The organism is Pseudoalteromonas tetraodonis (genome assembly GCF_002310835.1).
Classification (GTDB): domain Bacteria; phylum Pseudomonadota; class Gammaproteobacteria; order Enterobacterales; family Alteromonadaceae; genus Pseudoalteromonas; species Pseudoalteromonas tetraodonis.
Map to the genome: position 1 here is coordinate 3,080,485 of NZ_CP011041.1, position 57,671 is coordinate 3,138,155.

52 protein-coding genes, 1 tRNA gene and 3 rRNA genes (2 of these 56 only partly in view) are annotated in these 57,671 nt (G+C 42.1%); 13 read left to right on the top strand and 43 right to left on the bottom strand.

What is annotated here, in order from left to right; genetic code table 11:
• A protein-coding gene (locus tag PTET_RS14365) for a hypothetical protein (RefSeq protein ID WP_013466017.1) crosses the window boundary here: on the bottom strand, nt 1–322 show its 5' portion. The gene continues 65 nt to the left of window position 1, outside the view; the window shows 322 of its 387 coding nt (coding positions 1–322); it begins with the start codon at nt 320–322; its stop codon lies beyond the left edge, outside the window.
• Between the two features lie 165 nt (nt 323–487).
• Here PTET_RS14365 and PTET_RS14370 point away from each other — a divergent pair.
• Nucleotides 488–563 (top strand) — tRNA-Ala (locus PTET_RS14370).
• A gap of 179 nt (nt 564–742) precedes the next feature.
• Here PTET_RS14370 and PTET_RS14375 read toward each other — a convergent pair.
• Both PTET_RS14375 and proB read right to left on the bottom strand, forming a co-directional pair.
• Nucleotides 743–1,990 (bottom strand): glutamate-5-semialdehyde dehydrogenase, encoded by a 1,248-nt coding sequence (locus PTET_RS14375; RefSeq protein WP_013466018.1) that lies wholly within the window; start codon nt 1,988–1,990, stop codon nt 743–745.
• Nucleotides 1,987–3,093, bottom strand: coding sequence for a glutamate 5-kinase (gene proB, locus PTET_RS14380; RefSeq protein WP_013466019.1), 1,107 nt, complete (start codon nt 3,091–3,093; stop codon nt 1,987–1,989). The genes PTET_RS14375 and proB overlap by 4 nt, the downstream gene beginning before the upstream one ends.
• Before the next feature lie 862 nt (nt 3,094–3,955).
• Here proB and PTET_RS14385 point away from each other — a divergent pair.
• Nucleotides 3,956–5,815, top strand: a complete 1,860-nt coding sequence (locus tag PTET_RS14385) for a cation:proton antiporter (protein WP_013466020.1) — start codon at nt 3,956–3,958, stop codon at nt 5,813–5,815.
• A 133-nt stretch (nt 5,816–5,948) separates the two neighbouring features.
• On the opposite strand, the gene PTET_RS14390 is transcribed toward PTET_RS14385, so the two are convergent.
• The 15 genes from PTET_RS14390 to cutA all read right to left on the bottom strand — a co-directional run bounded on the left by PTET_RS14390 (nt 5,949) and on the right by cutA (nt 21,459).
• Complete coding sequence (locus PTET_RS14390) at nt 5,949–6,587, bottom strand: tetratricopeptide repeat protein (RefSeq protein WP_013466021.1); 639 nt, start codon at nt 6,585–6,587, stop codon at nt 5,949–5,951.
• Between the two features lie 124 nt (nt 6,588–6,711).
• Nucleotides 6,712–8,025 (bottom strand): adenylosuccinate synthase, encoded by a 1,314-nt coding sequence (locus PTET_RS14395; protein ID WP_013466022.1) that lies wholly within the window; start codon nt 8,023–8,025, stop codon nt 6,712–6,714.
• A 209-nt stretch (nt 8,026–8,234) separates the two neighbouring features.
• The gene (hflC, locus tag PTET_RS14400) at nt 8,235–9,113 is read right to left on the bottom strand and encodes a protease modulator HflC (protein ID WP_013466023.1); all 879 of its coding nucleotides are present in this window, start codon (nt 9,111–9,113) and stop codon (nt 8,235–8,237) included.
• Nucleotides 9,114–9,118: 5 nt separating this feature from the next.
• A complete protein-coding gene (hflK, locus tag PTET_RS14405; protein WP_013466024.1) occupies nt 9,119–10,288 on the bottom strand; it encodes an FtsH protease activity modulator HflK in 1,170 nt (389 codons plus the stop codon).
• A gap of 100 nt (nt 10,289–10,388) precedes the next feature.
• Nucleotides 10,389–11,678: a ribosome rescue GTPase HflX gene (hflX, locus tag PTET_RS14410; RefSeq protein WP_013466025.1), complete on the bottom strand. Its 1,290-nt coding sequence runs from the start codon at nt 11,676–11,678 to the stop codon at nt 10,389–10,391.
• Between the two features lie 16 nt (nt 11,679–11,694).
• A complete protein-coding gene (gene hfq / locus PTET_RS14415; RefSeq protein WP_013466026.1) occupies nt 11,695–11,958 on the bottom strand; it encodes an RNA chaperone Hfq in 264 nt (87 codons plus the stop codon).
• An 81-nt stretch (nt 11,959–12,039) separates the two neighbouring features.
• A complete protein-coding gene (gene miaA, locus PTET_RS14420) occupies nt 12,040–12,957 on the bottom strand; it encodes a tRNA (adenosine(37)-N6)-dimethylallyltransferase MiaA (RefSeq protein WP_028835550.1) in 918 nt (305 codons plus the stop codon).
• A gap of 10 nt (nt 12,958–12,967) precedes the next feature.
• Complete coding sequence (mutL, locus tag PTET_RS14425) at nt 12,968–14,794, bottom strand: DNA mismatch repair endonuclease MutL (protein ID WP_096038815.1); 1,827 nt, start codon at nt 14,792–14,794, stop codon at nt 12,968–12,970.
• Between the two features lie 29 nt (nt 14,795–14,823).
• Nucleotides 14,824–16,167: an N-acetylmuramoyl-L-alanine amidase gene (locus PTET_RS14430; RefSeq protein ID WP_096038816.1), complete on the bottom strand. Its 1,344-nt coding sequence runs from the start codon at nt 16,165–16,167 to the stop codon at nt 14,824–14,826.
• Nucleotides 16,168–16,195: 28 nt separating this feature from the next.
• Nucleotides 16,196–16,663 (bottom strand): tRNA (adenosine(37)-N6)-threonylcarbamoyltransferase complex ATPase subunit type 1 TsaE, encoded by a 468-nt coding sequence (gene tsaE, locus PTET_RS14435; RefSeq protein ID WP_013466030.1) that lies wholly within the window; start codon nt 16,661–16,663, stop codon nt 16,196–16,198.
• Nucleotides 16,664–16,789: 126 nt separating this feature from the next.
• On the bottom strand, nt 16,790–18,130 hold the full coding sequence (gene accC, locus PTET_RS14440; protein ID WP_013466031.1) for an acetyl-CoA carboxylase biotin carboxylase subunit: 1,341 nt from the start codon (nt 18,128–18,130) through the stop codon (nt 16,790–16,792).
• A gap of 26 nt (nt 18,131–18,156) precedes the next feature.
• Nucleotides 18,157–18,618 carry an acetyl-CoA carboxylase biotin carboxyl carrier protein gene (gene accB / locus PTET_RS14445; protein ID WP_096038817.1) on the bottom strand — a complete coding sequence of 154 codons (462 nt, stop codon included), beginning with the start codon at nt 18,616–18,618 and terminating at the stop codon, nt 18,157–18,159.
• A 33-nt stretch (nt 18,619–18,651) separates the two neighbouring features.
• Nucleotides 18,652–19,104 carry a type II 3-dehydroquinate dehydratase gene (aroQ, locus tag PTET_RS14450; RefSeq protein ID WP_013466033.1) on the bottom strand — a complete coding sequence of 151 codons (453 nt, stop codon included), beginning with the start codon at nt 19,102–19,104 and terminating at the stop codon, nt 18,652–18,654.
• 229 nt (nt 19,105–19,333) lie between these two features.
• Nucleotides 19,334–21,139 (bottom strand): protein-disulfide reductase DsbD, encoded by a 1,806-nt coding sequence (locus tag PTET_RS14455; RefSeq protein WP_096038818.1) that lies wholly within the window; start codon nt 21,137–21,139, stop codon nt 19,334–19,336.
• Nucleotides 21,139–21,459, bottom strand: coding sequence for a divalent-cation tolerance protein CutA (gene cutA, locus PTET_RS14460; RefSeq protein WP_013466035.1), 321 nt, complete (start codon nt 21,457–21,459; stop codon nt 21,139–21,141). Before cutA ends, PTET_RS14455 begins: the two co-directional genes overlap by 1 nt.
• 240 nt (nt 21,460–21,699) lie before the next feature.
• Between cutA and PTET_RS14465 the strand changes: the two genes are divergently transcribed.
• The 4 genes from PTET_RS14465 to rnk all read left to right on the top strand — a co-directional run bounded on the left by PTET_RS14465 (nt 21,700) and on the right by rnk (nt 24,864).
• On the top strand, nt 21,700–22,179 hold the full coding sequence (locus tag PTET_RS14465; RefSeq protein ID WP_013466036.1) for an FxsA family protein: 480 nt from the start codon (nt 21,700–21,702) through the stop codon (nt 22,177–22,179).
• A 109-nt stretch (nt 22,180–22,288) separates the two neighbouring features.
• Nucleotides 22,289–22,576 carry a co-chaperone GroES gene (locus PTET_RS14470; protein ID WP_008113511.1) on the top strand — a complete coding sequence of 96 codons (288 nt, stop codon included), beginning with the start codon at nt 22,289–22,291 and terminating at the stop codon, nt 22,574–22,576.
• 49 nt (nt 22,577–22,625) lie between these two features.
• Nucleotides 22,626–24,272 (top strand): chaperonin GroEL, encoded by a 1,647-nt coding sequence (gene groL / locus PTET_RS14475; RefSeq protein WP_013466037.1) that lies wholly within the window; start codon nt 22,626–22,628, stop codon nt 24,270–24,272.
• Nucleotides 24,273–24,450: 178 nt separating this feature from the next.
• Nucleotides 24,451–24,864: a nucleoside diphosphate kinase regulator gene (gene rnk / locus PTET_RS14480; protein WP_024601929.1), complete on the top strand. Its 414-nt coding sequence runs from the start codon at nt 24,451–24,453 to the stop codon at nt 24,862–24,864.
• A gap of 80 nt (nt 24,865–24,944) precedes the next feature.
• On the opposite strand, the gene PTET_RS14485 is transcribed toward rnk, so the two are convergent.
• The 23 genes from PTET_RS14485 to PTET_RS14595 form a co-directional block, all read right to left on the bottom strand.
• Entirely contained in the window at nt 24,945–26,912 is a 1,968-nt protein-coding gene (locus tag PTET_RS14485) for a methyl-accepting chemotaxis protein (RefSeq protein WP_096038819.1), read from the bottom strand.
• 96 nt (nt 26,913–27,008) lie between these two features.
• Nucleotides 27,009–28,511, bottom strand: coding sequence for an NAD(P)H-hydrate dehydratase (locus PTET_RS14490; protein WP_096038820.1), 1,503 nt, complete (start codon nt 28,509–28,511; stop codon nt 27,009–27,011).
• An 816-nt stretch (nt 28,512–29,327) separates the two neighbouring features.
• A 5S ribosomal RNA gene (rrf, locus tag PTET_RS14495) occupies nt 29,328–29,442 on the bottom strand.
• A 132-nt stretch (nt 29,443–29,574) separates the two neighbouring features.
• Nucleotides 29,575–32,461: ribosomal RNA gene (locus PTET_RS14500) — 23S ribosomal RNA — on the bottom strand.
• Nucleotides 32,462–32,754: 293 nt separating this feature from the next.
• Nucleotides 32,755–34,288: ribosomal RNA gene (locus tag PTET_RS14505) — 16S ribosomal RNA — on the bottom strand.
• The 16S, 23S and 5S rRNA genes sit together here, the layout of an rRNA operon.
• A 997-nt stretch (nt 34,289–35,285) precedes the next feature.
• Nucleotides 35,286–35,687, bottom strand: a complete 402-nt coding sequence (gene rplQ / locus PTET_RS14510) for a 50S ribosomal protein L17 (RefSeq protein ID WP_013466072.1) — start codon at nt 35,685–35,687, stop codon at nt 35,286–35,288.
• 39 nt (nt 35,688–35,726) lie between these two features.
• Entirely contained in the window at nt 35,727–36,713 is a 987-nt protein-coding gene (locus PTET_RS14515) for a DNA-directed RNA polymerase subunit alpha (protein WP_008115371.1), read from the bottom strand.
• Nucleotides 36,714–36,737: 24 nt separating this feature from the next.
• Entirely contained in the window at nt 36,738–37,358 is a 621-nt protein-coding gene (gene rpsD, locus PTET_RS14520) for a 30S ribosomal protein S4 (protein WP_002959461.1), read from the bottom strand.
• A 21-nt stretch (nt 37,359–37,379) separates the two neighbouring features.
• Nucleotides 37,380–37,766 carry a 30S ribosomal protein S11 gene (gene rpsK, locus PTET_RS14525; protein WP_002959471.1) on the bottom strand — a complete coding sequence of 129 codons (387 nt, stop codon included), beginning with the start codon at nt 37,764–37,766 and terminating at the stop codon, nt 37,380–37,382.
• A gap of 12 nt (nt 37,767–37,778) precedes the next feature.
• Nucleotides 37,779–38,135, bottom strand: a complete 357-nt coding sequence (gene rpsM / locus PTET_RS14530) for a 30S ribosomal protein S13 (protein WP_008115377.1) — start codon at nt 38,133–38,135, stop codon at nt 37,779–37,781.
• Between the two features lie 125 nt (nt 38,136–38,260).
• On the bottom strand, nt 38,261–38,374 hold the full coding sequence (rpmJ, locus tag PTET_RS14535; protein WP_002959476.1) for a 50S ribosomal protein L36: 114 nt from the start codon (nt 38,372–38,374) through the stop codon (nt 38,261–38,263).
• A gap of 22 nt (nt 38,375–38,396) precedes the next feature.
• The gene (gene secY / locus PTET_RS14540) at nt 38,397–39,725 is read right to left on the bottom strand and encodes a preprotein translocase subunit SecY (protein WP_016899319.1); all 1,329 of its coding nucleotides are present in this window, start codon (nt 39,723–39,725) and stop codon (nt 38,397–38,399) included.
• Between the two features lie 10 nt (nt 39,726–39,735).
• Nucleotides 39,736–40,170: a 50S ribosomal protein L15 gene (gene rplO / locus PTET_RS14545; protein ID WP_013466073.1), complete on the bottom strand. Its 435-nt coding sequence runs from the start codon at nt 40,168–40,170 to the stop codon at nt 39,736–39,738.
• A 4-nt stretch (nt 40,171–40,174) separates the two neighbouring features.
• The gene (rpmD, locus tag PTET_RS14550; RefSeq protein WP_008115384.1) at nt 40,175–40,357 is read right to left on the bottom strand and encodes a 50S ribosomal protein L30; all 183 of its coding nucleotides are present in this window, start codon (nt 40,355–40,357) and stop codon (nt 40,175–40,177) included.
• A 3-nt stretch (nt 40,358–40,360) separates the two neighbouring features.
• Nucleotides 40,361–40,867: a 30S ribosomal protein S5 gene (gene rpsE, locus PTET_RS14555; RefSeq protein WP_008115387.1), complete on the bottom strand. Its 507-nt coding sequence runs from the start codon at nt 40,865–40,867 to the stop codon at nt 40,361–40,363.
• Nucleotides 40,868–40,876: 9 nt separating this feature from the next.
• A complete protein-coding gene (gene rplR / locus PTET_RS14560) occupies nt 40,877–41,227 on the bottom strand; it encodes a 50S ribosomal protein L18 (RefSeq protein WP_008115388.1) in 351 nt (116 codons plus the stop codon).
• A 9-nt stretch (nt 41,228–41,236) separates the two neighbouring features.
• The gene (gene rplF, locus PTET_RS14565) at nt 41,237–41,770 is read right to left on the bottom strand and encodes a 50S ribosomal protein L6 (protein WP_096038821.1); all 534 of its coding nucleotides are present in this window, start codon (nt 41,768–41,770) and stop codon (nt 41,237–41,239) included.
• 13 nt (nt 41,771–41,783) lie between these two features.
• Nucleotides 41,784–42,176 (bottom strand): 30S ribosomal protein S8, encoded by a 393-nt coding sequence (gene rpsH, locus PTET_RS14570; protein ID WP_016899320.1) that lies wholly within the window; start codon nt 42,174–42,176, stop codon nt 41,784–41,786.
• Nucleotides 42,177–42,197: 21 nt separating this feature from the next.
• Nucleotides 42,198–42,503, bottom strand: a complete 306-nt coding sequence (rpsN, locus tag PTET_RS14575) for a 30S ribosomal protein S14 (protein WP_006794245.1) — start codon at nt 42,501–42,503, stop codon at nt 42,198–42,200.
• Between the two features lie 10 nt (nt 42,504–42,513).
• The gene (rplE, locus tag PTET_RS14580) at nt 42,514–43,053 is read right to left on the bottom strand and encodes a 50S ribosomal protein L5 (protein WP_010392500.1); all 540 of its coding nucleotides are present in this window, start codon (nt 43,051–43,053) and stop codon (nt 42,514–42,516) included.
• 16 nt (nt 43,054–43,069) lie between these two features.
• Entirely contained in the window at nt 43,070–43,384 is a 315-nt protein-coding gene (gene rplX, locus PTET_RS14585; RefSeq protein ID WP_004589210.1) for a 50S ribosomal protein L24, read from the bottom strand.
• A 10-nt stretch (nt 43,385–43,394) separates the two neighbouring features.
• The gene (rplN, locus tag PTET_RS14590; RefSeq protein WP_008115397.1) at nt 43,395–43,763 is read right to left on the bottom strand and encodes a 50S ribosomal protein L14; all 369 of its coding nucleotides are present in this window, start codon (nt 43,761–43,763) and stop codon (nt 43,395–43,397) included.
• 274 nt (nt 43,764–44,037) lie between these two features.
• A complete protein-coding gene (locus tag PTET_RS14595; RefSeq protein ID WP_096038822.1) occupies nt 44,038–45,996 on the bottom strand; it encodes an AsmA family protein in 1,959 nt (652 codons plus the stop codon).
• Nucleotides 45,997–46,263: 267 nt separating this feature from the next.
• On the opposite strand from PTET_RS14595, the gene PTET_RS14600 reads away from it, so the two are divergent.
• From PTET_RS14600 to PTET_RS14630, 7 genes are all read left to right on the top strand, one after another.
• The gene (locus PTET_RS14600; protein ID WP_016899322.1) at nt 46,264–47,427 is read left to right on the top strand and encodes a hypothetical protein; all 1,164 of its coding nucleotides are present in this window, start codon (nt 46,264–46,266) and stop codon (nt 47,425–47,427) included.
• Between the two features lie 372 nt (nt 47,428–47,799).
• Nucleotides 47,800–48,477, top strand: a complete 678-nt coding sequence (locus tag PTET_RS14605) for a TorF family putative porin (protein ID WP_016899323.1) — start codon at nt 47,800–47,802, stop codon at nt 48,475–48,477.
• 194 nt (nt 48,478–48,671) lie between these two features.
• Entirely contained in the window at nt 48,672–49,382 is a 711-nt protein-coding gene (locus PTET_RS14610; RefSeq protein ID WP_013466079.1) for a YIP1 family protein, read from the top strand.
• Nucleotides 49,383–49,430: 48 nt separating this feature from the next.
• Nucleotides 49,431–50,597, top strand: coding sequence for an efflux RND transporter periplasmic adaptor subunit (locus tag PTET_RS14615; protein WP_013466080.1), 1,167 nt, complete (start codon nt 49,431–49,433; stop codon nt 50,595–50,597).
• The gene (locus PTET_RS14620) at nt 50,597–51,304 is read left to right on the top strand and encodes an ABC transporter ATP-binding protein (protein WP_008467268.1); all 708 of its coding nucleotides are present in this window, start codon (nt 50,597–50,599) and stop codon (nt 51,302–51,304) included. Before PTET_RS14615 ends, PTET_RS14620 begins: the two co-directional genes overlap by 1 nt.
• Entirely contained in the window at nt 51,297–52,535 is a 1,239-nt protein-coding gene (locus tag PTET_RS14625) for an ABC transporter permease (RefSeq protein ID WP_013466081.1), read from the top strand. The genes PTET_RS14620 and PTET_RS14625 overlap by 8 nt, the downstream gene beginning before the upstream one ends.
• Before the next feature lie 212 nt (nt 52,536–52,747).
• Nucleotides 52,748–53,425 (top strand): nitroreductase family protein, encoded by a 678-nt coding sequence (locus PTET_RS14630; protein ID WP_013466082.1) that lies wholly within the window; start codon nt 52,748–52,750, stop codon nt 53,423–53,425.
• On the opposite strand, the gene PTET_RS14635 is transcribed toward PTET_RS14630, so the two are convergent.
• Both PTET_RS14635 and PTET_RS14640 read right to left on the bottom strand, forming a co-directional pair.
• The gene (locus PTET_RS14635) at nt 53,422–54,492 is read right to left on the bottom strand and encodes an efflux RND transporter periplasmic adaptor subunit (RefSeq protein ID WP_013466083.1); all 1,071 of its coding nucleotides are present in this window, start codon (nt 54,490–54,492) and stop codon (nt 53,422–53,424) included. The genes PTET_RS14630 and PTET_RS14635 overlap by 4 nt on opposite strands.
• On the bottom strand, nt 54,482–57,671 hold the 3' portion of the coding sequence (locus tag PTET_RS14640) for an efflux RND transporter permease subunit (RefSeq protein WP_096038823.1). It continues 86 nt past the right edge of the window; the window shows 3,190 of its 3,276 coding nt (coding positions 87–3,276); the start codon falls outside the window, past its right edge; it ends in the stop codon at nt 54,482–54,484. The genes PTET_RS14635 and PTET_RS14640 overlap by 11 nt, the downstream gene beginning before the upstream one ends.

Genomic DNA, 57,671 nt, shown 5'->3' on the forward strand with positions numbered 1-57,671 from the left:
TATCTGCACAATAGTTACGCTGTGCTAGTTCTTTATTAAGAAACTCTACCGCTTGATCTTCTAATTGTAATTTTAAAACACTCGACTCTTCAAAATGCTCTTGCTCAGCAAAACGCTGAACATCACTGCGGGTTAGTTTTTTATTAATATTAATTTGCTCACGACTTTTAGCCTTTACAGAAACCACATAAGCAAAAAGCTTGTTACCTTGCTCATCAAGGGTGTCATAAAATTGTTTATTATTAATTTCGTAGGGCGGTTCATCTACTGAACTGGCACAACCAAAAAGGAAAATCATGAAAACTAACGCGTATTTTTTCATTATGTATTGTCGTTTTAGTAAATATTGAGCTCGAGTTTAACAAAAATTAGTTAAAACGGAAAAATTTGTGAAAAAATACTTGACCAAAATCGTAAAAATATTTAAAGTTCACCCCGCTTGAGACTCAGCACTTAAGCATTTACATTGTATGTAAATTAGGAATGTGGGGCTATAGCTCAGCTGGGAGAGCGCCTGCCTTGCACGCAGGAGGTCAGCAGTTCGATCCTGCTTAGCTCCACCACTTTCCTACTCTCTCCCCTAAGTAATATCCTTATTTTTATATTCTAAATAAATTTCTCTGTTGATAATTTTTGCCCTGTTTTAATCTTTATGTTTGCTTAGTTGTTTGATTTTGCTAAATCGAGATCAAAAATGCCGAGCAAAAGCCCGGCATTTTTATCGTTTATTAGGTTGGGTAAGTTATTCGCGAACTTGACCAACACCATTAACTAAATATTTCTCAGTTGTTAGTGACTCAAGCCCCATTGGACCATAAGCATGCAACTTAGTCGTTGCAATACCAATCTCGGCGCCTAAACCTAGTTGTGAGCCATCAGAGAAACGTGATGACGCATTAACCATAACAACCGATGCATCCACACTACGTTGGAATAACTCTGCCGCAGCATCGTTTTTAGTACAGATAACTTCGGTATGATTTGAGCCAAATTGAGCAATGTGCTCAACGGCTGCATCAAAGCTTGGCACTATACGAATAGCAATTTCTAAATCTAAATATTCTTCACCAAATTCGTTATCTGCAAGCACAGTGGCATTATCAAAATACTCAGCCGCTTTGGCATCGGCATTTATTTTTACGCCTTCTTGGCGAAGCACTACCGCGCACAGGTTTAAAAACTCATCAGCAACATCTTGGTGTACTACTAACCCTTCTAAGGCATTACATACGCCAGTACGTTGAGTTTTACCGTTAAGTAGTAGATTAAGTGCCACTTCTAAGTCTGCATCTTTATCTACGTATAAATGACACACGCCTTTAAAGTGCTGAATAACAGGAATTGTACTGTTTTCTGTTACATAGTTAATAAGCCCTTCACCGCCCCGTGGGATAATTAAATCAATACTGTCGCGTTGCTGCATTAATTCCATTAGTAAAGCACGGTCAGGATCTGGAATAACTGAAATTAGCGCCGTTGGCAAACCATGTTTAGTAAGCACGCTGTGCATTACACTAGCAATGGCTTGTGAGCTTTTAAGCGCTTCTTTACCACCGCGCAAAATAACACCATTACCCGACTTAAAGCACAATGCACCCGCGTCAGCCGTTACATTAGGTCGTGCTTCGTAAATCATACATACCACGCCCAGTGGTACACGCATTTTTCGAATTTTAATGCCATTTGGACGTTCAGTGATATCACGTAACTGGCCAACCGGATCATCAAGTGAAACAATCACTTCGATACCTTCAGCCATCGCTTCAATGCGCTCATCATTCAATGTTAAACGGTCTATCATTGACGCTGCTAAATTATTGTCACGCGCAGCGCTTAGGTCACTTTCGTTTTCTTTGATTATAAATTCTTTTTGATCTCTTAATGCCGCTGCCATATCGGTTAACACGTTGTTTTTAGTCTCGGTATTGAGTAAAGCAAGTGTATGTGCAGCTTTTGCTGCTTGGCGTGATATATCCGTAATTAAACTCATGACTTCTCCAATAATGCGATATCTTTTTCTGAAATAATTGGTCCAATTGAATCCTGCATTTTTTCGCTGAATTCACTCTGCTCGTTGTCTGCAATAAAGTTTAACAAGCAGCTACTGTAATTTGCTGTGGCTTTAGCTAAACGCGTACCATCTTCACTGCGAACTAAGATAGTATCGCCCACAGCAAACTCGCCATGTACTTCCTTGATCTCATCGCCTCGTAAACAGCCGTCTTCGCCTTCTAGTGAATCATCAAATGACCCATCGACAACCACTTCACCTTGTTCATTTGCGGTATGTGTCATCCAGTGAATAGAGTCTTGCATTGGTTTTTCATAAGGCAAGAACACACTACCTGGATTTTCGCCCGCTAATAAACGAGTAAAGGTTTCTTCTTTAAAGCCGTTAATAATATACGTTGCAATACCATGTGATGTGGCTTTTTCTGCCGCTTCAATCTTGGTTTTCATACCACCGGTGCCTACTGCACTGGTAGCACATCCTGCCATAGCATAAATAGAATCATCAATTGATTTTATTTCAGGCAATAATACGGCATCGTCATGCAAATTTGGGTTTTTGTCGTACAGCCCATCTACATCTGAAAAAATCATTAATGCGTCAGCGTCAGCGGCAGCTGCCACCATAGCTGATAAGTTATCGTTATCACCCACTTTTAAATCATCTGTTGTCACCGCATCATTTTCATTAATGATAGGTAGCACGCCGTGTTCTAACAAGGTAAATACAGTTTCACGAATACTTTGATAGCGCTCACGGTCACGTAGGTCACCATGAGTTAATAGTAGCTGCGCCGAAGGAAAATCAAAGAAACGATCCCACATGGCCATCATTTCTGTTTGCCCTGCTGCTGCCATGGCTTTTTTCATAACAACTGAGCGCGGCTTCTCTGATGGAAATAAATGCGAGCCTGCCGCTACAGAGCCTGATGACACTAAAATAACCTCTATACCACGTGCGCGACAGTGAACGATAAACTGTGCGATGGTTAACAAGTAGCGTGAACGACAGCCATCTTGATCGGGTGCAATTAAGGCACTGCCCACTTTAAGTACGATACGTCGCCAATTTAACTTTTGCATAAATGCTCAACTTTCCATTTTATTTGTATTCATCACACTGATGAATGAAACCAGGTCGCTATGTTTAAAACATAACGTCGAATTTGTTTATCATTGCCCACACTTTTTTTACACACGCGTACACCGTCTCTAAAACCATTGTTTTAAATTGAGATGCAAAAAATAAATAGTATTAACCCAATAAAATTGGATTGTACTAACTAAAAAAATATAAAGTGTTGTTTATGTATCGCTGTAAAAAGCTGTGTGCGGCTTTTTTATTAACAACATACATAGAGCCTCTTAAGTCTGGTACACCAACAGATAGGGTGATGACTTAAGGACCGAGATTTAACCGCCACGATGGGGATTAAATATTGAAAGGTAATAATTCAACTCAAACTTTAATTTATATGCGTTAAGCAAATAAACACCTTGAGCAAAACTATACCAAAGAGTTCGGTAAATGATATTTTATGTTCGAACATTATAAAACATCGCTGAAACAATCACTAAGAGAGTTAAGATGTTTATATCTAACACGTTTACTTACTTAAACAACAAACTTTATTAGATAACTAATTATTCGAACACGAAGTATAATACGTTAAAATAGCCGCTTAGATCAAGGCTAAAATTAAAGCTAAATAGGTGATAACAGACAAGGCATGCACATTTTGCAATAGATATCATAAAGTTAGACTACTATAAATGGTAATTATAGAGACTATAACTTTGATAACACTCTCACAAAAGACGTTAACACTAAATAAATAAACATTATTTATTAGCTAAATTTAATTTACACGTGTATACCCACTGTATTACTGGTTGGTAACCGTTATACTTTTAAACATTATTAAAATTAAGGAGTTTTTACTCTATGTCAGCAATTTATATAGCCGGTATTGCACTGTGTTCAGTGTTAGCCCAATGGGTCGCTTGGGCGTTTAGAGTACCCGCTATTCTGTTTTTATTGCTTACAGGGCTTTTATTAGGGCCATTTAGTGGCGTATTAGACCCTGATGCATTATTAGGTGATTTACTTTTTCCTGTGGTCTCTTTGAGTGTCGCTGTGATTTTATTTGAAGGGTCCTTAACTTTACATTTTCGAGAACTTAAAGGGATCAGTAAAGTCGTCAGAAACCTCTGCTCTATTGGTATGCTTACAACTTGTATTGTTATTAGTTTTAGCGCCTATTGGTTACTCGAGTTAAATTGGCGAGTTGCTGCAGTACTTGGCGCAGTGCTTGTTGTTACGGGGCCAACCGTTATTGCTCCATTACTTAACTCGATGCGACCTACCCAGGATATCGATCGTATTTTACGCTGGGAAGGCATAGTAATAGACCCCATTGGCGCTTTATTTGCAGTACTAGTGTTTGAAGCCGTAATGCTGGTTGGTCAGGGTGAAGTACTTAGCCATACTATCGTTGCACTGGTTAAAACCGTTGGCGTTGGTTTAAGCATTGGTGTGGTTTCGGGTTGGATCACGACGCAACTAATGCGCCGAGAATGGCTGCCATTTGAGCTACATAAGTTTGGTATTTTAGCGTTAGTGTTAATTAGCTTTTCTATTTCAAACCACATAAGCCATGAGTCAGGCTTACTGGCTGTGACGGTGTTTGGCATTTGGTTAGCTAATCAAGATGACTTGGAAATAGATTCGGTACTCGAGTTTAAAGAAGATTTGTCGATGATTTTAATCTCGACTTTATTTATTTTATTGGCCGCAAGACTACAACTCTCTGATTTAATGATGCTCGACAGCGACGTATTTATATTTTTAGCTATTGTGCTATTTATTGCGCGCCCATTGTGTATTGCTATTTCAACCTTTGGTACAGACTTACCGATGAAATCACGCCTAGTACTTGCTTGGATTGCACCTCGCGGTATTGTTGCAGCAGCCGTTGGTTCAGTATTTGCGCTGAGTATGATGGAAGCGGGAGTAGCCGATGCCGAAAAAATGGTGCCACTCATATTTACTGTTATTATTGTTACTGTGGTACTGCAAAGCTTAACGGCTATCCCTGTTGCGAAACTACTTGGAGTGCGTCAACCATCCCCTAATACTATTTTAATCATTGGTGCAAACCATGTATCGCGTGCAATTGCACGTGGCTTAAAAGAGCAAAATATTCCTGTTCATCTATCAGATCCTGCTTGGGAGAACTGTAGAATGGCGCGCATGGATGGCCTTCCTTGTTATTACGGTAACCCGCAATCGGAGCATGCTGAACGTTATTTACCTTTAACCACGATTCGCAGTGTTTTAGCGCTTTCACCTAATCGCCACCACAACGCATTAGGGGTGCAGTACTTCTCTCATTTATTAAATGAAAAAAATGTATTTTCACTACGTTCCTCTTCATCACATGCTAAAGCAAATAAAGACAGTGCGACGTTTTTATCACGACAAATTCTGTTTGGTGAAAACGGCGCATATGCACGCTTAAGCAGTGTTATTGCCAAAGGCGGTAAAGTGAGTGCAACACGTATATCTGAAGAGTTTAGCTGGCAGCAGTATTTAGAAATGAATCCTGAAGCGATCCCACTGTTTATTCTCAAAGGGGATAAAGACAGTGATGAAGACGCACCAGTGAAAATGAGGCCTTTTACCAGTGATATGGAAAAGCCACCACAAGAGGGTGAACGAGTAGTTGCATTGCAACCGCCTAAAATATCGCTATTAAAAGATCCGGCCAATAACAAAGCCAAAGACAATAAAAAAGATGAGTAATAACTAAAAAGCGAGAGTGCTAAAAAAAGCACTCTCACTTTTTTATTTACAAACCTAAACTCTGATTAAGAGATTTACTAACATATTAAATCATAGTCATAATTAGGTTTATTTTCTCTAGCTAGAGTTTAGGTTACATAGGTAAGCGCGCGCGGGTAACGACACTAGCTGGCATTTTTTCAGCAAGTTTAGTTAATGCTCGCTCTATTTTTTTATGTGTCGCTTTATCGGCTACCGTGGTGTTAAACAGCCAACGATAAGCATCTTCAAAGTCTCTTGGACTACCATAGCCTTGATTAAACAAGCCCACTAATCGTAATTGCGCTTTTAAGTTACCTTGCGCTGAGGCCTCACGGAGGTAGGTTATTGCCATGGCTTTGTCTTTTTGGACTAACTGCCCAACATCGTAATAGCGACCTAGCTGCTCTAATGCTGCCGCTAAGCCCTGCTCAGCCGCTTTTTTCATGTAATACACACCTAAAGCTACATCACGCTCAACACACACCTTGTAGGCGAGCATATCACCGTATAAAAATTGATACGACGGCAATGCCATTTTATTGGCTCGCGCTTCTATATCTTGCACTAACTGGCAATTATCTGCCTTCACGCGGGCTAGATGAGTGTTCTCATTAATTAAAGCTATTAACTCAGATTCAGTATACAGCGGCACAGCTGCAGGGCTTTCTTCAGCTAAGCTATTGCTTATATTAAATAAAGAAAGTGTAAGTAGTGATAATGACCACACTGAGCAACGAGAAGATAAACGCATATTAACCACTTTAAAAATAAACTTACCAAATAATATACAAAGATCGTTCCACTATTAATAGGTATGCTTTTTTATAGACATAAAAAAAGCTGCACATGGCAGCTTCTTTTCAACATAAACCCAATTATGCAAATGGGCTACGAAGTATCATGGTTTCAACACGATCTGGACCTGTAGAGATAATATCAACAGGGACGCCCGTGATTTCTTCAATACGTTTAATGTAATCAATTGCTGCTTTAGGTAAACCTTCAATCGATGTTACACCCACGGTATTTTCAGACCAACCAGGCATTTCTTCGTATACTGGTGTTACTTTATCGTAACCTTCAGCCGCTAATGGCGTAACGTTAGTCACAGTACCATCTTCAAGCTTATAACCAGTACAGATTTTAAGTGTTTCTAAACCGTCTAAAACGTCAAGTTTAGTTAAACAAAATCCTGAAATGCTGTTAATTTGAACTGCACGGCGCATAGCCACTGCATCTAACCAGCCAGTACGACGTAAACGACCAGTAGTAGCACCAAACTCATGACCTTTGTCACCTAAATGCTTACCTACTGGGTCTTGTTTTTCAAGGCCATCGTAAAGCTCTGTAGGAAAAGGACCTGAACCTACACGTGTTGTGTACGCTTTAATGATACCTAGTACATAATCAAGGTGTAATGGGCCAAAACCCGCACCTGTAGCAACGCCACCAGCAGTAGTGTTTGAAGATGTAACATAAGGGTAAGTACCGTGATCGATATCAAGTAATGTACCTTGTGCACCTTCAAATAAGATGTTGTCACCGGCGTTACGCGTTTGATCTAAAAGCTCAGTTACATCAACTACCATTGCTTTTAAGATGTCAGCAACAGCCATTGCGTCATCAAACGTTTTTTGAAAATCTACTGCATCTACTTTGTAGTAGTTCACTAATGTGAAGTTGTGGTATTCCAATACTTCTTTTAACTTAGTAGCAAATAATTCAGGATTGAATAAATCGCCAACACGTAAACCACGACGTGCTACTTTATCTTCATACGCTGGACCGATACCACGACCCGTTGTACCGATTGGTTTATCGCCACGCGCTGTTTCGCGAGCTACATCTAATGCAACATGGAAAGGCAATATTAGCGGACATGCTTCACTGATTAAAAGACGTTCGCGTACTGGTACGCCACGCTCTTCAAGCATGCCAATTTCTTTCATTAGCGCTTCTGGTGATAAAACAACACCATTACCAATCACACATTTAACATTGTCACGTAATACACCCGATGGAATAAGGTGTAGAACTGTCTTTTCACCGTCGATCACTAAGGTATGGCCAGCGTTATGACCACCTTGATAACGAACTACTAAAGATGCTTTATCTGTAAGGAGGTCAACTACCTTACCCTTACCTTCGTCACCCCATTGGGTGCCTAGTACAACAACGTTTTTACCCATTGCAAATTCACTTAGAGAAAATTAGGACGAGATTTTACCAGAAAACTAAAGCAAAGTTCACCCCGTTTAGCTTATTTTTTCCTCGTGCCCTTAGTAAACATCAGTGTTTAGCTAATAATCACATAAATAACAGTGATTTATAAGATTAAAATTCAGATAACAAAAAGCCCTGCAATTGCAGGGCTTTTTAAATTTAACTAAAGCTGTGATTACTGAGCTTTCGCGCCTTTCATGTATTGGAAGAAGTCGCTATCCGGTGATAACACCATCACGTCTTGCTTTCCTTTGAAAGTTTGCTTGTAAGCTTCTAAAGAGCGAACAAAGCTAAAGAACTCAGGGTCTTTATTATAAGCACTAGCGTAAATCGCAGCAGCATCAGCATCGCCTTGACCACGAACAGAACGCGCATTACGTTCTGCATCAGCAAGCATTACTGTTACTCGGCGGTCAACACCTGCACGAATCGTCTCTGCTTTTTCCTGACCTTCAGAACGGTGCTCTTTAGCAACGGCAGTACGCTCAGCACGCATACGTTGGTAAATAGAGCTACTCACCTCTTGAGGTAAGTTAATTTGCTTAACACGTACATCAAGTACTTCAATACCCAGCTCACTAGCACTTTCAGAGGCTTGTACTAACGCTTCTTCCATCAGCTCGCTACGTTCACCCGATACAATTTCACGAATAGTACGAGTACCAAAGTTAGTACGTAGGCCATTATTTACTTTTTGCTTAAGCAGTGTTTCAGCGTATTGCTTATCACCACGTGCACGCAGGTAAAAAGAGCTAAAGTCGTTAACACGCCATTTTACAAACGAATCAACAATTAAGTCTTTTTTCTCGCTAGTTACAAAGCGATCCGGTGTGCCATCTAGCGTTTGAATACGCGCATCAATGCGGCGCACTTGGCTAAAAAATGGCACTTTTAGATGTAGACCTGGACCATAAACTACCGCTTGATCATCGCTGTCTTTTTGTACTTTACTAAATAAAAGTACAATCGCCTTTTGGCCTTCAGAAACCACAAATACTGACGAGAAACACATTACAATGGCAGCTAATAGGATTACTAAACTAAAGTTTTTCATTATGCTTATCTCCCGTCGTTGAAGCGATCATTGTTAAAGCGATCATTACCACTATTAACAGTGCTGTTACGTGACGTATTTACCTTGTTACGTAAATCGTTAATATCGCTTGAGCTAGGTAAAGCAACGCGTGTTGATGAACCCTGTTTTTCCATGATTTTATCAAGTGGTAAATACATCATGTTGTTACCGCCCTTAACGTCAACCAATATTTTAGAGCTATTACCTAATACTTCTTGCATTGCGTCTATGTATAAACGCTCGCGTGTTACTTCTTTAGCTGCTTGGTATTCTGGAAGTAATTTCTCAAAACGAGCCACTTCACCTTGCGCTTCTAAAGTAATACGCTCTTGGTAACCTTCAGCCTCTTGCGTCATACGCGTTACTTGACCACGCGCACGCGGTTCAATTTCACGGGCATACGCTTCGGCTTCACGAATAAAGCGTTGTTCATCCTCTTGGGCTGCAATTGCATCATCAAACGCATCTTTAACTTCCATTGGCGGACGTGAATCCTTGAAGTTAACGTCAGTTACGATTAAACCTAAGTTATAAGGTTCGATGATTTGATTTAGCTCATCCCAGGTATTTTGACGCACAACTTCACGGCCGTTAGTCAGTACTTGGTCCATTTTTGAATGACCAACAACATAACGCAGTGCACTATCTAATGCTTCTTCAAGGCTGCTGTCAGCGTTAGTGACACTAAACTTGTATAAGTATGGGTCGATTACTCGATACTGTACTTCAAACTCAACGCTTACTACGTTTTCATCTTCAGTTAGCATAAAGCCTGATGCTGATAACGAACGAACAGCTTCGATATCGACTGGAATAACCGTCTCAACAAAGGTCATTTTCCAACGCAAGCCTGGATCTGCAATTCGGTCAAACTTACCAAATTGAAGAACGACACCGCGTTCAGCTTCTTTCACCGTATAAATACCGCTTAACGCCCACACAATGGCAGCGATAATAAGTACAAATGAAATACCGGCTCCGCCAAGTCCACCGCCGCTACCATTGCCGGATTTTTTACCGCCAAATAAGCCGTTAAACTTGTTACTGAATTTACGGAACACCTCGTCTAAATCAGGTGGGCCTTGATCACGTCCGCCTTTGTTATTCCACGGATCTTTGTCATTGCCATTATTACCCGGTTCATTCCAGGCCATAGCTATACTCCATTGTTATCTAAATAAATTCGGAAATTGTGTTAAATCTAACAAATCTTATGCATTTCTTATACTAAAACCGACATTAATCTTTCAGTTTTTAGTCGCAGCTAATAAAACTTTCAATCTCTGGGCCAAAATCTTTAATCAAACGATTCCACTCAATCATAGGTAATCGCACATCTAGCAACCAATTACCTTGCTCATCAAAACGTTCGTTATGTACTGCACTTAAGTTAAATAAAGATGCTCTTAAACGTCCATACTGAGGAGCCAGTATTAAAGTTTCACTCAACATCTTTTTAGCTAGTAGGTCACTAATAGCCTCACTTAGCAGCTCGCAACCTTCACCTGTTTTTGCTGATAACCATACCCTTATAGGTTGGCCTTCGTCATCGCGATCAATACGTGGGGTTACATCATCCAGCGCATCAATTTTGTTGTATACAAGTAATTGCGGTACATCATCAGCTTCAATTTCTTTGAGTACTTCTTGTACCTGTTCAATATTTTCTTTTCGACGAGGGTCGGCTACATCTATCACGTGTAATTGTAAATCAGCCTCTCGCGTTTCTGTCAGCGTTGCTTTAAATGCAGCCACTAAGTCATGCGGTAAGTGGCGAATAAACCCTACAGTATCCGCTAAAATAACCGAACCAACATCGCCAATATCTAATTTGCGTAAGGTTGGGTCTAGTGTTGCAAACAACTGATCAGCGGCATACACATCAGAATTTGTAATACGGTTAAATAAGGTTGATTTACCCGCATTAGTATAGCCCACTAAAGAAACCGTTGGGATCTCATTACGAGTACGTGCTCGTCTACCTTGCTCACGTTGTACGCCAACTTTAGCCAAACGGGCGCGTATATTTTTAATACGTGCACGTAATAAACGTCGATCGGTTTCTAACTGCGTTTCACCAGGACCACGTAAACCAATACCGCCTTTTTGGCGTTCAAGGTGGGTCCAACCTCGGATTAAACGAGTCGACATATGACGAAGCTGCGCTAACTCAACTTGAAGTTTACCTTCGTGAGTACGTGCGCGCTGAGCAAAAATATCGAGGATAAGTGTGGTTCTATCAAGCACCCGACATTGGCAAACACGCTCTAAATTACGTTCTTGAGACGGACTTAACTGATGGTTAAAAATGACAACATCGGCATTGTGGATTTTGACAATTTCAGCTATTTCTTCTGCTTTGCCGGTACCGACAAATAGCTTCGGATGTGGTGCTTGACGGCTGCCTTGCACAACCGCCAAACTACTAACACCAGCAGAAGATACCAACATTTCTAATTCGTGGAGATCTTCACGATCCCCCTCTTTAGGTAAGTCGATATGGACTAAAATTGCCTGTTCGCCAGATTCATAGCGGTCAAACAAGCATTACGCTCCTAATTTAAAAGTTTCCAGCTTCAGGTTCTTCAGTGTCTTCATTTCCCTGAACACCTTGGAAGTTGACTGCGCGTGCAGGTACAACTGTAGAAATTGCATGTTTATACACCATTTGGTTAACAGTGTTTTCCAGCAAAATTACAAATTGGTCAAATGACTGAATTTTACCTTGTAATTTTATGCCATTTACCAAAAAAATTGATACTGGAATGCGCTCACGGCGTAGTGCATTTAAAAATGGGTCTTGTAACGATTGGCCTTTTGCCATGTTATTATTCCTTCGTTCTAGGTGTTATTATAATTAAGTGGCTGAACTGATTTAACAAAGATAAATTTTGTTCAACTACTACTAGCTTAGCGAACTTACTACACGATGCAAGTTTTCTTCATCACCTGTTGTTAACCATGTAACATCAGGCCAGCTTCTTAACCACGTTAATTGACGTTTAGCCAATTGACGTGTGGCTGCAATGCCGCGAAAAATCATTTCATCATGATCAATTTCACCCGCAAGGTAATCCCACATCTGTCTATAACCTACACAACGAATAGAAGGCATATTGGGATGTAAATCCTCACGTAGATATAGGGTCGAAACTTCTTTTTCAAACCCCTGTTCAATCATTATTTTAAACCTTTCTTCAATTCGATGATGTAATTCACTGCGATCATCGGGTGCAATTGCAAATTGATGAAAAGTATAGGGTAATGCTGGCTGCTTTTGCTTTTGCAATTCAGTCATCGTTTTACCTGTTATACGGTAAACTTCCAAAGCACGATTAATTCGCTGCGAATCATTTTCACTCATCTTTTGTGCGGCTTGCGGATCAACTTTAACCAGCTCTTTGTATAAATAAGGCCAGCCATGCTCTTTAGCTTGTGTTTCTAGTTCGGCTCTAACGTTTGCATCGGCCTCAGGTAATGGCGACAACCCATCAATTAGCGCTTTGAAGTACATCATTGTACCTCCAACCAATACAGGCACTTTACCTTGTTGATGAAATTTATCAATTTTTTCTATAGCATCACGTCTAAAATCAGCAACCGAATACGTTTCACTCGGATCAAGTAAGTCAATTAAATGATGTGGGGCACGAGCTAATTCGTCGGCATCAGGCTTAGCCGTACCAATATCCATACCTTTATAAACAAGCGCAGAATCAACGCTAATAATCTCAGTATTTAAATACTCACACAGTGAAATTGCCAATGCTGTTTTACCAGCAGCGGTTGGGCCCATTAAAAATATGACCGGTAAATTACTCAACACGAATACCTTAATTAAATTGCGTTAGATAAGAGTTTAGATCTATTTTAACTGCTTTTTCTCGCAAGCGTTCAATTGTTTGCGGATTATTTTGTAAGCGCGCTTGCTGCTCTAAAAAGGCATTGCTCGCATAGAACCGTGCGGGAATTATATTTACCTGCCATTGTAGCCATTCATCAATACTTGCTAACTGAGCCTTACATCCCTCAAGCAATGCATCTATTGCAGCACTTACATCTAATAAGTACAGACTTGTAGGCAGCTTCTTTACCATAACAAACTGCTTTTCTATTAATAACTCAAAACCTAGTAAGGTAAACCAAGACTGCTGAGCAGCAAGAAGCGCCGTGTCTTGTTTTGATACGTTAACACGCACTGGCAATAGGAGTGCTTTACCTTCAAGGCTGCCGTGCTCTTTTATTTGTGTATGCCAATCATCCGCTAATGCGTATTTAAAGTGTGAACAATAAAGTTGATTTTCATCATTGAACACGCAAACGCCCTGTTCAATGCTTATTATATCGACAGTACGCAGTGCTGTATCTGATACTTGCGTCTCATTAGATTGTAGAAATGCTGCCGCAGTATCAAAGTGCTGCGCTTGTTGCTCATTCACGCCCTGATAAAACGCATTCACATCATGGTAATTTTGGCTTTCAATACGCACCTGTCTACCCGCACCTTGACGACTGCCACTATAAGAGGCATTACTTGTAGATGGCGAATGACTTGGTTGTAATGACGACTTAGGATAATCAAAAAGTTCACTATTGGTCGTGTGTTCTTGGTTAAACGATGTAACCGGTGATTGATGCGTGTGAGCGGCTGGCGAATTAACAAACTCAGCTTGAAGTGGCACCACAACTTGTTTGATAGCTTGTAAAATAAAGTCATGTACCAAACGACCTTGATGAAAACGTACCTCATGCTTTGCCGGGTGCACGTTAACATCCACTTGGCGTGGGTCTATATCAATGTAAATCACAAATCCGGGAAGTTCTTGCTCGCCACTGACCTCTTCAAATGCTTGACGAATAGCATGCAGAATAAGTTTGTCGCGCATCATACGATTATTGACATAGGTATACTGAGTAGTATTAGCCGATCCAACTGGCAATACCCAACCGTGTAGTTGCAACCCAGCCTCACCCGATTGAATATGCAACCCTTGCTCAGCAAACGCTTTACCCGCCACTTGTGCGACTCGCGTAATCGCTTGAGCGGGATCAGTTTTAGCGCGATACTGGCGCACCACTTTTTCATTATGGGTTAATGTAATTGATACATCAAAACGGCTCAGCGCAATACGCTTAATAAGCTCATCAATATGACTAAATTCGGTTTTTTCAGTGCGTAAAAACTTACGTCTCGCTGGGGTGTTAAAAAATAAATCTTTAACTTCAATTGTGGTACCGCTAGGGTGAGCAACCGGCTTTACCTCTACGGCCATATCTCGGCCTTGTGCAAAGGCTTGCCACGCAGCTTCTTGATTTTCGGGTTTAGAGCTTAAGGTTAAGCGAGATACCGAACTAATAGATGCTAAGGCTTCCCCCCTAAAACCAAGAGAACAAATATTTTCTAGGTCGTCTAGGGACTTTAGTTTACTGGTTGCATGGCGAGAGAGCGCTAATGTGAGCTCACCCTTTGCAATACCCGCTCCATTGTCGCGAATACGAATTAACTTGTGGCCCCCGCGTTCAATATCTATTTGAATACGTGTCGCGCCTGCATCAAGGCTGTTTTCTACTAACTCTTTAACCACCGATGCGGGACGCTCAACAACTTCACCCGCCGCAATTTGGTTTGCTAAGCGCGCAGGTAATATTTCAATACTCATAACAACCTTAAATGTGTGCGCTTTTAAAATTAACTCTGAGGAATATCAAGTTCCTGACCAATAAATAGCGTATTTGAACTGAGCTTATTAACTTGTTTTATTTTACTGATACTCACGCCATATCGACCTGCCAACATGCTCAGTGACTCACCAGGGCGTACTTTATGTTTTGTTGGGTATTGAGACTTTAATGACGCAAACAGTGAGTCGTCAGGCGGGTTACGTAAATAGTAATTTTTAATTGAGGTAAACATGGCTTTAGCTAAGCGCTCTTGATGATTGGCACTTTTAAGCAGTCGCTCTTCACGTGGATTAGAGATAAACCCAGTTTCAACCAAAATAGACGGAATATCTGGCGACTTTAATACTGCAAGGCTGGCATGTTGCGGCTCTTTTTTATGAAGTTTAGCCACCTTTCGTAGCTCTTTAACTACTTCCTCAGCCACATTTAAGCCGGTTTTCATGGAGTGATCCATCGACATATCAAGCAAGGCTTGAGCTAAGTACTTTTCATTTGCAGCATCTTTAATTACATCGGCAGCACCGCCAAGTAACTCAGAGTGTTTTTCTTTATCCTCAATCCATTTACCAATTTCTGAATTGGCACGTCGCAGCGACAACACCCATACAGAAGCACCATTTGGCCCAGGGCTGGTAAACGCATCTGCATGAATAGAAACAAAAAAGTCTGCTTTTTTCTGACGTGCGCGGTTGGTACGTGTATTGAGTTTTACAAAGTAATCGCCACTGCGAACCATACGCGAAATCATGCCTCGCTCAGCATCAATCATCCGCTCTAAACGCTTAGCAATTTGCAGTGTAATGTCTTTTTCGTAAGTGCCTGATGGGCCAATGGAGCCAGGGTCTTCACCGCCATGCCCTGCATCAATAGCAATTACAATATCGCGTTCTTGGCTTAATTGGCGTTTTTTAGCCGCCGTTTGCGCAGGGGTAATTGCACCTTTAGCTTGGCTTTTATCGTATAAATCGACCACCAATCTATTTTTATAAGGGCCTGTGGGGGCTAGTGCAAATATAACCGGTTTAACTGGCCCATTTAATTCAAACACTAAACGCACGCTGTGTTTATTTTTAGGTTTTGAGTAACGTAACTTACTAACAATTTGGTGTTTTGGTGGCACACCTGGCAATGTTTTCAACTCATCAGTGTTTTCTAAATCAACCACTAAACGGCTTGGATTTTTTAGCATAAAGTAGCTGAAATCGGGTTTATCGTCGAGATCAAACACCACCCGGGTGCTATCAGGGGATGGCCAGACACGCACACTATTAATAGTGTTTTTCGCCCACAATGGCAAGCTCACTGTAAAAACCATGAGGTAAATAAAAAGTTTAACTAAACCACGACTCATTTTGATAATCACTGCCTTAACTATTTTATTATCTATTATTTAGTTTTTCGACAATTGCTACACCACGCTCACTAGCACTGTTAATAACAATTTTACGCTCATCACCTACATAACTTAGCGTAGCATTTAGATCGGGAACAGGAATAAATTCTCCGCCTTTTTCCGGCCACTCAACAATACAAGTTGCCGTTTCTGAAAAATAATCACGAATTCCCATAAATTCAAGCTCTTCTGGGTCACCTAATCGGTATAAATCAAAATGATAGACATTGCCACGCACAAGCTCGTAAGGTTCAACAAGTGTATAAGTGGGACTTTTAACCTTACCTGTATGACCAAAACCTTGCACTATACCGCGAGTAAATGTCGTTTTACCGGCCCCCAAATCACCATGCAAATAAATAACTGCGCCCTGTTCTATTATGGCAGCTAATTTATTACCCATAGCAACAGTGGCATTTTCATCGACTAAATGAAAATCAAAACTACACGACATGATTACCTCAAAATTTACGAAAAGCGCATATTTGTTAATCATACCAGATTATTTATTTAAGGTGATACTGCCTCTTTTTTAAAGATAAAAAAACCGGCCTGAGCCGGTTTTTAATTAGCATGAACTTTACAGCCCTAATTTCTTCTCAAGGTAGTGGATATTTGTACCACCGTTTTTGAAGTTTTCATCTGCAAGAATGCGTTTATGCAATGGCGTATTCGTTTTAATACCGTCGATTACCAGCTCATTGAGTGCATTACGAGCACGGGCAATAGCAACATCACGGTTTTCACCGTAAGTGATCAGCTTACCAATCATAGAATCGTAATGTGGCGGTACCGTATAATCAGCATAAATATGGCTGTCCCAACGAATACCTAAACCACCAGCTGGATGAAAGCGGGTGATTTTACCTGGCGATGGAATAAAGGTTTCAGGGTCTTCAGCATTAATACGACACTCAATAGCGTGGCCACGAATAACAACGTCGTCTTGAGTGAATGATAATGGCTGACCAGCGGCAATTTTTAGCTGCTCTTTGATTAAATCCACACCGGTAACCATTTCAGTCACTGGGTGTTCAACCTGAATACGGGTATTCATTTCAATGAAGTAAAACTCGCCGTTTTCGTATAAAAACTCAAACGTACCTGCACCACGATAACCAATTTCGATACACGCACGTGTACAACGCTCACCAATGAACTTACGTACTTCTGCAGTAATCCCTGGTGCTGGCGCCTCTTCCACTACTTTTTGGTGGCGACGTTGCATTGAACAATCACGCTCACCTAGATGAACCGCGTTACCTTGACCATCGGCCAATACTTGCACTTCAATGTGGCGTGGGTTTTCAAGGAATTTTTCCATGTAAACCATGCTGTTGCCAAAGAACTGCTTAGCTTCTTGCTGCGTAAGTGCAATCGAGTTGATTAACTCAGCCTCGTTGCGTACAACACGCATACCACGACCACCGCCGCCGCCAGCTGCTTTAATAATTACCGGGTAACCAATACGCTTAGCAATTTGCATGTTGCGTTCTTTATCATCCGATACCGGACCATCAGAACCTGGCACACATGGAACACCGGCTTTACGCATCGCTTCGATAGCTGATACTTTGTCGCCCATTAGGCGAATAGTGTCGCCACGAGGACCAATAAATACAAAGCCACTTTGCTCAACTTGGTCGGCAAAGTCGGCATTTTCAGCAAGAAAACCATAACCTGGGTGAATAGCGACCGCATCAGTTATTTCAGCTGCGGCAATAATGCGTGGAATGTCTAAGTAACTTTCAGTTGCTGCTGGTTTACCAATACAGATGGTTTCATCTGCTAGTAATACGTGCTTAAGATCGCGATCCGCCGTTGAATGCACAGCAACCGTTTTGATCCCAAGCTCTTTGCAGGCGCGCAATATACGAAGTGCAATTTCACCTCGGTTTGCAATGACTACTTTATCTAACATGAGAGTTGGCCTTTTACGTTGCGCTATTATTCAATGATGAATAAAGGTTGATCAAATTCTACTGGCTCGCCGTTTTCTACTAAAATAGCTTTTACTGTACCGGCTTTATCTGACTCAATTTGGTTCATCATTTTCATTGCTTCAACGATACATAATGTGTCGCCAACTTTAACCTGTGAACCGACTTCAACATATGCTGGCGCTTCTGGAGAAGCTGCTGCGTAAAAAGAACCTACCATAGGTGATTTAACTTGGTGTCCTGTAGGACCTGCCGCTGGTACTTCAGACTCTGCTACAGGTGCTGCTGGTGCAACCGCAGGAGTGGGTGCTGGAGCATATTGCTGTGGAGCAAATTGCGCGTACGCAGGACCGGCACTCATGTTGTTACGGTTAATACGTACTGATTCTTCACCTTCAGTGATTTCTAGTTCTGCAATACCTGATTCTTCTACTAATTCAATTAGTTTTTTGATCTTGCGAATATCCATAAACGACCCGCCTATTAGTTTGTTAGTTTAAATTTAGTTTGAGTTTTGCAATCGGCTCACCGCTGCATGTAAAGCAGCGTGATAGCCCATTGCACCTAATCCACAAATAACGCCTTGCGCCACATCAGAAAAATAAGAATGATGGCGAAACGTTTCACGTGCATGCACATTACTTAAGTGCACTTCAAAAAACGGAATATCAACGCTTAGCAATGCATCACGTAATGCGACGCTTGTGTGCGTAAATGCTGCAGGGTTAATAATGATGTAATCAACCGCTTGCCAAGCATCATGAATGCGTTCAATGAGCGCTTGCTCACTATTACTTTGAAAATGCGTTAACGCCACATCTAAACTATTAGCAGCGCTGTTTAACTCGCTCATAATATGCTCTAAAGAGTGCGAACCGTACTTATCGGGCTCACGCTTTCCTAGCATGTTTAAATTTGGGCCATTTATAACTAAAATCTTTAATTTTGCAGCCATAATACGCGATATATCCTATAAGTAATGAGTTAAGCGGTTACTAACTAATTTTTCACTAAAAAGTAAGCTGAAAAAAGTAAGATAGCAACAATTTCTCACGTTAACCAACTATTATAGTGATTTCGAAGTAAATAGCAGCAAAATACTGGTCTAATCTCTATTTTGGGGACGAATCTTGAGGGGGAATAATGGCACAACATTAACAATCATGTTGTGCCATATAGAATGGTTATTCAGCGCTGGCACGCACTGCAGCAAGGTGCTTAGCGAAATCATCCGCATTTAAAAAGCCAGTAACACGTTGTGCACTTAGCTCTTCACCTTGAGTATTAAAGAATAAAATACTCGGTAAACCAAACACTGAATATGCTTCCATTAGCTCAATTGTTTCATTATCGCTTTGGGTTAAGTCAATTTGAATCAGTTGGTAATGGCTAAACTCACTTTGTACTTGAGGGTCAGGAAAGGTGTAATGCTCAAACTCTTTACACGCTACACACCAGTCAGCGTATAAGTCCACCATAACCATGCGCCCTTCGCTATTTGCTTGTGATACGGCTTGTTTAAGCTCGGCTAAATTGGCAACGTGTTTAAACTCATTGCTTTGCGAGGTTGTTTGTAAACTCACGGCTTGTGTTGGCCAAAAATAGTTTTTGGTTAAATTAAAGCCAGTAAGCATCAATAAAACAGCTATAAACCACAATAAGGTTTTTAATTTGCCTTGAGTTTGGGCGCTTTGCCAATAATGGAAATAAAGCGCTGTGGCGATAGCTAATAAGCCTGCCATAAGCATAATAATTTCAATATCTATAATGCGCTCTAGCAAAATAAGTGGCACAACTAACATAATAAAACCAAATAAGGTTTTAACTTGTTCCATCCAGCCGCCAGCTTTCGGTAATAGCTTACCTCCCGATGTACCTAATAATAACAGCGGTAGCCCCATACCTAAACTCAGTACGTAAAGTGTTAGCCCGCCTACTAGGTAATCGCCGCTTTGTGCCACAAATAATAATGCGGCTGATAAAGGCGCTGTAGTGCAAGGAGATGCAATAAGCCCTGATAAAACCCCCATCAAGAACACCCCAATATAGTTACCGCCTCTTTGGTTGTTGCTCACTTGGGTTAGCTTGTTCATCATGCCGCTGGGTAACTTTATTTCGTACCAACCAAACATCGACATAGCCAGCAGTACAAATAATAAGCTAAAGCTAATTAATACATATGGATGCTGTAAATAGCCTTGCACTTGCCCGCCTAACGCAGCAACCACAAGCCCTAATGCTGCATAGGTAACCGCCATGCCTTGAATATAAACAAATGATAGGGCAAATGCTTTTTTGGTAGATAGGTTCTTTTGACCCGCAATTAAGCTAGATAAAATAGGGAACATCGGAAATACACACGGTGTAAATGCCAAACCCACACCCACGGCAAAGAAAATGGCTAAGTTAACCATTAAGCTTTGGCTGGCTAACTGCTCTGTAAATGTGAGCTCTTTATCAGGTGTTGATGCAGTTGCTGGTTTTTCTGCAGATTGGCTAAGTGCTGCAAATGCACTGCTTGCTGCAGTATTGTCATTAGTATTAGTTTCACTTGCCAGTACACTTAATGGAATGCTGATGATTTCAGGTGGATAACACAGCCCTGCTTTTGCACAGCCTTGATAACGCACCTTAACAACGCCATCTTCACTCACATTACTTAGTTTGCTGATAACGCTAAGAGAATTAAAAAACACCTCAGTTTTGCCAAAAAATTCATCTTCAATTATTTCACCAGCGCCCAACTCAGGCACGTCAATGCTGGCACCTTTGGCAATAATTTCTATTTTATCTTTATATAGGTAATAGTCATCAGCGATATCCCAACCAACAAATAACGTACTTCCTTGCTGGTCAAAATCAAATACAAACGCTTCATTTACCGGTAAAAATGTGTGCTGAGTCGGTTTAAGAAAATCATCAAGGGTATTTTGTGCTGCCCAAGCAGGCGCCATTAATACGCTTAATAAAAAAAATAAAATAAAGCGCATTAATGAAGCACCTCATCCATCCAATTAAAGTAAGCCAAGTTACCCGTTGCTACATCAACAACTTGTATTTCTGGTACTTCGTAGCTGTGAAGATCTTTTAAGGTTAAAAATACATCGTTCATTTTGTCAGCCTTAGTTTTAATTAGCAGCTTTACTTCAGTTGCTTCAGCTACTTCACCTTCCCATATGTAAATAGAAGTCATGGCCGGTAAAATATTTACACAAGCGGCTAATTTCTTTTCAATTAGCGCCATAGCCAATAAACGGGCTTCATCGTTATCTTTGCAAGTGGTAAAAATAAGTTTAAATTGCGTTGTCATAGTGAACCTTTACTTGTTTACGGGGGTCTAGCCCCATAGTAGCTGATAGCGGGTATAATGTGTAGACACGAACTCTGTCTGTATTTTGGGTCTTTGCAGTAAATTGATTTAGACCCGCTACCTATAACTTTACTAACATTAACGTTTATTACTTACTCTTATTAGCTTGAAAATAGACCCGACAACCCTCACTTATATTTCATTAGCACCTTAATAAGTGTCATTTTTTTAGAGAGTCTTATGTTTAGAATTTTATTTTTGCTGTTTATCATCATCCCTATTATTGAAATTGCCTTACTAATTCAGGTTAGTGACGTGATAGGTGGCTTTGCAACAATCGCTTTAGTGGTACTAACCGCCATTGTGGGTGCAAAAATGGTGAAACAGCAAGGAATGGGCGCACTACAAAACGTACAAATGCAAATGGCTCAAGGGCAAATGCCTGCTAAAGAATTGTTTACCGGTATTTGCGTAATTATTGCAGGGGTACTTTTATTAACCCCGGGCATTATGACGGATGTATTTGGCTTACTGCTTCTTACCCCTGCTATTCGTAACAAATTAGCTGCAGGACTTGCTAGTCAAGCAACTGTAAGAATGAGCGCCAGCATGCATCAAACTGGCACTTCAGGGTTTTCGCAAACTCATCAATCAATGCATCACGAGCAAGATGAAAACCGCCCTAAGACCATAGATGGTGAATACGAGCGAAAAGATTAAAAATTTATCATTTTTTCTCTTGGAATTTTTCACTCCACCCCCATTAATGAAAGCAAATTAGATACACTTTTTTCTGTACTGTTCAGAAACTGTTAGGAGAACTAAAAACATGAACATTCGTCCTTTACAAGATCGCGTAATCATCAAGCGTCTAGAAGAAGAAACCAAGTCTGCTGGCGGTATTGTATTAACTGGCTCTGCAGCTGAAAAATCAACTCGCGGAGAAGTTGTTGCCGTAGGTAATGGTCGCGTTTTAGAAAACGGTGACGTTCGAGCATTAGAAGTGAAAGCCGGTGACACTGTGTTATTTGGCTCATATGTTGAAAAAACAGAAAAGATCGAAGGTCAAGAGTACCTGATCATGCGTGAAGACAATATTTTAGGCATTGTAGGCTAAACCTACTTTTCGTTTAACACACATTTTAAGAATTTAGAGGAAATTAAACATGGCAGCAAAAGAAGTACTGTTTGCAGGCGACGCACGTGCAAAAATGCTAACTGGCGTAAATATTCTAGCAAATGCAGTAAAAGTAACATTAGGCCCTAAAGGTCGTAACGTTGTATTAGACAAATCATTTGGCTCTCCAGTGATCACCAAAGATGGTGTATCTGTAGCAAAAGAAATCGAACTTGAAGACAAGTTTGAAAATATGGGCGCACAAATGGTTAAAGAAGTAGCGTCTAAAGCAAATGATGCTGCTGGTGACGGTACCACTACCGCAACTGTGCTTGCTCAGTCTATTGTAAACGAAGGTCTTAAAGCAGTTGCTGCGGGTATGAACCCAATGGATCTCAAGCGCGGTATTGATAAAGCAATCATTGCTGCAGTTGCAGAACTTAAAGCGCTTTCTGTTCCATGTGCTGATACTAAAGCGATTGCACAAGTAGGTACTATTTCAGCTAACTCTGATAAAGAAATTGGTGAAATCATTGCTGATGCAATGGAGAAAGTAGGCCGTAACACTGGTGTTATCACCGTTGAAGAAGGTCAATCACTTGAAAACGAACTAGATGTTGTAGAAGGCATGCAGTTTGACCGTGGTTACTTATCTCCATACTTTATCAACAACGCTGAAAAAGGCGCGGTTGAACTAGATAACCCATTTATCTTACTTGTAGATAAAAAAATATCTAACATCCGTGAATTATTACCAACATTAGAAGCGGTTGCTAAAGCAAGTAAACCTCTACTGATTATCGCAGAAGACCTTGAAGGTGAAGCGTTAGCGACACTGGTAGTTAATAACATGCGTGGTATTGTAAAAGTATCAGCGGTTAAAGCACCTGGCTTTGGCGATCGTCGTAAAGCAATGCTACAAGATATCGCGGTTTTAACTGGCGGTACTGTGATTTCTGAAGAAATCGGCCTTGAGCTTGAAAAAGCAACGGTTGAAGACTTAGGTACAGCTAAACGTGTAGTAATCACTAAAGACGATACAACAATCATTGATGGTGCTGGTGAAGAAGACGGTATTAACGGCCGTGTTGCACAAATCAAAGCACAAATTGAAGAAGCGACTTCAGACTACGATAAAGAAAAGCTACAAGAGCGCATGGCTAAATTAGCTGGCGGTGTTGCAGTAATCAAAGTAGGTGCCGCTACTGAAATTGAAATGAAAGAGAAAAAAGATCGTGTTGAAGATGCATTACATGCAACTCGCGCAGCGGTTGAAGAAGGCGTAGTACCAGGTGGTGGTGTTGCATTAGTGCGTGCTGCTAGCAAATTAGCAGACTTACTAGGCGATAACGAAGACCAAAACCACGGTATTAAAGTGGCACTTCGCGCGATGGAAGCACCACTTCGTCAAATCGTTACAAACGCAGGCGACGAAGCATCTGTTGTGATTAACGCAGTGAAAGGCGGTGAAGGTAACTACGGTTACAACGCAGCCACTGGCGAATACAACGACATGATTGAAATGGGTATCCTAGATCCAACGAAAGTAACCCGTTCTGCATTACAGTTTGCTGGATCGATTGCCGGTCTAATGATCACCACAGAAGCAATGGTCGCTGAAATTCCTAAAGAAGAAGCGGGCGCTCCTGATATGGGTGGCATGGGCGGAATGGGTGGTATGGGCGGCATGATGTAATCATCCCCTCACACACCTAGCTCAAATAAAAACCCAGCTTCGGCTGGGTTTTTAGCAATAGAGATAAAATAAATTCACTAAGACAACAATAAAATTATCTCAGTGTATTCCAATGCAACTGAGTTCCTGCAAGCTATACCCAGAGTAAATTTTATTTAACATGATTAAGGATATTAAGTTGAATACTAAACCTGAAATAATCATCTCATCACTGGATGCAGATCGATTGTATGCGCTAATGGAATCGTTACCTGCGAACAGTTTTGCGGGTGAAAAAGAACTTGAAGCAGAACTTGGTAGAGCTAACATAGTGGAGCCACACGAAGTTCCCTCAACCGTGGTAACCATGAATTCAACAGTGAACTTTGTTGTTGAGTCTACAGGTGAGGAGTTTACTTTAACGCTTGTTTACCCGAAGAATATTGACTCAAGTGGCAACAAAATATCAATCTTAGCCCCTGTTGGTAGTGCATTACTTGGCCTTTCACAAGGAGATCAAATTGAATGGCCAAAGCCAGGCGGAGGGTTAATAACAGTAACTATTAAAGAGGTAACTTATCAACCAGAAAGAGCTGGCGAGCTTCATAGATAGACTTTTAAATCCTCACAATTTTAAATTAATAAACAAATTTATATAAAAAATCCAAGCAAGGCTTGGATTTTTTTATTGAGTTACTGCTGACTAATGTCGTATAGCCTTTGTGCTTGACTATTAGAAGCTTTACTTACTTCTCTAAAGTCTTCGGCATCGGCGGCATTTTGCCCTGATATTTCTCGGATCCGTTCCGCTAGTTTTTTAACATTGACGGTTACTTGAGCCTGTTCTTCAGTGGCTACGGCAATACTTGCTGAGCGTCCTTTAATGTCGTTAAATGCATCAACTATATTTTCATATTGCGTGCGTGTTGTATTTGAACGATCATTGACCACTTCTGAGAACTCTCGGCATTCTTGAATAACACTGACTCCTTTTGCAGCCGCTTGTTGTAACTGACTTATCATGGTTTCAATCTCACCAGCTGATTGTTGCGTTCTTTGTGCCAGTGTTCTAACTTCATCAGCAACGACCGCAAACCCCCTTCCAGAATCACCAGCACGAGCAGCCTCAATAGCAGCATTAAGCGCAAGCAAATTAGTTTGCTCAGAGATATTCATAATCACATCTAATACCGAACCAACCTGCTGTGAATCTTCAGAGATTTGTGATATTGCATTGGACGACTCAGTTAGTTTATTGAACAACAGCTGGATAGATTCTGCGTTTTGTTCAATAACATTAAATCCAGAGTTTACAAGATCTGATGACTTAGCGGTAATATCTGCAACGCCACCAATATCTTCTGATGCCGATGAAGCCGCTATCGACATTTCATTGATAGCCGTGGCTAACAGTTCATTTTCTTGCATTAGTTCATGTGCGCGTTGCTGACTATTACTACTCAAGTTATCAATAGATTCAGCATTGTTTTTTACTGAGGCCGCCTCTTCTTTAATCAGCCCAAGAATTTTAATAAGATGATCACCGTAATCATTAATTGCTTCGCAAAGATGACTCATTTCATCATCCCCCGATATTGGTAATTTAGAATCTGTTTGCCCTTGCATTAATGACCTAACTTGCGCCGAAGTCTGCTCTATTTGCTCAACTAATCGCTTACCAAAGACTAATAATGCCGATATAAATATAACAATGAGTACAATGAATGAACCATACAAATAATATGTCAGCGTATTAGCTGCTTTTTTTGCAATCGCTGTTGGAATTATCACGCCAGAGCGCCACTTTTGCTCCGGCAGTGAGAATGTCACTAGAATTGAGCTATCCCCCTTTATGACACCAGAACTAAACTCTGCTACGAGTCTATCTTCATTTTTCAAGGCGTTAACTAAAGGCTGTAAAGAGCTATCTTTACTCACAACTTGTGAAAAATTTAGCATGGCTAAATTCGTATCTCTAAATGCAGGAATAGAAACAAACTGCTGCGCACTATCAATAATAAAACTGTAGGTACCGGTTGCTTGGTTTTCAGCAAGTAGTGACTTTTCAATATGAGAAAGCTCTATATCTAAAGTAGCGACTCCCCAAAACTGATTATTACGCTCAATTTTAACGGAACAAGTTACCATAGGCACATTCGAGACTGCATCAACATAAGCCTCAGACCAAACACATACGCCTGGTTGAGCGTTAGCAGCACTTGTATACCAGCTTTCTTGTTGATATGGACTGCTATCAGCTTGGTTGTAGTCATCTAATAAAGTGTATTGACCATTATCGCCCTTAGCCCAAAACAAAGATGCCCTTTGTGCTGATGCATCTAACATATTTGGCTCTGGCCATATTCCACCACCAGCAATGCCTGAACCACTAGCAATTAACGGTGCCAAATTTTTAATAAATTGATCTTTATCAAGGGGAAGTGTTTGAGCAACAACAGATAAGCTTTTAGTTAATGCTGCACTTTTTCCTAAATCCTTAGCAAATGATTCTCCGATTACTTTAGCCTGTAACTTAGCTGCAGAAATAGCTTCATTTTTTATAATTGGCGTTATCACCCATTGCATAATTACGGTTAAAACGAGCAAAGAGAAAACGATAAGTAATAAGCTTCCCGCATACATTTTTTTCTGTATTAACATTTTTAACCTCAGTTACAACCAAACAGCGTTAACTAAGTATAAGAAGGTTAATGGATTTATCAAAAAAAGAACAAAATTAATATGAATGCTTATATCTTATGGTTTTATATTATTAATTAACCGTCTCACTATACAAAACAGATCGCTAGGTAGCATACCTCGCTCTCCATTTTTTTGCCCAGCAATATCACCCGCTTTAGCATGCAGTGTAACACCATAGCAAGTCGCCTCAGCACAATCTAACCCTTGAGCAAGTAATGCCCCTACAATACCAGTAAGAACATCACCGCTACCGCCAACAGCAAGCGCAGGGCTTCCTTCTTCACAAACCCAAGTATGCTTACCATCGGCTATTAAAGTTCCTGCGCCTTTTAAAACACAAACTGCTGAGTAACGTTTAGCACATTGTTGAACATAGCTGAACCGATCAAACTCTATCTCCCCAGTCGAAACCTTTAATAATCGAGAGGCTTCGCCCGGATGCGGGGTAAGTACACACCGCGTGGGCATTTTCGGTGAAGCTTGTTTAGCGAGTAAATTAAGTGCATCAGCATCAATAACTAAAGGCATATTATTATGTGTACAATACTCAATGACTTGATTAAAGGTATTTTGCGCCCATTCGTCTTGTCCAAGGCCTGGGCCAATAACAGCACAGCTTGCCCACTCCAATGCGTGTTGCAAGTTATTACTACTTACCATAAGCTCTGGTCGGCCAAAACTGACTGGCATAATTGAGCTTTCATGGGTATACACTCTGACCATTCCAGCACCAGCTCTAAGCGCTGCCTCGCTTGTTAATCTGATAGCACCTGCCGTTCCTTGATTCCCACCAATACACAGTAATTTTCCATAACTACCTTTATGACTATTCAGAGCACGTGGGCCTAAGCCTTTAAAACTATTGATATTAATAAGCTTACCCGATGGGCTCGCTAATTCTACGAATAGCTCACCAATAGCCAAGTCATCAAAGATAAGCTCACCAACATACTCTTTACCTGCAGCCGTTGTTAACCCTTGTTTTACCCCTACAAAAGTAATTGTTTTAGTGGCTTTAATTGCAATGCCTAAAGGTTGGCCTGTATCAGCATTTATACCTGATGGCACATCAATACTGAGTATTGGTTTAGTGCTTTCATTCGCCGCTTTAATTATAGTGGCAACATTATCGCGTACCGTATTTTCAAGACCAGTGCCCAGTAATGCATCAATGATTACATCACACTCATCGAGTGCATCAGCGCTAAAGTTACAAATTTCACCACCGGCATCAATCCAGCGCTTTTGTGCTATTGCAGCATCGCCGGTTAATTCTTTATTTTCATCTACGGCACACACCACTACATGTCTATCGGCTTGCTTAATAAGGCTAGCCGCAATATAGCCATCTCCTGCGTTATTGCCACTCCCTACGAGTACTAGAGTCTGCTGTGCATTGAATGATTTCCAATTTAAAAATGCGGCATGCCCCGCTCGTTCCATTAGGGTAAACAGATCACAACCACTGGCTTTTGCAGCATTACACTCATGCTCTCTTATTTGCTGTGCTAAATATACGAATTGCTTAACGCTGGAAGATGAAGGTAATAACGACATGATAGGCTCTATAAAAATAAGTGTTGATTAAGTAGACTTTGGGCTCATTGGTTTTTTTTCAAGTAAGATCAGAAATGTATCAATCAGAATAAGGGCGCAACCCCCTTATTTGAGTATTTATTACCAATTTATACCAATTCGCTTAATTAAGCGGTCTATTTTGAGGCAGGAAAAACGGGGTGATAGCTAGGCAAAAAATTCGCTATTTAGTTGTTCTAAATGAGAATTTTTTAACACAGGTAGCGGCACGTTTAGCCCCGCAAAATTATTGAGTATTATTGCGGATTGGTATTATATGGATTTGCTACCTGATACTGATACGTTATTCTTAGCGACAACGCAGTAGCATGTTGTGGTGCCTACAGCGGTAGAGTATGTATTAGGCTCTAAGGTGGTGGTCGTCGCGTTCTTTTACCCATAGGTTTCGAGATACTCAACCCATGATACAGTGGTCAAGTTAACGCTGTGCAGCTGATAGCTGACGGCTTATAACTAATATTTTCACTTTCCTGCAGACGTAAAAAAGCCCGACTATTGCTAGTCGGGCTTTCTCTTATTTGGAGCCTGGTAGTGTCGTGGTGCCCACAGCGGTAGAGAGCCACATAGCAAATGCGACACTATCTTTGTGTCGGGGCGGCCTTGTGTGAGGCTTGCCTTCGCGCTGTTTTGTTTGATGTATAGGAATACGAATGCCGTGAAGTACAGGATGTACGAGAGCGGCAACTACTGAGTTCGGCATGGGCTCTTGGTTTTTTTATTAAATCCCAAACAGCAAAAAACCCGCTACATCGCTGTAACGGGTTTCTCTTATTTGGAGCCTGGTAATGTCCTACTTTCACATAGCAAATGCTACACTATCATCGGCGCTGTTTCGTTTCACTACTGAGTTCGGCATGGGGTCAGGTGGGTCCAAAACGCTATTGTCACCAAGCAAATTTGGTGTAAGTTCGATTTAATCAAGCTTACTAAAATTTGGAATTTCTGATAATAAAAGTCTTCAAGTATCTACTTTAGTCTATTAACTTCTTGCTTAAACTGTCGCATAAAACGCGTTTGGCGTTGTATGGTTAAGCCTCACGGGTAATTAGTACAAGTTAGCTTAATGGCTCACACCACTTCCACATCTTGCCTATCAACGTTGTAGTCTTCAACGGCCCTTCAGAGACTTTAAAAGTCTAGTGAGAACTCATCTCGAGGCCTGCTTCGCGCTTAGATGCTTTCAGCGCTTATCAGTTCCGAACGTAGCTACCGGGCAATGCCATTGGCATGACAACCCGAACACCAGCGGTTCGTTCACTCCGGTCCTCTCGTACTAGGAGCAACCCCTCTCAATTCTCAAACGCCCACGGCAGATAGGGACCGAACTGTCTCACGACGTTCTAAACCCAGCTCGCGTACCACTTTAAATGGCGAACAGCCATACCCTTGGGACCGACTTCAGCCCCAGGATGTGATGAGCCGACATCGAGGTGCCAAACACCGCCGTCGATATGAACTCTTGGGCGGTATCAGCCTGTTATCCCCGGAGTACCTTTTATCCGTTGAGCGATGGCCCTTCCATTCAGAACCACCGGATCACTATGACCTACTTTCGTACCTGCTCGACGTGTCTGTCTCGCAGTTAAGCTGGCTTCTACCATTACACTAACCGTACGATGTCCGACCGTACTTAGCCAACCTTCGTGCTCCTCCGTTACTCTTTGGGAGGAGACCGCCCCAGTCAAACTACCCACCAGGCACTGTCCGTAACCCCGATTCAGGGGCCAACGTTAGAACATCAAAACTACAAGGGTGGTATTTCAAGGACGACTCCACAAAAACTAGCGTCTCTGCTTCTAAGTCTCCCACCTATCCTACACATGTAGGTTCAATGTTCAGTGCCAAGCTGTAGTAAAGGTTCACGGGGTCTTTCCGTCTAGCCGCGGGTACACAGCATCTTCACTGCGATTTCAATTTCACTGAGTCTCGGGTGGAGACAGCGTGGCCATGGTTACACCATTCGTGCAGGTCGGAACTTACCCGACAAGGAATTTCGCTACCTTAGGACCGTTATAGTTACGGCCGCCGTTTACCGGGGCTTCGATCAAGAGCTTCTCCGAAGATAACCCCATCAATTAACCTTCCGGCACCGGGCAGGTGTCACACCGTATACGTCATCTTGCGATTTTGCACAGTGCTGTGTTTTTAATAAACAGTCCCAGCCACCTGGTCACTGCGGCTCCAATCAGCTTAGAGAGCAAGTCTCATCACCAATCGGAGCGTACCTTCTCCCGAAGTTACGGTACGATTTTGCCTAGTTCCTTCACCCGAGTTCTCTCAAGCGCCTTAGTATTCTCTACCTGACCACCTGTGTCGGTTTGGGGTACGATTCGATATAATCTGAAGCTTAGAGGCTTTTCCTGGAAGTATGGCATCAGCAACTTCATCACCTTGGTGACTCGTCTCGTGTCTCAGCCTAACAGCAACCCGGATTTACCTAAGTCGCTAGCCTACACACTTTCACATGGACTACCATCGCCATGCTTGCTTAGCCTGCTCCGTCCCCCCATCGCAATTATACCAAGTACGGAAATATTAATCCGTTTCCCATCGACTACGCCTTTCGGCCTCGCCTTAGGGGTCGACTTACCCTACCCTGATTAACATGGGATAGGAACCCTTGGTCTTCCGGCGTGCGGGTTTTTCACCCGCATTATCGTTACTCATGTCAGCATTCGCACTTCTGATACGTCCAGCATACCTCCCGGTACACCTTCAACCGCTTACAGAACGCTCCCCTACCACTCAAAATAAATTCTGAATCCGCAGCTTCGGTGCATAGTTTAGCCCCGTTACATCTTCCGCGCAGACCGACTCGACCAGTGAGCTATTACGCTTTCTTTAAAGGATGGCTGCTTCTAAGCCAACCTCCTGGCTGTCTGGGCCTTTCCACATCGTTTCCCACTTAACTATGACTTTGGGACCTTAGCTGGCGGTCTGGGTTGTTTCCCTCTTCACGACGGACGTTAGCACCCGCCGTGTGTCTCCCGGATATTACTTTACGGTATTCGGAGTTTGCAAAGGGTTGGTAAGTCGGGATGACCCCCTAGCCTTAACAGTGCTCTACCCCCGTAAGTATTCGTCCGAGGCTCTACCTAAATAGATTTCGGGGAGAACCAGCTATCTCCCGGTTTGATTAGCCTTTCACTCCTAACCACAGGTCATCCCCTAACTTTTCAACGTTAGTGGGTTCGGTCCTCCAGTTGATGTTACTCAACCTTCAACCTGCCCATGGCTAGATCACCGGGTTTCGGGTCTATACCTTGCAACTATTCGCCCAGTTAAGACTCGGTTTCCCTACGGCTACCCTAATCGGTTAACCTCGCTACAAAATATAAGTCGCTGACCCATTATACAAAAGGTACGCAGTCACCCAACAAGTGGGCTCCTACTGCTTGTACGTACACGGTTTCAGGTTCTATTTCACTCCCCTCACAGGGGTTCTTTTCGCCTTTCCCTCACGGTACTGGTTCACTATCGGTCAGTTGGGAGTATTTAGCCTTAGATGATGGTCCACCTATATTCAGTCAAAGTTTCACGTGCTCCGACCTACTCGATTTCACTTAAAATGCGTTTTCATGTACGGGACTATCACCCTGTATCGTGGCACTTTCCAGAGCCTTCCATTAACACATAATAAGCTTAAGGGCTGTTCCGATTTCGCTCGCCGCTACTATCGGAATCTCGGTTGATTTCTTTTCCTACGGGTACTTAGATGTTTCAGTTCTCCGCGTTCGCCTCGTTAACCTATGTATTCAGTTAACGATACCTGCAAGCAGGTGGGTTTCCCCATTCGGAAATCCTAGTCTCAAGTGCTTTTTACTAGCTTGACTAGGCTTATCGCAAGTTAATACGTCCTTCATCGCCTCCAACTGCCAAGGCATCCACCGTGTACGCTTAGTCACTTAACCATACAACCCAAACGGGTCTTTGTTGTGTGACAGTTTAACTTCGCCAGAAGTTAATATTGAATACTAAAGTAGATACCAATCAATAAACGTAAACGTTCATTAAATGGCACTGAATGATACTGCTATCATTCTTTTTTACTTTTGAAAACTCTGTACAAATACACTGTATTCATACGAATTTTATTATCAGCTTTTCCAAATTTTTAAAGAGCATATTAATTAGTTAAGCCAGTGGCTTAGCTAACTAACAATCATCTGTGTGGACACTACGAACAAATAAGTTCTAAATCGTATAAGGAGGTGATCCAGCCCCAGGTTCCCCTAGGGCTACCTTGTTACGACTTCACCCCAGTCATGAATCACTCCGTGGTAAACGTCCTCCCGAGGGTTAGACTATCTACTTCTGGAGCAACCCACTCCCATGGTGTGACGGGCGGTGTGTACAAGGCCCGGGAACGTATTCACCGCGTCATTCTGATACGCGATTACTAGCGATTCCGACTTCATGGAGTCGAGTTGCAGACTCCAATCCGGACTACGACGCACTTTAAGTGATTCGCTTACTCTCGCGAGTTCGCAGCACTCTGTATGCGCCATTGTAGCACGTGTGTAGCCCTACACGTAAGGGCCATGATGACTTGACGTCGTCCCCACCTTCCTCCGGTTTATCACCGGCAGTCTCCTTAGAGTTCTCAGCATTACCTGCTAGCAACTAAGGATAGGGGTTGCGCTCGTTGCGGGACTTAACCCAACATCTCACAACACGAGCTGACGACAGCCATGCAGCACCTGTATCAGAGTTCCCGAAGGCACCAAACCATCTCTGGTAAGTTCTCTGTATGTCAAGTGTAGGTAAGGTTCTTCGCGTTGCATCGAATTAAACCACATGCTCCACCGCTTGTGCGGGCCCCCGTCAATTCATTTGAGTTTTAACCTTGCGGCCGTACTCCCCAGGCGGTCTACTTAATGCGTTAGCTTTGAAAAACAGAACCGAGGTTCCGAGCTTCTAGTAGACATCGTTTACGGCGTGGACTACCAGGGTATCTAATCCTGTTTGCTCCCCACGCTTTCGTACATGAGCGTCAGTGTTGACCCAGGTGGCTGCCTTCGCCATCGGTATTCCTTCAGATCTCTACGCATTTCACCGCTACACCTGAAATTCTACCACCCTCTATCACACTCTAGTTTGCCAGTTCGAAATGCAGTTCCCAGGTTGAGCCCGGGGCTTTCACATCTCGCTTAACAAACCGCCTGCGTACGCTTTACGCCCAGTAATTCCGATTAACGCTCGCACCCTCCGTATTACCGCGGCTGCTGGCACGGAGTTAGCCGGTGCTTCTTCTGTCAGTAACGTCACAGCTAGCAGGTATTAACTACTAACCTTTCCTCCTGACTGAAAGTGCTTTACAACCCGAAGGCCTTCTTCACACACGCGGCATGGCTGCATCAGGCTTGCGCCCATTGTGCAATATTCCCCACTGCTGCCTCCCGTAGGAGTCTGGGCCGTGTCTCAGTCCCAGTGTGGCTGATCATCCTCTCAAACCAGCTAGGGATCGTCGCCTTGGTGAGCCATTACCTCACCAACTAGCTAATCCCACTTGGGCCAATCTAAAGGCGAGAGCCGAAGCCCCCTTTGGTCCGTAGACATTATGCGGTATTAGCAGTCGTTTCCAACTGTTGTCCCCCACCTCAAGGCATGTTCCCAAGCATTACTCACCCGTCCGCCGCTCGTCATCTTCTAGCAAGCTAGAAATGTTACCGCTCGACTTGCATGTGTTAGGCCTGCCGCCAGCGTTCAATCTGAGCCATGATCAAACTCTTCAATTAAAAAGTTTTATGTCTTTCGACAGCTCAATGAATTCTGAATTATTTAATATCTTTCGATATTGAATTGACTGTGCTGAATAATTACCTAAGTAACTATTCTGTTGGTCACTCAGTTTCAATTGAGACTCTAAATTTGTTTGCCTCACTACCTAAGTAGCTTGGCTGTTAGAACTCAATCTGTACGAGTGCCCACACAGATGATTGCTTTATATTGTTAAAGAGCTATACCGGTTATCCGGTTGCGATTAAAGCGTTTAACTTTATCTCGCTAGGGCTGCGCATATTACGCTTTCCTATTTTTTTGTCAACACTTAATTTCTCTAAACTTGAAAGTTTTCGAAACTAAGTTTTACTCGACTCACTGATTAGCTCGTGCCTCGCTATGCGTTGCGCTCTGCCGTCTCAGTGGGGTCGCATTATAGGGAGATCCGAAAACAGATCAACCCTTTTTTGAAGAAAACTTGAAATAAATGACTGCTCGAACAAAATTACAACTAAACGCTTAAAAAGACAACTAAACTCAAGCATATTTAGCTTCAAATGAGGTTATAAGTTATTTTTTAATGACAACGTGTTGATGCTGATGTTGAAATCGCTTGTAAATAGCATCCAATTTCTTGCTATAACTATTTTAGCTAGTAGAACACTAAGGGCATTTGGCAAAAAACATAGCATATATAGTTAAGGCTTTCTTTACTTATGTATTTACTGCTTCAACCAATGACGTTAATCACAACATTAAGTTATATAATTAGCTTATTTTTACCAATCATAGCTAAATAGAATATATAGGTTAGGGGTAACATGAAGAAAGTATTTAAATAAGCGAACTATATTTCTGTTAGTAGCAAATAGACTGCCTTTATTGATATGGGGCTGTTGTTTATTATTGATAAAAAAATTGGGGAGGACTTGTCGCGACCCTATTACCGTGTGATAAATTTTAGGTATTAAAAAGCCGAGCATAAGCTCGGCTTTTTGGTGTCTCTTTAAAGACTTACTCTGCAGACTGTGCGTCTTCTTGAACTTCTTCGCTCGCCGCTGGGCGACCAACTAGTTCAATATAAGCCATTGGTGCATTATCACCAGCACGGAAGCCACACTTAAGAATACGAGTGTAACCACCTGGACGGTCTGTATTACGAGGACCGATTTCGCTGAACAATTTACCAACTACTTCATTATCACGCGTGCGGGCAAATGCTAAACGGCGATTTGCTACGCTGTCAGTCTTAGCCAGTGTGATTAAAGGTTCAATTACACGGCGTAACTCTTTCGCTTTAGGCAAAGTAGTTTTGATGATTTCATGTTTCACCAAAGAACCTGCCATATTGCTGAACATCGCTTTACGATGGCTACTGTTACGGTTTAATTGACGACCACTCTTACGATGGCGCATGACCCTATCCTTCTAACTAAACTAATATAGTGATTTAGATTATTCAGCTAGGCTTGCAGGCGGCCAATTTTCTAGGCGCATACCTAGAGAAAGACCACGTGAAGCTAGCACGTCTTTTATTTCAGTTAGAGACTTCTTACCTAAATTAGGCGTTTTAAGAAGCTCAACTTCAGTGCGCTGAACTAAATCACCGATATATTGAATTTGCTCGGCTTTCAAACAGTTTGCTGAACGTACTGTTAGTTCAAGATCATCAACTGGACGAAGTAGAATAGGATCGAATTCTGGCTTCTCTTCTTTCTCTTCTGGCTCAGTTACATCGCGTAAATCTACGAATGCATCTAGTTGCTCAGCTAAGATAGTAGACGCACGGCGGATCGCTTCTTCAGGATCTAAAGTGCCGTTTGTTTCCATATCAATGATTAACTTGTCTAAGTCTGTACGTTGCTCAACACGGGCTGATTCAACCGAGTACGCAATACGTTCAACTGGGCTGAATGATGCATCAAGCAGCAATCGACCAATTGGACGCTCATCGTCATCAGAGGATAAACGACTAGATGCCGGCACATAACCACGACCACGCTCAACACGAATACGCATGCTGATCTCGCTGTTATTTGTAGTTAAATTACAAATAACATGATCTGGGTTAGCAATTGTTACATCGCCATCGTGCTGAATATCTGCCGCAGTCACAGGGCCTACACCAGATTTAGTCAGGGTCAGAAAAACTTCATCTTTGCCTTCTAACGTTACCGCTAGACCTTTAAGGTTTAGTAGTATTTCAATGATGTCTTCTTGTACGCCTTCTTTCGCGCTGTACTCATGCAATACACCGTCGATTTCAACTTCAGTTACTGCACATCCAGGCATAGATGATAACAGTATACGGCGTAAGGCATTACCCAAAGTGTGACCAAAGCCACGCTCGAGTGGTTCTAAAACTACTTTAGAACGCGTTGGGTTTATAGCGTCGATATCGACTAACCTTGGTTTTAGAAATTCTGTAACAGAACCCTGCATTTTATCCTCTCTTAACTCTTAACTTTACTTAGAGTAAAGTTCGACGATTAGTTGTTCATTAATGTCCGCAGACAGATCTGAACGCTCAGGTAGGCGCTTGAAGCTACCTTCCAATTTCTTACCGTCAACTTCAACCCAAGTCGGCTTTTCACGTTGCTCAGCCAACTCTAGAGCAGCGATGATACGTGCTTGTGTCTTAGACTTCTCACGGATTACAACAGTATCTTCTGGAGTAATTACGTATGAAGGAATGTTCACAACACGACCATTAACTAGAATCGCTTTGTGGCTTACTAACTGACGTGCTTCAGCGCGTGTGCTAGCAAAACCCATGCGATATACAACATTGTCTAAACGTTGCTCTAAAAGCTGTAACAAGTTTTCACCTGTATTACCTTTAAGGCGAGCAGCTTCTTTGTAGTAGTTACGGAATTGCTTTTCTAATACACCGTAGATACGACGTACTTTTTGCTTTTCACGTAATTGTAAACCGTAATCAGATAAGCGTCCTTTACGAGCGCCGTGCTGACCAGGTGCAGTCTCAAGTTTACACTTAGAGTCGATAGCTCTTACGCCGCTCTTAAGGAACAGGTCAGTACCTTCACGACGACTCAGCTTGAGCTTAGGGCCCAAATATCTTGCCATGTTATTTCTCCTAACCTATTGTTAAACGCGACGTTTCTTCGGTGGACGACAACCATTGTGTGGTATTGGCGTCACGTCAGTAATGTTGGTGATACGGTAACCAGCAGCATTCAAAGCACGTACAGCAGATTCACGACCTGGACCTGGACCTTTGATGAAAACTTCTAGATTTTTTAAACCGTATTCTTGAGCAGCAGTACCTGCACGCTCTGCAGCAACCTGAGCAGCAAATGGAGTAGATTTACGTGAACCACGGAAACCTGAACCACCGGCAGTAGCCCATGATAGTGCATTACCTTGACGGTCGGTAATCGTTACAATAGTGTTGTTGAAAGACGCATGAACATGAGCCATACCATCAGCAACTTGCTTTTTAACCTTTTTACGACGAATTGGTGTCTTAGCCATTTTACTATCCCCTTATCGCTTAATAGGCTTACGAGGACCCTTACGGGTACGCGCGTTAGTCTTTGTTCTTTGACCACGAAGTGGTAAAGAGCGACGGTGACGTAGGCCACGGAAACAACCAAGGTCCATAAGGCGCTTGATATTCAAAGTAACTTCACGACGAAGGTCACCTTCTACAGTGTACTTGCCAACTGCTTCACGCAATACGTCAAGTGTTTCGTCTGAAAGTTCACCGATTTTTGTGGTCTCGGCGATACCAGTCGCTTCTAAGATAGCCTTAGAGCGAGTCTTACCTATGCCATAAATAGCTGTTAAACCAATAACTGCATGTTTATGATCAGGGACGTTAATGCCAGCGATACGGGCCACTAACACATCTCCTATATTTGAATTTGGTAATCATCTGTTTGAAAAGCCCGTAAGGATACTCAAACGAAGACCAAATCACAACTAAAAACACAGGCCGAGAAACCTCAGCCTGCACGACTGTTTACTTAGCCTTGCCTTTGCTTATGCTTAGGCTCACTGCAAATTACGCGTACTACACCAGCACGTTTAATAACTTTACAGTTACGGCATATTTTCTTAACGGAAGCACGTACTTTCATTGCTCAACTCCGTAAACTGACCTTATCGACCGTAGCCTTTAAGGTTCGCTTTTTTCAGCACAGAATCATACTGATGTGACATCAGATGCGTCTGTACTTGTGCCATAAAGTCCATGATTACTACAACGATAATCAAAATTGATGTACCGCCGAAATAGAATGGCGTTTGCCATGCCATAGTCATGAATTCGGGCACCAGACAGATAAAGGTTATATACAAAGCACCTGCCAATGTCAGGCGTGTCATCACTTTATCAATGTATTTAGATGTCTGCTCACCTGGACGAATACCTGGGATAAATGCGCCAGATTTTTTCAGGTTGTCTGCCGTTTCACGCGGGTTAAAAACCAACGCTGTGTAGAAAAAGCAGAAGAAGATGATAGCCGCAGCTAAAACCATTGCATACAAAGGCTGACCTGGAGTCAACGTTGTAGCAATTGCTTGTAGCACATCAGCAACCGGACCTTCACCCTGGCCGAACCAGCTTGCAATTGTACCAGGGAACAGAATTATACTGCTAGCGAAGATTGGTGGAATAACACCCGCCATATTTACTTTCAGAGGTAAATGCGTGCTTTGAGCAGCAAATACTTGACGACCTTGTTGACGTTTGGCGTAGTTAACAACGATACGTCGTTGACCACGTTCAAAGAATACAACAAGATAAGTAACAGCGAATACTATAACCGCAACCATCAACAGTACAAAAACATTCAAATCACCTTGGCGCGCCATTTCGGCTGTCGAACCAATAGCAGACGGCAGGTTAGCTACAATACCAACAAATATTAAAACTGAGATACCGTTACCGATACCACGTTCTGTTATCTGTTCGCCCAACCACATAAGGAACATAGTACCGGTTACTAAACTCACCACAGCGGTGAAGTAGAATCCTATACCTGGGTTAACAACTAACCCGTTCATCATGCCCGGTAAGCTTGTGGCAATACCGATTGATTGGATAGTAGCAAGCACAAGCGTGCCGTAGCGTGTGTACTGGCTTATCTTTTTACGCCCTTGCTCACCTTCTTTCTTAAGCTCTATAAACGGCGGATACATATGCGTTAATAGTTGCGTAATAATCGAAGCCGAGATATACGGCATGATACCCAGTGCTAACACTGAAGCTCGCTCAAGCGCACCACCGCTAAACATGTTGAACATCTCAACAATGGTGCCCTTTTGTTGCTCGAAGAAATCGGCAAGTACAGCGGCGTCAATCCCAGGGATCGGCACAAATGAACCTAGACGGTAAATTATGATAGCACCCAATACGAAGAGTAATCGGCGCTTCAATTCCGAAAGTCCACCTTGTGCACTTTGTGTATCTTGACCTGGTTTAGCCATTAGTACTTCCTTAGTCTTCTACCTTGCCTCCGGCAGCTTCGATAGCTTCGCGTGCACCTTTAGTAGCCTTAAGGCCTTTAACGGTAACAGCGCGTGAAACTTCGCCAGATTTAACAACTTTAACGAACTGAACGTTCTTTTTAACTAGACCAGCTGCTTGTAACGCGCTTAGGTCTACCACATCGCCTTCAACTTTAGCGATTTCGTATAGGTTAATTTCTGCAGATACTAATGATTTGCGAGAAGTGAAACCGAACTTAGGTAGACGACGTTGCATAGGCATTTGACCGCCTTCGAAACCAACGCGTACTTTACCGCCAGAACGTGATTTTTGACCTTTGTGACCACGGCCACCAGTCTTACCAAGACCAGAACCGATACCACGACCAACACGTTTTGGAGCAGTTTTTGAACCTGCAGCAGGTGAAAGTGTATTCAAATGCATCGAATTACCCCTCTACCTTAACCATGTAATAAACCTGGTTAATCATACCACGTACACATGCTGTGTCTTCTAACTCAACAGTGTGATTGATACGACGTAAACCAAGACCGCGTAATGTAGCTTTATGCTTCGGTAAACGACCGATAGAGCTTTTTACTTGTGTTACTTTTACAGTTTTATTAGCCATGGTTTACCCCAAAATCTCATCTACTCGAAGACCACGTTTTGCAGCGATCGACTGAGGAGAATTCATGTTCTCAAGAGCTGAGATCGTTGCACGTACAACGTTGATCGGGTTAGTAGAACCGTAACATTTAGAAAGTACGTTCTGCACACCAGTCACTTCAAGTACTGCACGCATAGCACCACCTGCAATGATACCAGTACCTTCAGATGCTGGTTTCATAAACACTTGTGAGCCAGCATGACGTCCTTTAACAGGATGCTGTAATGTGTTGCCATTTAGGTCTACGTTGATCATGTTACGACGTGCTTTTTCCATTGCTTTTTGAATAGCAGCTGGAACTTCACGTGCTTTACCATAACCGAAACCTACTTTACCTGCGCCATCACCAACTACAGTTAGTGCAGTAAAGCTAAAGATACGACCACCTTTAACTACTTTAGACACACGGTTCACCGCGATTAGCTTTTCAGCTAAATCAGGCTGTTGTTGCTTTGCTTCTACGTTAGCCATTGTCTACTCCTAGAATTGCAAACCGGCTTCACGCGCAGCATCAGCTAGCGCCTTCACACGGCCGTGATATTTAAAGCCACTGCGATCAAAAGCAATCTTTTCGATGCCTTTGTCAGCCGCACGTTCAGCAACCGCTTTGCCAACTGCTTGTGCAGCTGCAACGTTGCCTGTGCCTTTAACTGTTTCGCTAATAGCTTTCTCAACAGTAGAAGCAGCAGCCAGTACATTACCCTCAGCGTTTACAACTTGAGCGTAAATGTGACGTGGCGTGCGGTGGATAACAAGACGCGTTGTGCCTTGTTCAATATAATTTCTACGAGTGCGTTTAGCACGACGTAGACGAGCTGTTTTTTTATCCATCGTCTTACCTTACTTCTTCTTAGCCTCTTTACGGCGTACATTCTCATCTGAATAACGAACACCTTTACCTTTATAAGGCTCAGGTTTACGGTATGCACGAATGTTAGCAGCTGTTTGACCAACTAACTGCTTATCTACGCCCTTAACTAGAACTTCTGTTTGGCTTGGAGTTTCAATCGTAATTCCTTCAGGAACTGCGAAATTAACTGGGTGCGAGAAACCAAGAGTTAAGTCTAAAACTTTGCCCTTAGCTGCAGCACAGTAACCAACACCTACTAACTGAAGTTTCTTCTCGTAACCTTCATGCGTACCAACAACCATGTTGTTGATTAGAGCGCGAGCAGTACCTGCTTGTGCCCATGCATTGGCTACGCCTTCACGAGGTAAAGTTGTAATAACGTTGTCGTTAACTTGTACTTCAACTGCATCGTTGATAGTACGAGTAAGTTCACCGTTTTTGCCTTTAACTGTGATTTCCTGGCCTTTTAATGTAACTTCTACACCGGCAGGAACGTTTATTGGTGCCTTTGCTATGCGAGACATAGTTCCCCTCCGATTAAGCTACAAAACCAATGATTTCACCACCAACGCCTGCACTACGTGCTGCGCGGTCTGTCATTAGGCCTTTAGAAGTTGATACGATAGCGATACCTAAACCACCCATTACCTTTGGTAATTCGTCACGTCTCTTATAGATACGTAGACCAGGGCGACTTACACGCTGGATATTTTCAATAACAGCTTTGCCTTCGAAGTACTTTAACTCGATAGAAAGCTCAGGTTTTACATCACCACTTACTGAGAAGTCTGCGATGTAACCTTCATTTTTTAATACATTAGCTACTGCTACTTTCAGTTTCGAATTAGGCATCGTTACAGATACTTTCTTCGCTGACTGACCGTTACGGATTCGTGTAAATAAATCCGCGATAGGATCTTGCAAGCTCATAGTCTTACTCCCATGATTCTATTACCAGCTAGCCTTTTTAAGGCCAGGAATTTCACCGCGCATAGCTGCTTCGCGAACTTTAATACGGCTCATGCCGAATTTGCGAAGGAAACCATGTGGGCGGCCCGTAATGTTACAACGATTACGTTGACGTGCAGGGCTAGAATCACGAGGTAAAGCTTGTAGCTTAAGTACCGCGTCCCAACGATCATCTTCAGATGTATTAACATCACTGATGATAGCTTTTAGTGCTGCACGCTTTTCAGCGTACTGAGCAACTAGTTTAGTGCGCTTTGCTTCGCGCGCTTTCATAGAATTCTTTGCCATAACCCTACCCTTATTTCTTGAATGGGAAGTTAAACGCTTCTAACAACGCACGGCCTTCCTCATCTGATTTCGCAGATGTAGTGATTGTGATATCCATACCGCGTACACGGTCTACTTTATCATAATCAATTTCTGGGAAGATGATTTGTTCACGTACGCCCATGCTGTAGTTACCGCGTCCATCAAAAGACTTAGCACTCACACCACGGAAGTCACGGATACGTGGGATAGCGATTGAAACCAAACGCTCAAAAAAGTCCCACATACGCTCGCCGCGTAGGGTTACTTTACAACCAATCGGGTAACCTTCACGCACTTTGAAGCCAGCAACAGATTTGCGTGCTTTAGTGATTAAAGGTTTCTGACCAGAGATAGCTTCTAGATCCGCAACAGCGTTATCTAAAATCTTCTTGTCAGCTAAGGCTTCGCCCACACCCATATTTAATGTGATCTTCTCGATCTGAGGGACTTGCATGACAGAGCTGAAACCAAACTTCTCTTGAAGTTCAGCAACTACTTTGTCTTTATATACTTCATGCAGTTTCGCCATCATTCTACTCCAACTATTAGATAGTTTTACCAGTAGATTTAAAGATACGTAATTTCTTACCATCTTCAATCTTGAAACCTACACGATCTGCTTTGCTCGTTTCCGAGTTGTAGATCGCAACGTTTGATACGTCGATAGACGCCTCTTTCTCAACAATACCGCCAGCTTGGTTCAACTGTGGAACCGGCTTTTGGTGTTTCTTGATTAAGTTAATGCCTTCGACAAATACTCGACCAGACTCGGTTACAACTGAAAGCACTTTGCCGCGCTTACCTTTGTCTTTACCTGCTAGTACGATTACTTCGTCATCACGACGGATTTTTGCTGCCATGATAGACTCCTTACAGTACTTCTGGGGCTAGTGAAACGATTTTCATGAACTTTTCATTACGAAGTTCGCGAGTCACAGGGCCGAAAATACGAGTACCAATAGGCTGCAAGTTATCATTTAAGATAACAGCCGCATTGCTGTCGAAACGGATCAATGAACCGTCTGGACGACGAACGCCTTTTTTGGTACGCACAACTACCGCGTTTTTAACATCACCTTTCTTCACTTTACCGCGAGGAATCGCTTCTTTTACAGAAACTTTAATGATATCGCCAATCGCTGCATAGCGACGGTGTGAACCACCAAGGACTTTTATACACTGCACTTTGCGAGCGCCGCTGTTATCAGCAACTTCCAGCTGAGTTTGCATTTGGATCATGTTAATGACCTCCGGTGTAGTAATTACAACTTGTCTTAAATTTGTTTAAAATCAAGACATTTCGATTGAATTCCACTCAAAAAACATACTAGATGTCTCTTAAGGGCGGGCAATTGTATCAGCATTGAGGGGGGAGTGGTAGGTTATTTTTTAATTAATTTAATAGGGATGCTAAATTAAAACGAGGTTTTCTATGCTATTTATCTAATTTACAGGTGGTTATAAAACAAACAAGGCATCTTGTTGATGCCTTGTTTTATATCAGTAATTAAAATTAGCCAAACAAACCTTTTAATTTGTCTTTAATTTTATCTTTAGCTTTGTCTTTTGCATCATCAAGCTTTTGCTTAGCTTCATCTTTTAAAGCATTGCTTACATCAAGCTTTATATTCACGTCATGAAACGGGCCTTTTATGCGTAAAGGAACTTTAAAGCCAGTACTGTCATCGGTTGTACCTTGACCTTCAATAGAGTCCACGACGCCTGTTACTAGTCGATAGTTAACCAGCGTTTGCGGTAAATCAACGTCTCCTTCACCTGAAATGCGTATTAAAGGGCTGATCAACGATAAATCAGTATTTTTGCCTACGCCATTGGTAAAGTTAAAACTACCAGAAAGTGCAGAGAAATCGGTTTTCTCAGATTCTTCAAATCCTGTATCTAATCCCTCAGACACGGCATTAAAGTTGCCTTTAACTAGCTCTTTACCCTTACGCACCATTTCCGCTACGTTTGCTCCCTTAACGGCACCATCCGCGAACTTGAACCCTAGCTTACCATTAAGCGCGTTAATAAACGTTTTTTGGCTTTGCCCTGCCGTGGTTAGATTCCAACTTAAAGAGCCCTTGCCCATTAGCTTATCAAAGCCTGCAGCATCGCTAAGTAATGGCTGTGCGTCTATTTTATCTAAATCGAAGTTGGTTGCTATTTTATAAGGGGTATTTTGAGCATTGATAGTCACCACCCCTTTACCTGTTCCTTCATAAGCCGCAAAGCTATCTAAACTTAATTTAGCAATGCTATTTTTAAGTGCCATAGTAAACTGATTAGCGCCTAGTTTAATGTCGTTAGCTTTTAAACCACTTGAACGAACAATCACATTTGCATCTAATGCACTTAAGCCACTTAAATCAATTTTAGTATCATCCCACACTATTGGCTCTGCAGGCTTAGACTCGTCTTTTACTGGGGCTTCTTTTTTAGCTACGGTTTCTGGTAAGTAAGGATTTAAATCAAGCATCCCTAGGTCAATATCAGCATTAACCGCTAAACGGCTGCCTAGATTCACCTTACTTTTACCTTTAATCTCGAGAGCATCGAGCGTTGCAACTAATTCTGTTAGGTTAAACTCCTCACTGAGCAAGTGCATTTGGGTATTGATACTAAAGGCATTAAACGCATTGTCTTTAGCGTTTAAGTCAACCCCTTGCCAGTTAGCAATATTTTTAACTGAATCACCGTTAAGTGCTAATAATCCTTTAATATCTTGGCCTTGTTTGGCTATGCTGCCATCAAACGTTAAATCGACTAAACGTGAGTTAAGCGTTTGCTTTACATTAAATGGGGCACCTTCAATCGCTTTTGCTGGAGTATCAAGTTTTACATCAAGCTCAAATCGCTCTTGCATATAAGTAATAGCCCCTTTGACTTCGAGCTGTTTGCGCAGTGAAGGCAGTAATATAGCCAGTTCTAAATCGCTAATTTGTTGTTTAGCACCCGTTTGACCATCTAAATATGTAAACGACCCGCCATAAATAGCGACTTCACCTAATTGAATATCAAAGTTTTCAGGTAGTTTGACTGCCTCACCCGATTGAGTTTGCTGCTCAGGTTGCTTGGCCACTGCATCAAATAACTGCCAGTTAGCTTTACCGCTTTTATCGGTTTCTAGCAAAATATCAGGCTCATTAATGACAAACTTTTCTAGCTTTAGTTCGCCACCGAGTAATGAAAGCCAAGGAATATGAACGGCAAGTTGCTGCATACTTGCCATATCAGCGCGAGAGCCACTGGACATATTGGCAAAATGCACATCATTAAGCTCCAGCTTTAATGCAGGAAATACACTGAGGGTTTTATCGCCCTTTATCGTTAATGTTCGCCCGGTTGTTTTTTCTACCTGCTCAGACACTTTATTAAAAATGGTATCAGTAGGAATTAAAAATGGTGCAGCAACAATTAACGCTATGCATAGCAATAATATGACACCAATAACTTTAAATAAGGTTTTCATGATCATCCTTTCAAACGTGCAAATAATGTTCTTATCATAGCGGGAGTTAGCGCCAAAAGCATTGTTAAATAAATAAAAAATGTATTAACTATAGCTCTTCTCTTTCTAAATCAGGTTTTGAAGGCTCACTTTAATAAACTTAAAGATTCATGCTCCTGATTACATTGATGCAATTGTTCGGTATGATGCGCGCCCCTGTTGTATTTAGCCTAAATAAGCTAAAATAAAGCGACTAAAAAGTATATCTAACCGGAGAGTCTACAAGGCATGAAGAAACTGCTAATTTCACCGTCAAAAATGGCATTAGGCGAGCAAGAAAGTCAAATTTATCAAAATATTCTGAAGCAATCTTCAGAGCTAAGCCTAAACCTGATGGCTGTGAAAGTGGAAAACCATCCAGAAGACTTTTTAGGTTGGTGTTATGAGCTATTAAGTGCAAGCCGCGACCGTATTAATTACGACTTACTCGAAACCCAACAATTACCACTATTAAAAAAGCTGCATGACCAACTTATTTCAGCCATTAGCTTTTTACAGTTAAAAACATTACGGGTAGCACCTTGGCCAGTAGTGAGTATGTTTGTAGATCAACATAAAGAACTGGTGGCACTTGATGAGCAATTACGTTTAACTGCTTATATCTCAGGCCTACGTGAACAACCATTAAAAGACATGATCCCTGAAGACTTACTCGCTTTTAGCGGTAAGCATATGGCGTCACTCGACCCGAGTACTTATAACTTTGATGTAGAATGGTTTGCCTCTACAAAAAGTGCTAAAGGCTTTCACCAGATGTTGGCTGACTTGCCAGGTGCATTTGACGATGCCCTGAGCAATATCCCACTTGAGGGTGATGTAGCGCAAAGTAATTACCAACAATTTGTAATTGCTTACTTGAGTGCATTTAATGGCAGTGATGAAAAACCAACAATAGCGCCTGCAACCCGTTTATTAGCAATGCGCCGCCCTGATGTATTTACACCGATTAGTAACAGTCGCTTAGATGCACTTTGCTCCGCACTTGGTATCACCAAATTAAATAACCGTGACTTTGAGCGTTACTGGCAAGATGTAGTACAAAGCATTCACGCTATGTCATGGTTTAAAATGGCCAATGCAGGTAATGAACTAGAAACTCAGTTAGTGGATATAAAAGCGCTAATACCTTGCTTTTTTTATTATGCAGATACGAATACTGCAGATAACTCTAACTACATTAAGCTACTAAATAAACCTACACGTAGCACTTCTAGCAGCAGTAAAGCGCCACGCCGCGGCAAAGAATCGGCTGAAATATTAGTGGACCGCGCACTTGCTGCTGATGACATCCCAGAGCATATTCGTGCTAAACGTGACTCTATTATTAGCGAAGTACAAAAAGGCCGTAGTGTAAACGAAACAATTACACTTATGCGTACCATTTTTGGTTAAAACGTATATCAAACGCAATTAGCTTTAATAAACTAGCTTAACGTTAGGGTCTGTAGACCTTTCAAGGTTAAATTTTCAAAGGTCAATAGATCCTAATATAGATAGCCTGGTAGCGCTCTAATGGTGCAGCCAGGCTTTTTTTTGCACCAGCAGTGTGTTCTTTCCTTACATACTTTTCACTAAGCGTCTTTGCGCATAACTTCAACACCTTGTTTTATAATATAAAATTTATTTTTTATTAAATAAATGGAAGCTGGCACATACAGTGCAATTCCCCCTGCAGTAACGTAATAATACGCCGCCGTTCAAAAGGTTGTAGTCGTTTATAATAAAAAACCTTGGCGTGCAAAATCATACAATGGGAAATGAAACATGCTAAAACTACAAAAAACAATACTCATCGGTGCATTGGCATTAACAGGAATGACATCAACTACTGCATTTGCCGAAGTAACAGCCAATGCAGCCGCTACTTCTAACTACTTATGGCGCGGACAAGAGCAAACTGGGGGCGATGCAGCTGTATCTGGCGGTATTGATTACGCTAATGAATCTGGATTTTATGCAGGTACGTGGGCGTCAAATGCGTCTTGGGCCGATGAAATGACCTACGAACTAGACTTATACGCCGGTTTTGGCGGCGCTATTAATGAAAACGTAAGTTATGACGTAGGTTATATTTATTACGCTTACCCAGATGCGGCATCAGGTGCCGATGCAGATTTTTCAGAAGTTTACGGTAGCATTAGTGTGCAAGGTTTTACATTTGGTGCAGCCGTACTTGCAACATCTGCTGCCAGTGGTGATGGTACTGATTTTGGTGATTCACTGTATTTAAACGCCGATTACAGCTTCGCTGTTGGTAGCAATGGCACTGAAATGGCGCTACACATAGGGCATTACTCAGGCGATTTCATCGGTGATGACAATATTATTGATTATGGTGTATCAGTGTCTAAAGATGGTTTTACCTTTGGCCTATCTGATAACGACATGGACGGCTCAGATGTTAAAGCTTATGTAGCCTACGCTGTCGACTTTAGCCTATAAAAAGAATGTGTTACTTGCTGCAACACTAAGGGCCGAAAGGCCCTTTCTCGTTTTAAATAACTTAACTAGATCTAATCACGCCACACCTTGTTAACAAACCGTTACAATTAATAAATCAACTTACCTCGCTTTTACCTTAGTATATGACTGATAACTATATAGTTCACTATTGAGAAAATCATAAAGGAATAATCATGAAGTCATCTAACGCGCTATCTGCTTGTATCGACATTTTTATCAGCCCAAGCAAGGCTTTTAATGGGCTAAAAGAAGCTAAAGGCTGGTCTTGGCTTGCTTTTGCACTTCTCGCTCTAACCCTTGCAGCCTCTGCTTATACATTTTATACCACTGCAGACTCACAATTTATTTTAGACCAGCAGGTTGCTGCAGCGAGTGTGGATGCCACAATCGGCGAGAAAAAAATGATCCGTCAAAGTATGGAGCAAAGCCTCGATAACCAAGTGTGGTTTGCAATTGGCGGGGGTATTTTCGGCCTTCTTTTTATAAATGCACTCCTATCTGGGTATTACATGTTGATATCTAAGCAAGACCCTGATGCTAATTATAGCTATGGTGCGTGGTATGGTTTTGGTGTTTGGAGCATGATGCCCATGGTTATTTCAAGTTTAGGTGTTGTTGCGCTAGTTCTTACAGCCAGTAACAATGAATTACCTATTAGTTTATTCAATTACGCGTCTATAAATCAGTTATTTCTGGGATTAGAGCTTGGAGATAGCTTCTATAATATGATGGAGAGTTTAAGTATTTTTAGTCTTTGGAGCATAGCTTTGGTTGCTATTGGGTTAAAGTGTTGGACTAATTTCAGCTTTAATAAAGCACTTCTTTTTGCTGCGCTACCGACCATTATCATTTACAGCATCTGGACAATTATTATTGTTGCTTAAAGGAGTGTAGGCAAACTTTTCTGCCTACTCATAAATACGGAAATAAAAATGAAAAAAGCGATTATCATTACCCTTGCAATTGCAGCTTTTATTGCTCTTATCGTATCAAAGCAAATTACTGGCGATGAAAAAGCACCAGAGGTAAATGTTGCACAGGTTGAGCAAGGTAGTATTGCAGACTCCATTATGGCCTCTGGCAATTTAGTCTTTAATACTCAAGTGCAGTTACGTTCAGAGGTAACCGGACGAGTCGACAAGGTGTTTGTTGAAGAAGGGCAAAGTGTAAAACAAGGCGACATTTTAATGCGCTTAGATACCACTGCTTTTGAGTCAGAAGTAACACGTAATAAAGCGGTATTGCGAGCTAGCGAAATAGAAATAAAACATAGTAAAACACGCCTTTTGAACTTTGAACGTCAGCTTAAACGTCAAAAAGAGCTTTATGACGTAGGCCTAGCAGGGCAAGAAGTATACGAGAACTTACAAAATGCACGCGACCTTGCCAAAATAGATATTGAAGCCAGAGTAGAGTCTTATAATCAAGCCAAAGCCTCTCTTTCAATCGCTGAAGATAGACTTAGCAAAAGTGTATTTCGTGCTCCAATGAGTGGTTTGCTCGCCTCAGTAAATATTAAAGAAGGCGAAACCGTTATTGCCGGCACCACTAATATTATTGGCTCAGATTTAATGCTGGTTGCCGACCCAAGCGCTATTTTAGCTGAGCTCAGAGTTGATGAAACTGATATTGCTGGCATTAAATTGGACCAGCATGCAGATATTTATGCTGCTGCGTACCCCAATCAACCCTTCACTGGCAAGGTCATTAACATTGGAACCTCAGCAAAAAACCAAGCAGGTTCACAAGGTTTATCATTTCGAGTGAAAGTGTTACTTGATAATACCGATAGGCAACTATATGCAGGTATGAGCTGCCGTGCAGAAATCGCAACAAGCCTTGCTGTGAATGGCTTAAAGCTCCCTATCGAAGCCGTACAAAAAGAAGATGATAAAACGTTTGTATGGCGTTTAAACGACGATAACACTGTAAGCAAAGCCTATGTAGAAGTAGGTATTTCTTCAGATATAGAGCAAGCAATTACCCAAGGTTTAAATAAAGGAGAGCGTATTGTTATTGGCCCTGCACGCCCAATCAGTAAGTTAAAAGAAAATGATACAGTAAAAGTTAAGCAATCTACCGCCAAGGATACACAATAATGTCGGCGGTAATTAAGCTTGAGCATATTAACAAGCAATACAAAATGGGTGAGCAAATATTTAAAGCCCTTGATGATGTAAACGTGGTCATTAATGAAAACGAGTATGTCGCTATAATCGGTCCTTCAGGTTCAGGTAAGTCAACTTTAATGAACTTATTGGGTTGCTTAGATACTCCAACTACTGGGGATTACTTTTTAAAAGATAAACTTGTAAAAAGTATGACAGAAACCGAGCTCGCTCATCAGCGTAACGAAAGTGTTGGCTTTATTTTTCAGAGCTTTAACTTACTTCCGCGTGCGTCGGCACTTGAAAATGTGATGCAGCCTTTGGTTTATAGGTTTATACCCGCAAAACAACGTAAACAAAAAGCCCTCGATGCACTCAAACGTGTAGGACTCGGTGATAAAGTGGATCATCTATCAAGCCAGTTGTCTGGTGGGCAACGCCAGCGTGTTGCCATTGCACGAGCGCTAGTGACTAAACCGCATATTTTACTCGGTGACGAACCAACCGGGAATCTAGACAGCAAAACTACCACTGAAATTATGGCGCTATTTGATGAGCTACATAATGAAGGCCACACCATTATTTTGGTAACTCACGAACAAGAAATTGCAGATCATTGCCAGCGAGTTATTCGCTTAGTTGATGGCAAGGTAGTGAGTGATGTTCGTAAAGGCGAGGGAGACAAACAACATGTTTAAATCTGCTATTGCAATTATGGAAGGAACAAAAGCAGCACTAATGGCCATTAAAGCCAATGCCATGCGAAGCGCACTCACTTGTTTAGGGATTATAATTGGGGTTGCCGCGGTTATTACAGTGGTAGCCGTTATGCAAGGCTTTACTAAGCAAATTAACGATCAACTCGCAGATATGGCACCTGATGTAACCACAATTAAACCCTTTACCAGCATTGAACAAGAAATGGTGGGCAAAAATGCTAAACTCACTTACAACGATTTTTTAGTCTTAAAAGCCCGAGTAAAAGAGGCTGAAACACTCACTGCACTGATGTTTACTTGGCGTTTTTCTGGTGGCGCTGAATATGGAAATAAAAGCCACTCATCACGAGTAATGGGTACAGAGCAAGATTACCAAAAAGCGTATAGAACCTTTCCAGAACTTGGGCGCTTTATTCGCGCAGAGGATGATGAAAAGCGCCGTCGAGTCGCTTTTATTGGTCCATCCATTATTGAAAAGCTAAACCTGCCAAAAAACCCTGTAGGCGAATATATTAAACTTGGCGGCGAGTGGTTTAGAATTATTGGCGTGGCTGAAAAACAAGGTAGTTTATTGGGGTTCGATCAAGACGATTATATTAATATTCCCATCAGTACCATGAGCGCATTAGAGGGTCCAAGTAGCAGCAGCAATGTACAAATTATGTTTAGACTCAAAGAAGACAGTGATGAAGAATTGGTACTTGCTAAAATCACTCGCATTTTACGCCAATTACATAAACTAAAAGACAATCAAGAAAACGACTTTGAATTTGAAACAGCTGAAAAAGCACGCGCTAACGTTGATAAATTTACAGGTAGCGCTACAGCAATTACCGCAGGGATTGTAGGTATCAGTCTTGTTGTTGGCGGTATTGGTGTAATGAACATTATGCTTGTATCTGTCACCGAACGCACCCGTGTGATAGGCACATTAAAAGCACTGGGGGCGACTCCTGGTTTTATCATGCTGCAATTTTTAGTTGAAGCCGTGGTGCTGTCATTATTTGGAGGCTTAATTGGCTTAGTCATTGGCTATGGTGCTGCCGAGCTCATTTCGCTCTCTGTACCAAGCATGCCCGACGCTTATATACCAGGCTGGGCTATTATGCTGTCGTTTGGTTTTACCTCTTTAATCGGTATTGTATTTGGTTTAGCTCCCGCAATAAAAGCAGCTAGGCTTAATCCCATTGATGCCTTACGTTATGAATAAACACTCAAAATAGCGACCTGTTTGCTTAAAATAGTATCCTAAAATAGCTGACTTTTACTGTTTTAGGATACCTAATAGGCTCTTATCTATTGGCTAAGCCTTGTAATATGATATAAATATTTTATGCGTAGCGCGGGTTTTATAAACCTTAGCAGATAAAGCCTTTGCTGCTATTTTAAACCACACACTCTAAAAATAAGAAGCGAACAGCCATGCAAAATCATAAAAGCCAACCATTAGCCGATTTTATAGAATACCCTCAAGAGGAAATGCTGACGCGTGCGAATGAGTTTTTACAAACGAGTCAACGCCGTCATAGTATTCGCAGCTTTAGTAACCGCCCAGTGCCAAAAGAAATCATCGAAACCTGTATAAAAGCGGCAGGTACAGCGCCTAGTGGCGCAAACCACCAGCCTTGGCATTTTGTAGCCATTAATAGTGCAGATGTTAAAAAACAAATACGAGAGGCCGCTGAAAAGCTAGAGCGCTCATTTTATGAAGGTCGCGCAGGCGAAGAATGGCTTGATGCATTAAAACCCTTAGGCACTGATGCTAACAAACCCTATTTAGAGCACGCGCCATGGTTAATCGCGGTGTTTAGTCAAAAAAAGGGGGGTGTAAATACGGACGATAAAAACACCAATTACTATGTGCATGAATCGGTAGGCCTTGCCACTGGCTTTTTAATTCAAGCCTTGCACCGCGCAGGCCTTGCAACACTTACCCACACACCAAAACCGATGAGTTTTCTAACCGATATTTGTGGACGTGATAAAGACAACGAACGCCCTTATATGTTACTTATTACTGGTTACCCAGATGAGCATGCAACAGTGCCGCTGCACGCCCTAGATAAAAAGTCGATTGATGAAATTGCGAGTTTTATTTAATCGCTTTGACTTGGCATGTAATCAACAGCAAGTACATCACCCTCTTTTAGGCCTGCTATTACGTGTTGCTGGTTATTTATAATACTGCCTAAACGCACGAAACGTTTAACCAGCGTTTCGTTTTCAAGTACATACACCATATTGAGCTGACCAAACTCATGCACCCAACGTGGATCAATTAATACACCTTGGGTACTTTTTATTGGTAACTGTAGTTGAGCATAAAGGCCTGGCATTAAACCAAGTTGCGCATCGGCTTCTAAACGAATAAACAAGCTGCGCGCCGCGTTATCTGCCACTGGTACAATTTCGCTCACCGTTGCGGGTGTTGTTATATCTAGAGAAGGTAATACCACATTTAAACTGTCCCCGACTCTTAATTTTACTGCTTGTTGTTCACGTACATTAAATTCAAGCTGTAACTGTAATGGGTTATACAAAGTAATCAGCGGTTTACCGGGTGTTGCAGTATCGCCAGGTTCAGTTAGGCGCTCAACGACCACGCCCGAAATAGGGGCAGTAATACGCGTATAATTAAGCGATACCTGAGCTTGCGTTTGCTGTTGCTTAGCAACCGCTAAATTAGCGGTTAAGTTTTCAAACTTTGCTTTGGCGTCATCTAATTCACTAACAGATACTAATCCTTGCGCATTTAAATCAATCATTCTGGCTAGTTGCTTTTTAGCTTGCGTTAACGACGCTTGCACCGCATTAATATTTGCGCTGCTTTGCGCTAACGCCGCTTTAAAATCATCTTGCTTGAGCATAATAAGTAAATCGCCCTTAGCGACTTTATCGCCAGCACGTACTTTTAACTGCTCAACCTGCGCCATAACATGCGATGAAATTTGCGTATTTTGTTTTGCTATTACACTACCTGGTACCTGCTCAGTGCCTGCAATACTTTGCAGCGTTACCGTTACTCGCTCACCTTGATAGCTCGTTATTTGTGATTCTTTTAAGCCAGCAGCTTGCTTGTCAGAAAAGCTGCCTGCCATATAAAACACAGCCATAATAATGACAAATAACGCGGCAAATGTGCCTATAAGTTTTGATTTACCCTGCATGCGCTTCATCCTCTGTGCTTGCAAACACTAAATAATAAACAAGCGGTACTACAAATAATGAAAATAATGTAGACGCCACAATGCCAAAAATAATCGCAATCGCGAGCCCGCTAAATACCGGATCGAGTGTGATCACTAAGTTACCTAATAAAGTGGTACCTGCGGTTAGGAGCACAGGGCGCATTCGCACCGTACCCGCTGCAACAAGCGCCTCTTTAATTGCCATGCCTTGGCCACGAGCTTGATTAATAAACTCAACCAAAATAAGTGAGTTACGCACCACGATACCTGCAAGGGCAATCATGCCTATCATCGCTGTGGCAGTAAATAATACCGGCTCTGGGGCACTTGCTATGGAGCGCTCACCAAACTGATTTAACAGCCAAAAACCTGGCATTATACCTATCACTGTTAACGGAATAGCCGACATGATAATCAGCGATAAACTCGCCGACTGTGTTTGTACCCGTAAAATTATAAATATGGCACTGAGCGCAAACGCAAAGGCAATGCCCATATCTCTAAATACATCAATGGTTATGCGCCATTCCCCCTCGCCGCTAAAGCTGACATGGGTTCCTTGTGGTAGTTGCCATGGGGCTGTTCCGCCATTATTAAAAAAGTGACGACCTACCCACGATGTTTTAACAAACTCATCGTTTGATACATTTAAATCAGCATTCACATCAGCAATCACTTCCGCTGGTGTGCGCCCATTAAGCTCAGCCATAACATAAATTACGTCACGCTGATCTTTACGAACAATCGTTTTAGCAACATGATGTTGTGTAAATTCACCGAGTTCTGAAAGCGATACTAACGGCCTTGGCGCACTGCTTAAACCAAACTCGTTACTGGTTTTAGCTAAATCTCTGTCGCCCCTAACCTGAAGTGCAAGTAATTGCGAAAGCTGATTTCGCTCGCTGTACGGTAGCTGTAATTTAATATCAACGGGCTCTGTTTCATTGCTCACATAAAGTACACCCACGTTTTCACCTTGAGAGGCAATACTGAGTGTTTGTGCAATATTTTGAGTTGAAACCGCACTGAGTGCGGCCTTGGTTTTATTGGTAACAAAACGTTGTAATGGCGAGGGTGCCACCATTGAGGTATCGACTTCAACTACATGAGGCTCTTGTTGTAAACGCGCAGCTAACCGCAAGGCAGCTTGAGAATGTGTTTGCTCATCAACAAAAGCATCTCGGTAAACCTCAGCAACTAAGGTACTCAGTACCGGCGGCCCTGGTGGTACTTCAACCACTTTTATTACAATGCCATCGGTTGCTAGCATCGCGAGCTGTTCGCGAAGGCGCATAACTACTCCATGCGATTGATGATCGCGCTCAGACTTATCCACTAACAATACCCTCAGCTCGGCGAGATTCGCTGCATCACGGCGATAATAACCGCGCACCATACCGTTAAAGTCCATACTTGAAGGTTGACCAACATAGGCCGCTATTTCACTTACTTCGTTTAATTGCCATGTGAGTGTTTGGATTTGTTTAGTAAATGCAGCTGTGCGCTCCAGATTAGTCCCCTCTGGCATATCTATCAGCACTTGCAGCTCATTTTTATTATCAAAAGGGAGTAGCTTTAAAGGCACCAAACGCATCACGGGTAACATGGCACTAATGATAAATAATGCTAGGGTTAGCCACAAAACAAGTTTTGCTCGCCCCTTAGAAACCAATAATGGGCTTAATATTCTTTGATATGCACCAACTTTAGGAGCAAGCTCGGAGGGTTGTTCGTTATCAGGCTTGAGTAACTTCATCGCAAGCCAAGGGGTTACAAAAAATGCAACAATGGTAGAAACCATCACGCTAACCGGCACATTAAATGCCATAGGTGCCATGTACGGCCCCATCATGCCGGTAATAAACGCCAGTGGAATAAACGCCACCATAATAGTGAGTGTCGACATAAGTAAGGCACTTCTAATTTCGCTCATTGCGCCAACAATCTGCTGTTTTTTATCGCCTTTTTTATTCAAAAAGCGGCTAATATTATCAATACCTGTGATTGGGTCATCTACCAGTAAACCCAAAGATAAAATAAGCGCAAACAAGGTCACCCGGTTAATGGTATAGCCAAATGAAAAATCCAGAGCCAATGTAATGCCATAACAAATAGGCACAGCCAGCCCTACCACAACCGCCGGACGCCAACCTAAAAACACCCCCACAAATATCACCACAGTAAAGACCGCAAAGACTAAACTTGAAGTGAGGTTATTTACTTTTTCATCGGCAGTCTCGCCATAATCTCTTAATACCGCATAGCTCACCTCAGGGGGTAATAGCGTGCGTGTTAGCTGCGCCATCATTTGATGAACATCGTTGGCAACTGCAACAGCGTTCGTGCCTGTTTGTTTTGCAACGCTTAGTGTTACCATTGGTAAATGCTGCTGGTTTACCGATTGAGCAAGCCATTGGTAATGCTTAGCTTCACTTGGGCCATCAATAACGTTTGCAACATCAAGCAAGTAAACACTTTTGCCATTAACAACATTCACTACCAGCTGTTCTACAGCAGATTGACTTCGTAGAACATCACCTGCTTGCAATTCAATTTGCTGCTGACCATCAACCACACTGCCTACTTGCGTTAGTTGATTAGACACGCTTAATGCATAAAAAACGTCATTTACGGTTGTTTGGTGGGCAGCCAATGCGCTGGCATTTAAATTAATGGTGAGGGTTCGTTTACGACCAGCAATGACTTTTACTTCACTGGTGTGTTCAATACGCTGTAAACTGTTGGCTATTTCGTTAGCAAAGCGGGTTAACTCGTAATCACCATAAAGTTGTGGGTCTTTACTGTATAGCCCCAGCATAACAATAGGTACATCATCCACTTCAACGGGCCGTATTTGCCAACTTTTGATAACAGAAGCCATAGTATGTTGATAACTGTTAAGTTTTGCATAGGTATCTAAAATAGCTTGTTCGCGGTCATGGCCAACCTCAAAGCGAAGTGTAACCACTGCGGCATTCGTTTGTGTAGTGGAATAAATATGTTCCACACCGCCAAGTTGGGCAAGTAGCTTTTCAAGTGGCTGGGTAACCAATCTGGCTACCTCTGGAGCTTCTACGTTGGGCGCCGATACGTATATATCGAGCATAGGCACCACTATTTGTGGTTCTTCTTCTCGCGCTGTTTGTTGTAAAGCAAAT

Coding starts and splice junctions, on each gene's coding strand:
- PTET_RS14385 (WP_013466020.1), top strand. CDS start 3,956: ATGTCAGCAATTTATATAGCCGGTATTGCACTGTGTTCAGTGTTAGCC.
- PTET_RS14455 (WP_096038818.1), bottom strand. CDS start 21,139: ATGCGCTTTATTTTATTTTTTTTATTAAGCGTATTAATGGCGCCTGCT.
- hflC (WP_013466023.1), bottom strand. CDS start 9,113: ATGAAAAACTTTAGTTTAGTAATCCTATTAGCTGCCATTGTAATGTGT.
- rpsD (WP_002959461.1), bottom strand. CDS start 37,358: ATGGCAAGATATTTGGGCCCTAAGCTCAAGCTGAGTCGTCGTGAAGGT.
- PTET_RS14485 (WP_096038819.1), bottom strand. CDS start 26,912: ATGTTAATACAGAAAAAAATGTATGCGGGAAGCTTATTACTTATCGTT.
- cutA (WP_013466035.1), bottom strand. CDS start 21,459: ATGACAACGCAATTTAAACTTATTTTTACCACTTGCAAAGATAACGAT.
- mutL (WP_096038815.1), bottom strand. CDS start 14,794: ATGAGTATTGAAATATTACCTGCGCGCTTAGCAAACCAAATTGCGGCG.
- PTET_RS14635 (WP_013466083.1), bottom strand. CDS start 54,492: ATGCAGGGTAAATCAAAACTTATAGGCACATTTGCCGCGTTATTTGTC.
- proB (WP_013466019.1), bottom strand. CDS start 3,093: ATGCAAAAGTTAAATTGGCGACGTATCGTACTTAAAGTGGGCAGTGCC.
- rplF (WP_096038821.1), bottom strand. CDS start 41,770: ATGTCTCGCATAGCAAAGGCACCAATAAACGTTCCTGCCGGTGTAGAA.
- rplQ (WP_013466072.1), bottom strand. CDS start 35,687: ATGCGCCATCGTAAGAGTGGTCGTCAATTAAACCGTAACAGTAGCCAT.
- rpmJ (WP_002959476.1), bottom strand. CDS start 38,374: ATGAAAGTACGTGCTTCCGTTAAGAAAATATGCCGTAACTGTAAAGTT.
- hfq (WP_013466026.1), bottom strand. CDS start 11,958: ATGGCAAAAGGCCAATCGTTACAAGACCCATTTTTAAATGCACTACGC.
- PTET_RS14595 (WP_096038822.1), bottom strand. CDS start 45,996: ATGAAAACCTTATTTAAAGTTATTGGTGTCATATTATTGCTATGCATA.
- rpsH (WP_016899320.1), bottom strand. CDS start 42,176: ATGAGCTTGCAAGATCCTATCGCGGATTTATTTACACGAATCCGTAAC.
- PTET_RS14390 (WP_013466021.1), bottom strand. CDS start 6,587: ATGCGTTTATCTTCTCGTTGCTCAGTGTGGTCATTATCACTACTTACA.
- rpsK (WP_002959471.1), bottom strand. CDS start 37,766: ATGGCTAAGACACCAATTCGTCGTAAAAAGGTTAAAAAGCAAGTTGCT.
- secY (WP_016899319.1), bottom strand. CDS start 39,725: ATGGCTAAACCAGGTCAAGATACACAAAGTGCACAAGGTGGACTTTCG.
- rpsN (WP_006794245.1), bottom strand. CDS start 42,503: ATGGCAAAGAATTCTATGAAAGCGCGCGAAGCAAAGCGCACTAAACTA.
- PTET_RS14620 (WP_008467268.1), top strand. CDS start 50,597: ATGTCGGCGGTAATTAAGCTTGAGCATATTAACAAGCAATACAAAATG.
- rpsE (WP_008115387.1), bottom strand. CDS start 40,867: ATGGCTAACGTAGAAGCAAAGCAACAACAGCCTGATTTAGCTGAAAAG.
- PTET_RS14600 (WP_016899322.1), top strand. CDS start 46,264: ATGAAGAAACTGCTAATTTCACCGTCAAAAATGGCATTAGGCGAGCAA.
- PTET_RS14470 (WP_008113511.1), top strand. CDS start 22,289: ATGAACATTCGTCCTTTACAAGATCGCGTAATCATCAAGCGTCTAGAA.
- PTET_RS14515 (WP_008115371.1), bottom strand. CDS start 36,713: ATGCAGGGTTCTGTTACAGAATTTCTAAAACCAAGGTTAGTCGATATC.
- groL (WP_013466037.1), top strand. CDS start 22,626: ATGGCAGCAAAAGAAGTACTGTTTGCAGGCGACGCACGTGCAAAAATG.
- aroQ (WP_013466033.1), bottom strand. CDS start 19,104: ATGGCTGCAAAATTAAAGATTTTAGTTATAAATGGCCCAAATTTAAAC.
- PTET_RS14465 (WP_013466036.1), top strand. CDS start 21,700: ATGTTTAGAATTTTATTTTTGCTGTTTATCATCATCCCTATTATTGAA.
- rplO (WP_013466073.1), bottom strand. CDS start 40,170: ATGCATTTGAATACACTTTCACCTGCTGCAGGTTCAAAAACTGCTCCA.
- rplR (WP_008115388.1), bottom strand. CDS start 41,227: ATGGATAAAAAAACAGCTCGTCTACGTCGTGCTAAACGCACTCGTAGA.
- PTET_RS14395 (WP_013466022.1), bottom strand. CDS start 8,025: ATGGGTAAAAACGTTGTTGTACTAGGCACCCAATGGGGTGACGAAGGT.
- rpmD (WP_008115384.1), bottom strand. CDS start 40,357: ATGGCTAATAAAACTGTAAAAGTAACACAAGTAAAAAGCTCTATCGGT.
- PTET_RS14610 (WP_013466079.1), top strand. CDS start 48,672: ATGAAGTCATCTAACGCGCTATCTGCTTGTATCGACATTTTTATCAGC.
- PTET_RS14490 (WP_096038820.1), bottom strand. CDS start 28,511: ATGTCGTTATTACCTTCATCTTCCAGCGTTAAGCAATTCGTATATTTA.
- accC (WP_013466031.1), bottom strand. CDS start 18,130: ATGTTAGATAAAGTAGTCATTGCAAACCGAGGTGAAATTGCACTTCGT.
- rplE (WP_010392500.1), bottom strand. CDS start 43,053: ATGGCGAAACTGCATGAAGTATATAAAGACAAAGTAGTTGCTGAACTT.
- PTET_RS14615 (WP_013466080.1), top strand. CDS start 49,431: ATGAAAAAAGCGATTATCATTACCCTTGCAATTGCAGCTTTTATTGCT.
- PTET_RS14630 (WP_013466082.1), top strand. CDS start 52,748: ATGCAAAATCATAAAAGCCAACCATTAGCCGATTTTATAGAATACCCT.
- rplX (WP_004589210.1), bottom strand. CDS start 43,384: ATGGCAGCAAAAATCCGTCGTGATGACGAAGTAATCGTACTAGCAGGT.
- tsaE (WP_013466030.1), bottom strand. CDS start 16,663: ATGTCGTGTAGTTTTGATTTTCATTTAGTCGATGAAAATGCCACTGTT.
- PTET_RS14625 (WP_013466081.1), top strand. CDS start 51,297: ATGTTTAAATCTGCTATTGCAATTATGGAAGGAACAAAAGCAGCACTA.
- rplN (WP_008115397.1), bottom strand. CDS start 43,763: ATGATCCAAATGCAAACTCAGCTGGAAGTTGCTGATAACAGCGGCGCT.
- PTET_RS14375 (WP_013466018.1), bottom strand. CDS start 1,990: ATGAGTTTAATTACGGATATATCACGCCAAGCAGCAAAAGCTGCACAT.
- accB (WP_096038817.1), bottom strand. CDS start 18,618: ATGGATATTCGCAAGATCAAAAAACTAATTGAATTAGTAGAAGAATCA.
- PTET_RS14430 (WP_096038816.1), bottom strand. CDS start 16,167: ATGAGTCGTGGTTTAGTTAAACTTTTTATTTACCTCATGGTTTTTACA.
- hflK (WP_013466024.1), bottom strand. CDS start 10,288: ATGGCCTGGAATGAACCGGGTAATAATGGCAATGACAAAGATCCGTGG.
- PTET_RS14605 (WP_016899323.1), top strand. CDS start 47,800: ATGCTAAAACTACAAAAAACAATACTCATCGGTGCATTGGCATTAACA.